Source organism: Terriglobus roseus DSM 18391, from assembly GCF_000265425.1.
Classification (GTDB): Bacteria; Acidobacteriota; Terriglobia; order Terriglobales; family Acidobacteriaceae; genus Terriglobus; species Terriglobus roseus.
On the sequence record NC_018014.1, the window covers coordinates 4032267 to 4089937 of the forward strand.

Below are 57671 nucleotides of genomic sequence, written 5' to 3' on the forward strand. Positions count from 1 at the left end.
CCACACGCGTATCCTGCGTGCCCTGAATGCCGCTCGCGACTTTTGCAATCGCATTCGCCTTCGCCACAAGCACATCCAGATCATCGCCGTATAACATCACGGCGACGTCCGCGCGAACACCAGAGACCATCTCGTCCACACGGTCACTGATCGGTTGCGACATCACCAGGTTGATGCCCGGGATCGAAGCCAGCTTCTCGCGCATCTCGTCCGCAATCTTGTCCTGCGAACGGCCCCGCGGACGCTCATCGTAAGGCGTCAGTGATGCAAGCACGTCCGCTTCGTTCGGACCAGCTGGATCCGCCGGCGATTCGCCGCGGCCCACGCGCGAGACAACATTCTCGACACCCTTCACCGTCATCATGCTCTTCTGCATCGACATCTCCATCTTGAGCGACTCCTCAAGCGAGATATTCGGTACGCGATCGGCATTCGGTGAAAGTGTGCCTTCCTGCATCTCCGGAATAAACGCAGTACCAAGGAACGGAAAGAGTGACACCGCTCCCAGGAAGACAATCACAACAGCAACAACTGCCTTCTTGCGATTCGCAAGCGTCCAGCCAAGCATCGCGTTGTAAGGCCGCCGCAGAATGCGCACCAGCCGCGTGTCGTCTTCCGAACCGCCCTTCAACAGGTACGAAGAAAGCACAGGAGACAAGGTGAGCGAAAGCACAAGCGAGATCGCAAGCGCAATTGCGATCGTGTAGGCAAGCGGTGCGAACATCTTGCCTTCCATGCCTTCCAGCGTCATCAACGGCATGAACACCAGGATGATGATCGTGACGCCGAAGAGCACCGGCGTTGCGACTTCCGTAACCGCTGCAAGAACGATGTTTAGCTTCTGTCGCGATCCGATCGCCTCGGCCGCATGTTGCCTTGCATGGCTCAGCTTCGCGAAGACGTTCTCGACCACCACCACGGAACCATCGACCATCAGGCCGATCGCGATGGCAAGTCCGCCCAGCGACATCAGGTTCGCGGACAGCCCCACCTGGTTCATGATCAGGAACGTGAGCAGAGGCGTGACAACAAGCGTTGCACTCACGATCAAACTCGAACGTATGTCACCGAGAAACAGAACCAGCACGACGATGACAAAGAGGATGCCCTCGCCCAACACTTCCGTCACGGTATGGATCGCAGCATCCACAAGCTGCGAACGGTCATAGTAAGGAACAATCCGCAGTCCACCAGGAATCATGTGACGAGCATTGATCTCGTCGACCCGCTCCTTCACGCGGCTGACGATGTCCTTTGCGTTGCCGCCGATGGTCATCAGCACCACGCCACCAACAGCTTCGGTATAGCCGTTCTTGATCATGGCGCCGTAGCGCACTTCCGTACCAAGGCGAACCTCTGCCACATCACGAATGTAGACAGGTGTTCCGCGGCTCTCCTTCAGGACGATGTTGCGAATATCCTCAAGATCCCGCACCAGGCCGACCGAACGGATCAGGTACTGCTCCGCATGTTGCGGCAGAATACCGCCGCCCGCATTCGCATTGTTATGAGCAAGCGAATTGCGGACATCATTCACCGTCAGGTTGTAATAGTGCAGCTTCTGCGGATCGACAAGAGTCTCATACTGCTTGACGAAGCCGCCCGTCGAATTGATCTCAGCGACGCCGGGGATCGACCGCAGCAAAGGACGCACAACCCAGTCCTGTAACGTGCGGCGCTCCACCAGTTCATCCGTGCTCAGGACGTGCTTCTCGTCCGCCTCACCCGCGCGCTCCAGCGTGTATTGATAGACCTCACCCAGAGCATTCGTGATCGGTCCGAGTACGGGCGCAACACCCTCCGGCATGCGGTCCCGTACCTCGGACAAACGCTCAGAGACCATCTGCCGTTGCAGATGGAGATCACTGCCATCCGCAAAAACAAGGGTAATCAGCGACAGGCCGGGCTTGTTCAGCGACCGCATGTCCGTCATGCCGGGCAATCCCGTCATGGCGATCTCAATCGGAACCGTGACGAAGCGCTCAACCTCTTCCGGCGACTTGCCCGCTGCTTCTGTAGCAATCTGTACTTGAACGTTCGCAACGTCCGGGAAGGCATCTACAGAAAGATGCTTGGCCGCGTTCAGTCCGAAACCAACCAGCACCAGTGACACAACAACCAGGATCAGCCGCTGCCGCAGGGCGCCCGCAATGATGGCTTGCAGCATGCTTAGTGACTCCCCTTGATTGCGTCTTGCTTGCGTTGATTATTCAGGTGAAAGGCGCCATCCAGAACAACGGTCTCACTGGCGTTGACACCGCTCAGCACGACACGCTCGTCTTTGCTCTCATCGCCTAGTTCCACTTCGCGCAGCAGGAAGTTATCTGCCGAGGTCTTCACGAAGATGTAGTCCTTATTCTCTTCACGCACGATGGCCGTCTGCGGAATGGTCAGCTTCCGTTCTGTGTGTCCGTTGAAGGTCACGCTCGCAAGCTCATCCGGCTTGAACAGGCCCTGTGTGTTCGCCAGATCCATCCGAACTTCTACCGTGCGAGTCGCAGGATCGACCGTCGGTGCTACATAGGACAACGCGCCGCGTATCGACTGCTCTGGCCTTGCAGGGATGCGTACGCTTACTTCCAGCCCCTTGTGCAGCATGGCCGCCTCTTCCTCCGGCACATTCGCGACAATCCACACACTCGAGAGGTCGGCGATCGTGTACGCCGGATCGGCAGGCTGAATCACCTGGCCCACCGTCACCTTGCGCTCCAGGACAGTGCCGCCGCGCGGCGTCACAATCGGGTAGTCTGCGCTCAATCGGCGTGTGCTCTGCAGTGTCTTTAACTGCTGGCTGGTCATACCCAGACCACGCAGTTGTGTCTCATACGAAGAGACCTCGGCACTGGCCTGCACCAGTTCGGCACGCCGCCGCTCCAGTTCGGCACGGCCGATCACGTCCGCCTCCACAAGCTGTTCTGCGCGCTTGGTTGCGGCCTGGGCCAGCGTCTCGGTGGAGTACGCCTTGATCAAAGACAACTGCGTATCGGAGAGATTGGTGCTGTGCAGCATCGCAAGCACCGTTCCTGCACGCACGTTCTGACCTTCAAACGCGTTCAGCTTCAGGATGCGTCCCGCAACGGGAGAGCCCACCCGTGCAATGCGGCTCGCATCCGTCTCGACGCGTCCGGAGACCTGCAGCGTGCCACTCACGTCCGTCAGGTGCGGTGCACCTAACTTCAGACTTCCGCGTAGCGCCGGCGGGACCTTCACCGCAAGCGGATCAGTCTGAGCCGCGGCTACCTCGGCTTTGGTCTCTTTCTTGCAACCTTCAAAGGAAAGAACGGATGTCGCTGCTAACACCGTAACCAGCGTGACGCGAAATGGAGGCAGAATGAATCGAAAGGCAGGGAACATCACGGTCTTCCTCCGGGCACGATGGCGCCGAGTTCTTCAAGATCAATCAGTGCAGATTGGCGCGCGAACTGCGCATTAATTAAATCGTCGCGGACACTCTGCAACACGCGTTGTGCGTCCAGCACTTCCACGATGCCGCGCTCGCCAAATCGGTAGGCAGCCTGTGCTGCATCGACCGCGCTCGACGCAGCGCGCAGCTCGCCGGACTCAAGCGATGTCGCCTGCTGGTCTGCAAGCTGGTACTGCTCATAAGCACGCTCGGTCGCGGAGATGAGTTCAAGGCGACGCTGCCCTGCTTCGGCCTGCGCTTGATTAATGGCGGCCTTCGATTCCTCGATAGGCCCGCGCCGCCTGTCCCATAGAGGAATCGGAACCGTAACGCCGGCGCGCCAAAAGCGCAGATCCGGCTGATTCTCAAACTCTGCAAAGGCCGTCGGCTGCGGAATGCGAAGTCTGCGCTCACGATCCAGCCGGGCGCCAGCAGCATCTACCTCAGCCGCAGCCTGAGCGATGGCTGGATGGGTGCGCAGAACCTCTTCGCGCAACGCCGTAAGCTCTGGCAACTTGATGCGCTGCTCCAGCGAGCCACGTGGATCAAGCGCATCGTCAGCCGGAGCCGCAATGGCGATACGCAACAGCGCGATGGCATTCGCCAGCTCGAGCTGGGCTCCGCGAACCGCAAACCCGGCACGCCCCAATTCAGCCTCAGCGCGCGTCAGTTCCAGGCGACCCTTCTCGCCAACGCGATACTCCACCTCGACGCGACGTCGCAGATCTTCCACCAGCTTCAGGTTCTCCTGCTGGTGCGCAAGCTCTTCCCGTCTACGGAGCACGTCGTAAAAAGCATGCTTGACGTCCGCCACAACGGACCGCGTAACGCCCTTCTGACCGAAGTCCGCACTGAGACGACTCAATTCTGCCGCACGGGTACGCGCACGACGCTCCGAAGGGATCTCAATCGCCTGATATGCCGCGTAATGCTGCAACAAACCAGGAACACCCGGAGTAGCGATCGGCCGCGCATATTGCCGCCCCTGAAAGACCTCAAGCGACGGATTGATGTACGCACGACTGGTCCCAACGGCAGCAGCAGCACGCTGCGTAGCCGCTGCAGCGCCACGCAGACGTGGACTGTTCTGCTCCGCCATGGCGATGGCCTGCTCCAACGTCAAAGGCTTGGCGGCTGAAGGCTGCGCCTCCGGCGCAGCGGGAAGAGCCGCGGGGGATTGACTCACTGCACTCGGCGGCAGACTCAGGGCGCCGGCAGCAGGGGACGACACGGTTTGACCCGAGGTCGCCGTAACCCACAGGAGGGCCGCGATGGGAATCACTGCAAATGGCTTCACAACCTTGCTAGTGCAATCGGGTGGCCAACAAAAACTCCCGCAAATCACGGCGCTTTCCCGGTAGATGTCCCTTATGGGACAGCCTTGCCGGGCAAATCGCACGCAAATCGAACACCCCGCGAAGCCGCTTCTCTCAGGAACCGCGACTGTGATGTTTGGCGTGCCGATTGCAACCAAAGTAAGACGATGCAGCATCCCGCCCAGGTCGCGATCTATCCCCCAAACCTGCTTTTGCAGGCCACGTGGGAAAATACACCTATGGAGTCCGTTCAAAGCCGGATCCGTTCCCCCCGTTTCATAACGGCTATGATCGCGTTCCTGATCGTGTCGCTTGCAATCACGACGTGGATCACGCCGCCTCACGCTGTCGTCCTTCACAACATCCTGCACCACCTCAACATCCTGCCGTTCATGCTGGCGGGCATGATCTTCGGTTGGAAGGGCGCGCTGCGAGCCATCGTCTTCGCCGTCATGCTGCAAGCGCCGATCGTGTACGAGCACTGGTACCGTGCGCCATTGGATGCGCAGGACCAGGTAGTGGAGCTGAGCACCTTCGGCATTGCAGGCATGATCGCAGGCTTGGTCGCTGATCGGGAACGCATGCAGCGAGCGCGCGTGGAAGCCACCAAGCATGAGCTTGAGCGCGTCTACTCCGAGCTGCGCGAAAACATCCAGCAGATGAAGAAGACCGAGCGGCTCACTGCTGCCGGGGAACTCGCCGCTAGTCTCGCTCATGAAATCCGCAATCCACTCGCCAGCATCAGCGGAGCCGCAGGCATCGTCGCACGTGGGCAGGCGCCCGCCGCCAGTCAGCACGAGTGTCTCGACATTCTGATGAAAGAATCCCAGCGGCTCAACAAGTTGCTCACAAACTTTCTTGATTTCGCCAGACCCCGTCTACCGCGTTTTCAAGCTACGGATCCCGGTGCCATGCTGCAGTCCGTTACTACGCTAGCGCAGCACAGCGGTGTGGAGCGCGGTGTGGACATCGTGCTGCGCACAAACTCGCTTCGAGGCGAAGTCCAGTGCGATGCCGAACAGGTGAAGCAGGTACTTTTGAACCTCATGCTGAACGCAATACAAGCCACCAGCGGCCACGGAACTATCCTTGTGCGGGCCTTCATGAACGCCCAGAGTCTTTGCGTTGAGGTACAAGACGAAGGCTGCGGCGTTGAACAACAAAACATGGATCGTCTATTCGATCCGTTCTTCACGACGAAGGAAAACGGCACGGGTCTGGGCCTCGCCGTCTCGGCAAACATCGTTGCACAGCACGGGGGTACGCTCTCTTGCGATAGAAACGGAGCGGATCGTCGAGGGATGACCTTCCGTGTGGAACTGCCACTGCAACCACCTTCTGTAGGTGATGCTGCGCGAGCGAAAGACAAGGCGGCCTTCGCTTGAAGAAGGGTACGATCCTCGTCGTCGATGATGACAGCAGCCTTCGGCGCGTCATGAAGATCCAACTGGAAGAGGCTGGCTACAGCGTCGCGCTTGCAGCCGACGGCGACGAAGCCTATGACATCCTCCCAGACCTTCGACCTGCGTTGGTCATCACGGACCTGCGCATGCCAAGCGGCGGCCTGGATCTATTGCGCAAGATTGCAAAGTCCGACATGGACACTACGGTGATTGTTATCACCGCGTTCGGCACAGTCGAAACCGCAGTTGAAGCCATGAAGATTGGCGCGTATGACTACGTGACCAAGCCACTCGACTTTGATGCGCTGGTACTTGTCGTCCATCGCGCCATGGAACGGCAGAGTCTGCGAGAAGAGGTGCGCACCCTGCGCTCCGTTCTGAACGAGCGGTATGGGTTTGAGAACATCATCGGCCGATCGAAGGGCTTTCTCCGCGTGCTCGATCAAGCCTCGCGTGTTGCGCCGCACGACACCACCGTCCTGATCCAGGGCGAGACCGGTACAGGCAAAGAACTTCTCGCACGTGCCATTCATAACAACAGCGGTCGCCGTGCACGTGCCTTTGTCCCCATCAATTGCGGCGCTATACCCGAAGATTTGGTCGAATCGGAGTTATTCGGCTACGTCCGCGGTGCCTTCACGGGCGCCATGACAAACAAGACAGGCCGCATTGAAGCTGCAGATGGCGGAACACTCTTTCTTGATGAAGTCGGAGAACTGCCGCTGGACGCACAGGTGAAACTGTTGCGGGTGTTGCAGGAGGGCGAACTCGCGAAGCTTGGAGCCAGCGCACCGACGCGCGTCGATGTGCGCGTGATCGGTGCCACCCACCGCAATCTTGCGGCAATGGTCGAGGACGGGACATTCCGCGAAGATCTCTACTACCGGCTGACCGTAGTCTCTTTGCGCATCCCGGCACTAAGAGAACGTCGCGAGGATCTTCCCGAACTTATCGATGCACTCTTCAAGCGAGCAAAGGAGCGGCATGGTCTCTCGCATGCGCAACTGTCACGTCCGTTATTGCAGCGACTCATAAGCTACGCGTGGCCAGGAAATGTTCGTCAGTTAGAAAACGTGATCGAACGACTCCTGGTTCTCTCGGCGGATGATGTTCTCACAGAAGAGAACCTGCCGGATGACCTGCAGGCCACGCCATCCGCACAGACGACGCCGCTCCAGTTCCCTCTGCCGGAGGAAGGCATCAGCCTGGAAGCAGTCGAGCGCGAGCTGATTGTGCAGGCGCTCGCGCGCTTCAGCGGCAATCAAACCCATGCAGCACGCTACCTCGACATCAGCCGTCGCACGCTTATCTATCGCATCGAGAAGCACGGCCTCCAGCACGAGGACTGACCTACCTCGTCCTGACAAGGCACGTGCTTATGGTGAGATTCTAGTAAGTGATGGTTGCGGTGATGGTATCCGAGTAAGCTCCGATTGGAGCTATCAGCCCGCTGGAGATTTTTCCATACACTGTGATTGGCTGCAGTAATCCAGTCGCAATTCCCGTGAGTGTGTCGACACCGCTCACCGATCCCCAGTTCTGCGAAAACGCAGCATCACGGAACAGGCTGTACCCGAGAGTGCCGCCATTCGGGCCAGCCATCTTGCGTGCCGATGTGCTTGCGCCTGTCGTTGTGCCGGCGTTAAGCGCGATGTCATAGGCAACATTGGCCGTGCAAGTGAGAGAGATCGTCGAGGTGCTCGTGATTGCCCCGCCGGTATAGCTGCCAAAGCCCATTGCGGTGGAGAGCACGATGCAAACTCCCAATGCATTCGCGATGACCGGAACATTAGCGGAAGATATTCCTCGGTTGGAAGTGACCGTCACAGTGAGCGCATCCGCATACTCACCCTGGGATGCCTGCTGGCTCTGCATCAGAACTGGGTAGATATTGAACCGCTGGACGCCACCAGTTCCAACACCAGATACAGCATCCGTGCCAATTTCGCTTCCCCAGTTCACACTGCGAGCAGCGTCTTGAAATAGTTGGTAGCGCAAGCCCGCGCCGCGGACGCCTTTCATCGTTCGCACTGTGTTCGCAGGACCACCCGCACTGCTCCTTAAACCGATCGTGTACGGAGTGGAAGCTGGGCAGATCACCGAAACGGGTGTCACGCCCGAAGCGACGCGGTTGCCGGCGTAGGTTCCAAGATGTATGGCCGGCACCGACACCGAGCAGGGAAAGCGCTGCGCAAGTGCTACGGGCGACAGCAGAAACGGCGCACACAAGAACGGAAGACATCTCATTGCACCACCTCCTTGCAGCGGAAGGGCCCGAGGACCGGTATATCGCCAGGGATCGGCTTGTAAGTAAAACTCACGGAGCAGCGATGACCATCGGGCCTCACGACATCCAGTTCGTTCTTTGGCTCAAGGTCCGCCACGAAGGCACTGCCGTCGTATCCCACGGTCACAGCAGCCTTTGTCGATCGAAGCGTCGCAATGCTTCCTACGGGCTCGGCAACACCATCAGCATCGGTAATGTGCACAAGAGCGCTGCGGTTGACACGAATATTGAATCGGATGATGACTCCGGATAGATCGCGCGGCCGAAACGTCTGCGCCGCATTCTCGATAGTTGCATCGATCGGTACACCCGTCGCGTCAATGGAGAGGTGATTCAGTTGAAACGATCGCACGTCTGCAATCAATAACTTTCCCGACCTACCGGTATCTCCCACGGGACGGTTCTCCTCAAAGATCTTCACATGACGCGCAGCGCCCGTGTCCACCACTGCAAAACTATCGAAGATTTCGTTGGATGCAAAGAGCCTGCGATCAACTAAAGAAACCGCACCCTGAGTCTCAGCTCGGCCGGTCATGACGCCTGCCGTCTGATCGATACCGCCCGTCACGAATCCCATCTTCGACCTGTGCTGAAACTCAGCGAATTGATGATTGAAGCTGCCGGTCTGGACATACGCATCGTAACCCCACTGGCCAACCGAAGTAGCGGGGCGCCGCACCGCGATCTGCGCAGTACCATCGGATGTCCCGGAGATATCTGCAGAGGACCGGGATCCGAAGGCGAAACTTATTCCCCCCTGAAAACCCTGGCTGTTGCTGCCGTCCCCAATGCTGCGGAACTCATTGGCGTACACGGTCACGTGGTGGATCTGCACTGAATAGTTTGCCGACAGGATGCGTGTGCGCTGCGGTTGTTGCTGGGCGGAAAGCGAAGCGTTGTAGTAAGACGCCTGATTGACGGCTCCATATGCAGCACCAAATGTGCCGAAGTGCCGGGTGGAATAACCCACATTGCCACTGATCTGCGAACGCGTTAAGGGAGCATTGTTAAGCGCCGCGACATCGGTGTAGCTTCGTCGCGTGATCAACGCATACGCACCGATGCTGAATACTCGCCCCAAACGCTCTGCACCAAGGGACAACTGCTGTCCGTTATGACCATTTCCGAAGCTCGCAGAAGCCGATGCTGTCACAGTTCCGAGGGTGCCCACGCGCAGGATGCCGCCGACACCGGGTGTTAACGCACCGGGTGCTGCCTCCACCTTACCCTCGAACGTGAACGAAGAATTGATACCCCGTCGATAGTTTGCAAAGGCTGCTGCACTGCCGTAGTGATTGCTGATGCTGCCCCAGTCGCGTCGCACCGCGCCCGCTTCAAAAGCGAATGTCTGTAACTTAGGCGCCAGCATCGCAGAACTTGCGTAGAAGCGTTGTGTCAACGTCACCTGTTGACCCAGCGCGTTCGTTACCGTAAGCGCGATATTGCCGGCGCCCATCACAACCGGTAGCTGCGGCACCTGAAAGGGACCAGGCTCTATCTGTTGCGAAAGCACCTGTGCACCGTCTGCCAGCACGTTAATCGTGGATGGCACTGCGGCAGATCCTCGCACACTGGGCAGCGGGAACGTTACCAGATCAGGCCGGGTGCTGAAGTCCGACCGAAGTTGGAATCCTGTCAGATGGACGGGACGTGTCCAAGTCAGGCCACTCGTGACAAAATCACCGAGACTGTAGCGCCGCATAGTATCCACGTCGGCGTACTGATAGGTCGTATCCAGACGGACAGCATTGTTTGTCCCGTAGGGTCCCGGCACTCCGCCGGCGTAGCCCAGCCAGCTTGAACTTAGGGTGCCACGCGGGGAGAAGGCTCTTAGATTTGCCTGACCATTCAGGCCGCTCCTTGAACCTGCGATCGTCGTCAATAAATCGTAGTTAAGCGTCATCCCGGTGGAACTCTCAACATTGCGATGCATCTCTGTATCGGTACCCCGATCGATCATCAACCGCGAGGCCCGCGTGATGCGGCCGTCTGTGCTGAGAAAGAGTGTCTGCGTCGGGATATCGATACGCCAGACACCACGTGGAAGCGTGTGCAGATCAGTCCAGTCGTTGCTCAATCCAGGTATCTGCAAGCCAATCTCTCGTAAGTCGTCGGCATGCGCCAGCAGCGTTCCATCTCGCTGGCTGAACTCCAAGATTCGATGGGTTGCTCGCCCATCAACGTATACCTCCAGCAGAAGGTATTCCTCTTCACCGAAGCACAAATCGACAGAGAAAAGACACATCAGCAAGACAAGGCCGCCCAGCAGCCAACGCAGGCTGCGCGTCTGGATCATGGTTCTTCAGTCACACTTACCTGCCGCACCAGGGCACCGGAATCCGTTTGAGCAGTGAGCGAGAACTCATGGGGCATCGCATGCGCCGTGCCTTCGGGAACGATCGGCCAACGGCGTTCCGCACCTGCGAGCACATAAGGAAGACCTGGCACCACGGCCTTCCACACCGATCCATCTGAAGTCTTCAGATGGATGTCCCGGACCGAATCGTGGATTTGACCGTTGTTCGCAACAATGAGAATCGACTTCCCATCACGGTGATGCTCCACGCGAAACTCAAACTTAGCAGTTGCGTGCACGTCGGCCTCGACGAAGACAGGAATCGACAGCCGCAGCAGGATCGAAACCTCTTTTGGGCGCGCCGCCGACGGCAGTTGATCGATCAGCAATCGGTATGTCGATTCACGTTCGGAAGCAGGCTGACGCATTGCAACACGCACAACCTGGCTCTCTCCCGGTCGGATGGTGGCCATGGGCGGGCTGATCAGGATGGCGTCTGTAGCATTCAGCGGGTCGGCGTTCCCTTCTTGTGCCCACGTGAAGGCACGCCCCTGCACCGTGATCGGTTCCGATGCTGGATTTTTCAAGGTCAGGGTTACTATCTTCTGCCCGGGCAGGAAGAAAAGATTCACGGGTTCCACGGCCAAGGTTTGAGCGTGCAACCCGCAAAACGTAATCAGTGGCGTTAGTCCAAGCAGGAGCGATAGGCGGAAACGTTTGCCTCGCATCAGGGGCCGATCAACTCGTAAATGTTGTGACGCCATTACCTGCATGCTGACATTCCGTCATAAGTACTTCAGAAAAACAGTAGTTAGCCGGCTCGCGTGAGCGAGAGAAGCAGCCCCTTCAACTCGCTATCTTTACGAGTTTCAGAGGGGGCCGCCCGAACTAGGTTTAGTAAGTAACAGTGACAGTCACGGTGTCGGTGTACACATCGATTGCACCGGAGGTTCCAGGTGCAATCTGGCCGTACACGGTTGCCAACTGGGGAAGACCAGTACCTGTGACCGAAGCAGGGGTGTCCGTACCAGGCGTGTTACCCCAGTTCTGCGCGTGAGCTGCATCTTGATACAGGCCATAGGGCAGCAGATTGGTGTTTACAACACCCGTCATCTTTCGCGACGTAACGCTCGCGCCAGTGGCTACGCCAGCACTCAGTCCGGTCTGATAAGGAGTCGTGGCAGTGCATGTCACCGTCAGGGTTCCGGTAGCATTGAGAGCGCTGGCGCTGACAGGGTTGTAAACTCCGAATGCGATAGGAGTTGCCGCAACGATACACGCCTTTACGACAGTCGCAGTCACGGCAAAGCTGGTGGTGGCAGTGGATGCCTCGGCGGTGCGGGAGGTAGCCGGAATCAAGACTCCAAGGGCAAGAATTGCTAGATAAGAGGAACGCAGACGAAACATGGACACCTTTTGGATCGGGGGAATTATGGCTCCAGTCCGACCTAAAACCTCTGCAATACTTACCAGCAGTTGGCCCTTGTCTGAGGGAGTGTCCAGAGACTAGCACCCGGCTTCGGCATTGCAGAAGGGGGTCAGAGCTGGAGTGATATCAAATCAAGACAAAAACCTTGTGAGCAAGCATCCCCTCGAGAAAACGTACGAGAGAGCGACCCTATAACGCCAGGCAAGCTGCGATCGCTAAGACCAGATGCACCTCTACAGCGATTGTTTTTGGCGAGTGCCAACCAGAGCAGCGAATCGCTGCGGTCGCGTGTTCGCTGCAAATGTTTGAATTGTCCAAGTTCAATCAACCTAGAAGCGAAAGTTCATAAAGACGCTGATCTGGCGATTGGCGGCAGTGCTATTTCCCTGCTCGGTATTCAGGGTTAGACTGCGCCCGAAGTATGGCGAAGTGAGCTGGCCAATCGGCGTCCCGGGATTGACGTGGTTCAGAACGTTTTGAGCCTCCACCGAAAGGAACAGCTGATAGGGCCGTTCGGGTTTCTCCTCTTTGGTGTTTGCCTTGGGGACAGCTGCGGCGGGCGGCGGCGGCGTAACGGGACGCTTGCCAAAGCCAAAGCCCTTGCCAAACTGGGTCTGAAGGCTGAAGAAGTTATAGCCATGGCCGTAATTGATTGGGATGATCTGCTGCCCGGCTATGGGCGCGGTGTCGAAGTTTCCATATGCGGTGCGGACGACCGACGCGCGGGTAAGGTCTGTAGCGAAGCTCGGGCGGTCGTTGTAGATGCTGTCGCCATTGTTGTCGGCTCCGGTGGTGATGTTGAAGCGTGTCGAGGAATGGGCAGATAGGAACATGCTGCCGGATATACCGAACGGGATATTAAACCAGCCACCAATGTAGCCACGGTTGCGTGCGAGCTGCGCGGGGCGGCCGTAGTCAGCGCGAATGTTGTAGGAGTTAGAAGGAAAGCTGCTCGCACCGCTGCCCGCATTGGATTGCTGGAAGCGTAAGGAATAGCTTCCGAAGAGGCCAGCGCGGTTGCCGAATTGGACGTAATAGTTCGTCCAAAGCGAGTTGATCGTCGAATTGCCTTCAGACGAAAATTGGTAGATGTTTTGGGTTCCACCGAGTGGGCGCACGCCGTTAAGCGGTGCATTCACGTTGCGCGACAGCAGCAGATGAACGCCCTGGATGTGGTTGTAAGTCAGGCTAAGGTTGCCATGCCCAAAGAGAGGACGGCTGGCCGTGATGCCCTCAGAGACATAGTATTCATTCCGCAGGGTAGGTGAAATGCGGTAAACGGTAGGCTGGGTCGCGGCAAGTGCGGATGGCGAAAGAATATTTGGGTATGAGTCAGGGTTTGCGAAATAGTAGGATCGCTGTGTCACGCCGTTTTGCCGTGCGGCAGTAAGAATGTTCCCAGCGGCGAATCGATCGTAGAAGATGCCCACACCGCCGCGCAGCGAAACATAAGGCGACTTACGCTTTGCGCTGGTCACAGCCCACGAGAAGCCGAGGCGAGGTGCCGGATCGATGTGGTCGGGAATGCCTGACTGCGTCTCAAATCGAAGACCCGGGATGAGGGAGAAGTTACGCGTTACCTTCCACTCATCCTCCACGTAGAGCCCCAGATCTCCAGTAAGAATGGCTGCGGAGGCCGTGCCTGCAGTGATGTTGAACTGCGATGCACCGCCACCAGCGGCTCGGATCTGCGCCGGTGTCTGGCCAGTGGCTTGTCCCCTTACGGTGGTCTGGTAGGCAGCAAGAGACGAGAAAATGTATGCGCCGTTGTAACCGGCGGTCGACGAGTTCCTGTCGCGGATCAGGCGATAACGTGCGCCCGCTCGCAGGAAGTGCTTTCCTCGGTCGACGGAGAGATATTCCTGCAACTCATAGTTGTCTTGCTTGTCTTCCGATACCTGGGAAGGACTGCCGCCACCGTTGAATGCACCCTGGACGATGAGCGTGGGCGCGGAACTGATTGCGTTTTGCCGCAGTCGGGTACGCAGGTATTGGAAGCGTGATTCGAAGACAACATGCGAACCGACAATAGTGGTATTGCCAACCTGAAGAGTGTTCGTTTTTGTGTTGGCGTCAACGCCTTGAGAGGCCAAAACGAGTTGGCCGACGCCGCTGTTGGTCTGGCTAGTGTCGGCGAACTCGTAGCGGACGGTGAAAGTATTGTTTGTTGAAAGATTGCGATCGATACGAACGTTCAGCGAATTAGTGATCTGTGGATTGGGTATCGCCTGCGATAAGGGTGCGCTGTTGAATGACGAGTCGAGGACAACCGCATTCACCGCTGCGTTATTTTCCATGTCCACTCGATTGCCGCCCACGAAGAAGCTGGTCTTCTTGCCCAGGGGCCCATTGAGGTTTCCATCAATGTAGGTGGAATGATAAGGCGGCTGTGCAGTGATGTAAGGATTGCGGGCATTGAAGACGTCAGCATTGCCGGTGACTAACAAAAAGCCATGAAGCTTGTCAGTGCCAGGCTTCGTGAATATATCGATGATGCTGTTGCCGCGCTGATCGAATTGAGCAGAGTATCCGTTCTGATTGATGCGTACTTCGCGGATACTCGCCTTCGGTGGGAATCGCCCGCCGGAGAAACCGTCGATACGGAACTGCGGCTGCTGGCCATCTTCGCCACTGCCCACCATCGCCTGCAACTGCTGCTGAAAGGTCGATGGGTTGTCAGAGAGTGTGTCGAGGGTCTTGCCTTTCAGGACCACGGCTAAACCACCGTCGCTGTCCAACTGTGCATCATCCGATTGGACTGCGACTTGTTCAGCATTGACGGCTACGCTGAGCTTGAGAGTAAGTGTGATCGGTAGTGCGGTGTCGTCAACAACAAGCGACTTCTGAATGGTGTTGAAGCCCGGAGCATCGGCCAGCAGGACGTAGCTTCCTGCAGGCAGCGCGAGACGGACGCGGCCGGTGCTGTCCGTCTTCACATCCTGTAGAGGAACACCATTGGCGTCGCTCCCGGCAAAGATCCGAACAGGTGCACCTGCGATGGCAGCGCCGGAGGGATCGGTGATGAGCATCGCGATTCCTGGACGAATCGCAGGCTGTTGTGCGGTAAGGGCAAGACAGAACGCGAGGTTTGCTGTTACATAAACTCGCTGAATGCTGCAGACACACCGAGACCTCAAATCATTTCCCTCAGAAAGATTGTGCAGGACTGCAGCTTCGACGGATTCGGAAAAGGATTGGGAGCAACCCAAATTTCTTTCTACGATATTGCCGTTGGTCCATTACTCGCTCCGACGCTCTTTGAGACACCGGACAACGAGGCTCACGCCCCGCATTCGCAGTTCCTGCCCTCACACGGAAGGTGCCTTAGCCAACTCTCGATGAACGCGCAGTTCAGCGGAGCGGCGCTCCTGATCCTCGCGAAGCAGCCCAAGAGCATTTGCGTCGTATAGAAGATCACCGCTGTGAGCGGCCCCGGGAGGCTCAGCTGGAAAGCTGATTGCTCACCTTCGGGCGGCCTGCGGGTCGCAAATTGTGGAGCTTGTGTTGGTGCCGGGAGGGGGGGTCGAACCCCCACGAGGTTGCCCTCGGCGGATTTTGAGTCCGCTGCGTCTGCCGATTCCGCCATCCCGGCCCTGTGCGCCGCTGGGTCTGCGGCTGGATGGTCAGCACTCTCAGTTTCGCATATTGCGACCCGTTTCGGCTGCTCTTCTCTTCAACTTGGGGCGCTTGTCTTTTCGCAGTAAGGCCCCTTCGTCAAAGCCACCGCTTGAGACGAAAGAAGATCAGCGGCCCACAGGCCGACATCGCCATCAACCCGAGCGCCCAAATGTACCCGTAGTGCCAATGGAGCTCCGGTATGCGGTCGAAGTTCATGCCGTAGATCGATCCAATCAACGTCGGCGGCAGAAAGATCACAGCAGCCACGCTCAGCGTCTTCATGATCGCGTTCTGCTGGATCGAAATCAGGCCGATGCTGGAGTCCAGCAGGAATTGAATTTGTGTCTGTAGAAAGTTGTCATGCTCCGCCAGCGACTGCACATCCCGTGCCAGCGTCTTTAGACGCGTATCCAAGCCGTTGTCGTCCACGATCTGCATCTGCAAAAACGGGATCGACCGACCGATGCTGTGAAGGCTCTCCCGTACGCGCGAAGCTAGCTCGCCGGCATTGCCGATGCGTTTCAGCACTCCCCCCAGGTCCGCCGCCGCAATCTTGTCCATCGAAGTAGCGTTCTGACTGAAGATTTCCGTAGAGATCGGCTCCAGCGCATCACCGATCTCTTCCAGCAGATCGGCGTCCCGATCAACGACCGTCTCCAGCAGACACAACATCGCAGAAATAGCGGAATGGAACACGCTATCTGGCTTCTGCGTCTTCGCGGTGAACAGTTGAAACGCCTTAGGATTCGCGTAACGGATCGTGACAAGTTGGTTATCAGCCAGCACAAGCGTGACACTCGTCAGGCGCGGCTGCATGGATTCCCTTCGCTCCACAAGCCGGATCGTCACAAAGGTGGCGCCATGCTCGCGATACAGAGCGCTGCTGCTCTCCACCTCGCGCATCTCGTCGCGCGTCGGAATCTCCAACTGCAGCTCTGCCTCCACGCGAATCTCTTCCTCGCGTGACGGCTCGTACAGGTCAATCCACAGTGCCTTGCGTAGATCACCTTCTGCGATGGGCAAGAGGTGGCCGTTCTGGTCAGAATAAGTAGTCAGCATGGGGCTCAACCCCGAGGTTAGCATCGCGACCACTCCTGCACGCGTGCTGAAATCACGCGCAAAGAGCGGCCCTTTGACATAGCAGCCCAAGACATCTAATCTTAGTTCTGGCCTATCCGTTGATCCCAACGTGAACAGCGCCCGCGTCCCCGTCGTCCAGTGGCCCAGGACACCGCCCTTTCACGGCGGTAACACGGGTTCGAATCCCGTCGGGGACGCCAACTCTCTTTCCAATCACATACAAAATTAAGCCCGAGCCAACATGGGCTTGAAAAGGTCGATCAGGGATCCTGATTACGGATATCTCTCTTTCGCGACTCTTCAGCCCACGCTCGCGCCGGGCCAGCACACGGTTATTTTCCCGCGTAGGTTATCCGCCAGATACGGCCCTTGTTGGAATCCGCAACATACAGAGTGCCATCCGGTGCGACCGCTATGCCCACGGGACGGTAGATAGCTCTCTTTGCATTCTTGTCATCCATGGTTGGACCCGCGAAGCCGTCCGCGAAGACCATCGGCGCGCCGGCTTTGTTCCCCTTGAATGGGATGAAGACGACGTTATACCCAGCCTGTCCATTTTCTCCACCTTCGTCGGCGGCGCCGTGCAAAGCGACAAACGCGCCGTCGCGATACATCTTCGGGAAACGCTTGCCTCCATAGAACGCAATGTCCAGCAGGCCGGCGCGACGCGGCTGAAAGAACGCCGCCACAGGCGCGGCGTAACTTGCCGCCGCGGGAGTCTTACCGTCGCCGCCATACTCCGGCGCAGTCAAGCGCAACTTACGTGCACCGTCCCAGTACGTGTACGGCCAGCCCATATCCGTGGACTTCGCGATCCGGAAGATCTCGTCCGGAATGGCGTCATCGTCAGCCTGGCTCACCAGCTCCGGAAACGCGGAATGCGTTCCGTCACGACCGTGCATGCCACCGTACAGCGCGTCACCCTTGTGCCAATCAAGCGCAGTCATATCGCGAATACCCGTGGCATAGTGCTCGCCTTCAACGAACTTCTGTCCTGGCTTTGCATCATCAAAGCTCCACACACCCGCGCGGGTGTCGAGCAGTGGGCACGGCTTCAACCCGACAGGCTTCGTCCCCTTGGGAACCTTTGGATCTGCGCAGAGGTTGGCATTAGCACCCAGCGACACATACATCCTCCCTGCCCCATCGAAGGCCAAACCGTGACCTCCTGGAGGGATGCCTTCAACGATCACCTGCGGCTCCGCCTTGGGCACAAGCGCGTTACCGTCAAACGTGAAGCGATACACCGCAGTCAACGTCGCCGCATACAGCGCTCCCTTGTACATGCGGATGCCGGTGCCGCCGTCGACAGCACCGAAGTGCTCTGTCTGCACGGCTTTGCCATCAGATCCCAGCCGCAGGCCGACGATGCCTGCTTGCACGCCCTTCACACGTCGCATGGAGACATACAGATCGCCGTTGTCGCGTACCGTGATGTGGCGGGCCGCCCCCAGCCCCTCCGCGACGACGGTCGCATGAAAGCCCTTGGGAAGCGTAAGGCTATCCGGCTCCTGCGCCAATAAGGTTCCAGTAAGCAGGCCCAAAGCTAATGCGATCGCAAAATTCTTCATCGTCGAGTCAAGTCCCCTCTCCAGACCCCTGACAGATACAGGCGACGGAGCAAATGATGTAGGTGTGATGAGGAGAAGTGTACCCGCTTTCGCGATGACTACGTTCCGGGTTTCGCCGACTCCGGTGTGCAGGAGTTGGCGTCGCCAGCCTTCGAGATGGATGTCTGGCAGGGTTAGGCTAAGTTCACGAGTTCCTTGCCCCCACTCGCCTCACTTCTGCTGGGGATTCGAAGTTGCTTCCAGCTCGAACCGGAGCTCTCCACCCGCCACCAGTTCGTCGTGCAGCAGGTAGGTGCGGCCCAGCACGCGGCCGTTCAGCGTGACCTTGCGCACCTTGAACATCCCCTTCGAGGCGCCGGTCGCAACGATGTGCAGACGGTGGCCATTCGGCAGCCGCACCGTCGCGTCATCGAACAGCGGCACGCCAAGCTCATACCGAGGCGTTCCGGGCGTCACCGGATAGAAGCCCAGCGCAGAGAAGACATACCACGCCGACATCTGCCCTGCATCGTCATTGCCCTGCAGACCGCCGGGGCTGTCCTGGTACAGCGTCCGCAGAATCTGCCGCACCTGGAACTGCGTCTTCGCCGGCTGATCGGCAAAGTTATACAGGTAGGCCAGGTGATGGCTCGGTTCGTTGCCATGGTTGTAGGCACCAGCCTTGAACAGATCGTCCAGCCGCGCCGTGAACTTCGGCTTGCCGCCCAGCAGGTCCACCAGCGCCGGCATATCCTGCAGGACAAAGAACGTGTACTGGCTGGGCAATCCCTCGGTGATCCATGTCGCTGCCTTGTTCGGATCGAACGGCGTCGCCCAGGTCCCGTCGGCATGACGCCCACGCGCATATCCGACCGACGGATCAATCACCTTCCGGAAGTTCTGACCGCGATCGAAAAACTGCTTCGCCTCGGCGCCATGTCCCGTCCACTGCGCCATACGACCCACCAGAAAGTCGTCATACGCATACTCCAGGGTGCGCGAAACCTGCTCGTCCGGATGGAATGCATCGCTGATGTGGTCTTCCAACGGGATGTAGCCATACTTCAGATACGAATCCAGCCCGCGGCGTCCCCGGCCATCCAGGTAAAGCTCCTTCGTCTCAGGCCCCTGCGTCGCATTCTTCTTCATCAGCCGGTAGGCCTGCTGCACATCAAAATTCCGAATTCCCTTCACATACGCGTCTGCGATCACAGCGTCCGCGTGATCGCCGACCATCTCGGTCGTGTAGCTGCTCCACGCCGGATAGATCGGGAGGAAGCCGCCCTGCTCCCCCTTCACCAGCAGCGACTGCACCATGTCGCGCTCCCGCTTCGGCTGCAGCACCGTCAGCAACGGATGAACGGCGCGGAAGGTGTCCCACAGGGAAAAGTCGTCGTAATACGTGAAGCCCTTGGCGACCTCAATCTTGCCGTTCCCGGCAAACCGCGGGTAGCTGCCATCCCGATCACTCAGGATTCGTGGCAGCAGCATCGAGTGAAAAAGAGCCGTGTAGAAGATCGTCCGATCGCTAGCCGATGCAGTCGGTCCCACCTGGATCTGGCCCAGCGCAGACTCCCAGGCAGCCTTCGCATTCGCTACCACCGCGTCGAAACCACCCGCGGGCACCTCATCCAGGTTCCGCCGTGCCGCCTCAAGACTGGTGAAGGATGTGCCGACCTGGGCGACGACGTCCCTGCTGCCCGCCAGGTCGAATGACACGTAAGCACCCGCGGCTGACTTGGTTCCGCTCTGCTCCTGCGCGCCCTCCTTCCGGCTGTCGCCACTCCAAACCCCACCCACAGTAAAGGGCCGGCTGAACCGCACGACGAAGTAGCCCCGATTCCCCGTCGGCTTACCGGATCCCGCATAGATTCGGAAGATCGGGTTCTCACCCGTAATCTCCTGCTTCGCCGCATTAATCCGAACCGTCCCAACGCCCAGGCGATGGTTCTCCTGCACGGCGACGAAGCCACCCTTCGCCCCGTCCGGAAAACGGAACCGCATCACGCCACTGCGTTCCGTCCCTGTCACATCCGCGTGGATTCCCGTATCCAGATCCACGGAGTACTCGTAGGCGCGGCTCTTCTCACGCGCATGATCCAACCGCGAAGATCGTCCCTGCGGATCCAGAACCTTCGAAGACAGCAGCGGCATCAGCGTCACGCTGCCGTAATCCTGCGTGCACGAACCACTCAGAAAGTGGCTTCCCCGAAACCCCTGCAGCCGCGTATCCGCAACATAGTAGGGCGCGATGCACTTGGTCTCGCCGTCGCGGGTCTGCGGCGTCCACTGCGTCATGGCAAACGGAACGCCCGCCGCCGGAAAGGTCTGCCCCTCTGCAGCGGTCCCGATCAAAGGATTCACAGCATCGGCAGGAGAGACTTGCGCGCCGGCAGAAAGAGCCACCAGCAAACCGGAAGAGAGAAGAAGGGGAAGACGAGCGGGCTTCATAAGCAAGACGTATTGTTCGCACACAACGCTAGAAAAGCAAGTAGACAGTGAATCTCTGGCGGTCAAGACTTAGCTTCGCTGGTGTGAAATGCGTAACCCTCTGCCTCAGCGCCAGCTACATCTCCCACTCCGCTGGAAGGCCTGTACACAACCGCCACTCCCCCGCACCACCACATCAAAGCTGAACGCCAATCGCGGGCGACGACCAGCGTGAGCTTGCATCCCATCCTCCATGGCACCCAGGAAAGGCCCCTCCAAAGCGGCCCACTCGAAGACAAAAACCGCGGCCGCTCCACCGAACGAGAAGGCGCAAGACGCAGCCGCCCCCGGCATGAGCGAGCCGGATGCCAAACGCATCCCACACCCGGCGCGAGAGAAGGCGATCCACGCCGCTACGTCGATCCGAGAGACCGCGAAACGCGCTGGGAAGACCTCTACGTCCAAACGCAGCAAAAAGGCAATTGGCAGCGAGCGGGAGCACCGCGAAGCCGCCGCCTATGAAGCACTCTCACCCGACCTGCCAGAGGCCCTCCGTCGCATCGCCAGCAACGACCGCGTCACCGTCCGCCGTGACGGCGCACCCAAGCCAGACGGCAAGGTCGTCGTCTACTGGATGCAGCGTGCGGAACGCGGCGTCGACAATCCCGCGCTCGACGTCGCCGTCGAAGTCGCCAACGAACTCGGCCTGCCGGTCGTCGCCTTCTTCAGTGGCGTCTCAAACTTCCCGCACGGTGTCCTTCGCGGTTACATCTTCCTCAACGAAGGTCTGCGGGATGTAGAGACCGATCTGCGCGAACGCAACGTCCCCTTCATCCTCCGCAACGCTCCGCACGAGGATCGGCTCCAGTTCTTCCAGGACGTAGACGCAGCCATCGTCATCGGCGATGAGAACCCAATGCGCGTGCCCGAGGGCTGGCGCAAACAGGTGCAGTCCAAGCTCAAGATGCCCTTCTGGACGGTCGATGCCGACGTCATCGTGCCCACCAAACGCTACGAAAAGGCGCCCTATGCGGCCTACACCATCCGCGGCCGGCTCTGGAAGATGCTGCCCGAATACCTTGAGGAATCCACTAACCCGCGTGCCAAACACACATGGCACAAGCCGCATGGCTTCCGCAGCGACGATCCGCAAGAAGACATGACCAAAGGCTGGAAGGATCTCGACCGCACCGTAGGCAAGGCAGAAGACCTCGACGGTGGCTCCCACGCCGCACTGCGGCGGCTAAAGCACTTCGTCACGCATCTGTTGCCCTCCTACGCACAGCAGCGCAATCACCCCGAAGTCGACGGCACCTCCCTGCTCTCGCCCTACCTGCACTTCGGCCACATCAGTCCGCTCCGCATCTACCTCGAGATCGAGAAGGCGGCCGCAGCCAATCCAAAGCTGCGCGAAAGCGCCGACAGCTTCCTCGACGAAATGGTCACCTGGCGCGAACTCTGCATCGCCTGGGTCAAGTGGGATCCCAACTACGACAACCCCGAGACCGCCGAAGCATGGGCGCGCAAGACCGTCGAAGCCCACGCCCACGACAAGCGCGAACACCTCTACACGCTCAAACAGCTTGAGCCCGCAGAAACCTACGATGAGCTATGGAACGCCGCCCAGCGCCAGATGGTACGCCGCGGCTGGATGCACAACATGATGCGCATGTACTGGGCGAAGAAGGTCCTCGAGTGGTCCCACTCAAACGCCGACGCCATGAAGGCGCTCATCCACCTGAACGACAAGTACTTCCTCGATGGTCGAGACCCCGGCGGCTACGCCGGCATCGCATGGGCCGTCTACGGCAAGTTCGACCGCCCCTGGGGAGAGCGACCCATCTTCGGCAAAATCCGCTATATGAGCGGCGCCAGCACCGGTCGCAAGTTCAACTCGCGAGCCTACATCGAGCAGAATCCGCCACTCGATAAGCCATAGAAGCACAGCATCGATATGGCTCGAGGTGACTGCCTTCCTATCGAAGGTGCAGGTAAGCTTCTACCTGCAAAGCCACCTACGACGACCGACAGTCATTTCGTCGGTCGTCTAACGTGAGGAACTTTCACCCACGAACCGCAGTTTCGAGACCCCGGGGCTAACTACGATAAGTCACCCCCCGTTCGATACCACCGCCTCTAAATTAGCCATAAGTGACCACAGATCCTGCGTCTTTGTCAGTTTCTTAAAATGAATCGACACAAGCGATTGGGACATACCCATTCAATCCCAATCGCTCATAGCAATAACTTGCCCTCACCATCTTGCTCTGCGAAATCTCGATTTATCGGCAAAATTAACTATGTCCGGTAGCGAACGGTAGATGGGTCCGTCAGGGTTTACCTTCAGCAACATAAGGGAATGCATAATTGCGATCACACGATGCAACATGCGCTCGAGGCTGAATATCGTGACCAGTGATTCCGAGCAACTCTCCTCCATTCCAGATAAGGTAGACAGCTTCGCTGCCCGCGTGTCTCACCCCGCGGACTGGGTCTTCCTGCAGCCCGCGATCCTCGACCAGATGCACGATTCCATCATCGTTACCGACCTGGACGGCATCGTCACGGGATGTAACCGCGCTTCGTGCCAGATCTACGGCTATGCAAAGGATGAACTGATCGGGAAGAGCGTAACCATCCTCTATCCCAAAGAGGATCGACACCTCCTGCAAGAGCAGGTAATACCGACCGTCATCTCCACAGGTTTTTTCCGCGGAGAACAGCGTAACCGGACCAGATCCGGCGATTCCATCTACGTCCACCTTTCGATCTCGCTGCTTCGAGATGGCGAAGACAAACCGGCAGGCATGGTCGGCTTCTCCGTCAACGTAACCCACCAGAAGCTGGGTGACCTTGCGATCCTGCGCCATGATGATGTGCAGCGACAGTTAAGTGCAGAACGTACCGAAAACGATCTGATGCGGCTACTCTTCGCTGCAGTCGAGAAGGCTGAAGATGTCTTCCTCATCACGGAGGCGGAACCCATCGATCAGCCCGGTCCTCGCATCGTCTATGTCAACCAGGCTTTTGAAAAGATGACAGGATATACAGCGGACGAGGTCGTCGGAAAGACGCCGCGCATCCTCCAGGGCCCTCGCACAGACAGAGCAGCGCTCGATCGCATCCGCACGGCACTCAGCTCCTGGAAGCCGGTTCGGGAGGAGATGACGAACTACCGCAAAGACGGATCGGAGTTCACCGTCGATCTCTCCATCGTTCCGATCGCGGATGAGAAGGGCTGGTACACCCACTGGATGGCAATCCAGCGAGATACCACCGAGAAGAGCAAGATTCTCAAGGCAATTGAACAGAACGAAACCCGGCTGCATTTCCTCACCGAGTCCATTCCACAACTCCTCTGGACTGCGAAGAAGGATGGATCGTGCGAGTTCGTCAGCGAGTCTTACGCGAGGTTCCTCGGCGTGGAACCAAGCGCCTGTCTCGGACAAGGGTGGTACCAGTTCACCCATCCGGATGACATCAGCCGTGCCGTAGAGGTATGGAAAGAATCGATCGAACAGAAACACACCTTCGTCGTGGAGTACCGCCTTCGCCGGTACGACGGCGAGTACATCTGGTTTCTCCACCGCGCCGTGCCGCGTATCTCCGACACAGGCGAAACCCTTGAATGGATCGGCAGTTCTACCGACATCGAGCAGCAGAAGCGCAGCGAAGCGGCAATCCGGCAAACGGAAAAACTGGCCGCTGTAGGACGCCTGGCGTCGAGTATCTCCCACGAGATCAACAATCCTCTCGCCTCGGTGACCAACCTCCTCTACCTGCTGGGTTCGCAGGCCTCACTCACCAAGACCGCGCAGGAATATGTACGCACAGCCCAGGAAGAACTGGCCCGCGTTAGTGAGATCACGACGCAGACGCTGCGCTTCCATAACCAGTCGACATTACCGGCACCAACGCGGATCTCAGAAGTTCTCGACTCGCTCTTATCCTTTTACCGACCCAAACTCGCGTCAGCCGGCGTCACGGTGCGCCGGGAGTACGAAAGAACCGAGCAACTGAACTGCCTGGCCGGTGATATCCGGCAAGCGCTCTCAAATCTGATTGGAAACGCTATCGACGCGTCCTCAAAAGGCGGACGCCTCAGAATCCGTCTGCGTCCCTCGGTCACCTGGAAGTACCGCAAACATCGCGGCGTGCGCATCACCATCGCGGACACCGGGCATGGCATTCCAAAAGAAACCCTGCACCGCATCTTTGAGCCCTTCTACACCACCAAAGGCATCTCCGGCACGGGACTTGGCCTATGGATCACAAAGGACCTCATCGCCAAGCATGAAGGCAGAATCTCAATGCGCAGTTCAACGGGAGCCGATTCGCACGGAACCGTCATCTCGATCCTTCTGCCCTTCGAGCTGAAACGACCGCTCTAAGTTGCGCTTATTTCCCGAAGGCAACCACGGTAATCAGGTTCCGCAACTCCTGCGCGGCTAGGATTTCATTTTTTCGCCATGGCAGCGACTGACCACTTACCTCTTCCTTCCACGCCTCGAAAGACTTCCGCGGACTCAGGCGGAACCCGTCCTCAGAAGCCTCAACCGGCTTTTCAGGGTTTCCACCCCAAAAAACCGTCTGTGTCACCTCTGGGCGGAAGAACAGAGCATACGTCGCTGGATCGCGTTCAACCTGAAGCGCGATAAGTCCTGACGCCGTGTCTCGCATCCGATCCGTAAGGGGAAAGTGGTTCTTCAACGACTTCGTGACGAAGGTCGTCGGCACATCGTTCTGCTTCAACAGGCTGACAAGGTCCATGACGTCGTCGTATCCCGGCGTATCCCCCAGCAAATGTGCCTTGTCGCCCTGGACCACGGCAGCGCCCTCAGCAGGTATCAGATCCAGTAACGTCGGAGAGGAATTCACCAGGCCAAGAAGCGGATTGGAAGATCCTGCCATCAACTGCATCAGCTTCGCTTGCGTGGCAGTGGTGTGCGATTGATACGACGCCTCATCCATTTGCTGCCGACGTGCGATCTCACCCGAAAGCACCTGCCCGATGAAGGTGCATGCCTTACGTGTCTCGTAGGGCACATAGTGCGCCGAGCGATGATGACAGGCGATCAGTCCCCAAAGCTTTCCGTCCAACAGAATCGAGACCGACATGGACGCCGCAACGCCCATGTTACGAAGGTATTCGCAGTGAATCGGCGAAACACTCCGAAGCCCGCTGTAAGTCATATCAACAGGACGGTTGCTCTCAGGATTGATAACAGGGACCACGGGCACCGGTGTGAAATCGACATCGACAACATTCCGAATCGGGTTGAGAACGTAAAGCCGGCGCGCCTGTTCAGGAATATCGCTCGCCGGATACCAGAGGCCCAGGTACGGGTCCATACTGCCGACCGCGGTCTCCGCGATCACTTCGCCCTCACCACTCTCAGCGAAACGATAGATCATCACGCGGTCAAAGCCCGTCATGGCACTGATGCCGCCCGTAGCCTCGCTCAACAGGCTAGGCAGGGAAGAAGCCGCATGCAATGCCGTGGTTAGATGAGTGATCTTCCGGTAGAAATCCAGAAAGCGCGCCCCCTCGGCCAGGCTCGCAGGCTCAAACTCCAGGTACGAGAAGCCATCATGACGGTGGACGAAACCATCAAGTTGCGCATCCCCCTTGGCAGTAGACAGCCCCAGCTCGACAGGGTTGTTGTCACGCGGATCGACCGAATCCAACGCAAATTGCACCTTCGCGATCTGAGCCGCATTCAAGAACTTTGACAGCGGTTGGTCGAGTAGGTTCTCCGCTGGAATTCCGAGCATAACTTCGACATTCTCACTCACCTGCAGAATGTGAAGATCCGGTTCGCGCAGCACAAACAGTAATCCATGCGGCTGGATCGTCCCTGGAATATGGATCGGCTCACGAGCGCAGTTATCGAGATTGATTACGACTTCGTTCATAGTCAGGCCAAACTTCCCGCGGGAGTCACTCACTTACTCAAAAAGTAAAACAACACGCCACACATCTGCTTCTTATGGACACCATACACTGCGGTTCCTCCCCCGTTAGACCGTACGAGAACGTCTGCCCACGCGCCTGAGTAAGACATCTGACATACGTAAGTCATCTCTGAGGCGTGCCTCTTAGTTGGGAACCTGTAAGGCTAGCCCAGAGACGGACAAGGCAATCCGTGGGGCCTATCCTGTCGCATCGTCTTGTGCCATAGAACGAAAGCCGCGCAGCAGCATCCAAACATCATGAGTTTCACTGGTGCCTCCATCGCCCCCGCCTCACCGGATCAGTCCGCCGCACGCGCGCCATCGTTCCCATTCCAGAACACCTACGCCCGCCTGCCGGACCATTTCTTCGCACGGCTGCACCCGACGCCAGTGGCCGCCCCAAAACTGATCCAGGTGAACACCGCACTGGCCGCACACCTCCGCCTCGACGCAGAAGCTCTCGCCGGCCCGCAAGGCGTCGCCGTGCTCTCCGGCAACCAGATCGCAGAAGGTTCAGAGCCGCTGGCCCAGGCGTACGCCGGCAGCCAGTTCGGCTACTTCGTGCCGCTCCTCGGCGACGGCCGCACCAACCTGCTCGGCGAGGTCGTCGCACGCGACGGCAAGCTCTATGACATTCAATTGAAGGGCTCCGGCCCAACACCCTTCTCACGCCGTGGCGACGGCCGTGCTGCTCTCGGCCCGGTCCTGCGCGAGTACATCGTCAGCGAAGCGATGGCCGCCCTGGGCGTCCCCACAACTCGCGCCCTCGCCGCGGTCACAACGGGAGAACACGTCGTCCGCGAAGGCATGTTGCCCGGCGCCATCCTCACGCGCGTCGCGTGGAGCCACCTGCGCGTTGGAACGTTTCAATACTTCGCAAAACGCGGCGACATCGACGACATACGCACCCTCGCAGACTTCGCCATCGCCCGGCATTATCCAGAAGCAGCGCACGCCGCCAAGCCCTACCGAGCCTTCCTCGACGGCGTTATCGAACGGCAAGCAAAGCTTGTAGCCCAGTGGATGGGCCTCGGCTTCATCCATGGCGTCATGAACACGGACAACACTTCCATCTCAGGCGAGACCATCGACTACGGCCCATGCGCCTTTCTCGAGGCATATCAGCCCAACAAGGTCTTCAGTTCTATCGACCAACAGGGCCGCTACGCCTACAGCAACCAGCCCGACGCAATGCACTGGAACCTGACACGACTGGCCGAGTCCATTCTTCCGTTACTCATCGTGGAAGAAGGCAGTGATGAGGCGGGTCTCGCAACCGCCTACGCAGCGCTCGCGACCTTCGCCACGCACTTTGAAGCGGCGCGCGAACAGAACCTGCGCCAAAAGCTCGGACTAACGACACAGCAGGAAGGCGACAACACACTCGCAGAAGACCTGCTGCAGCGAATGGCCGCCAATCGTGCAGACTTTACGCTCACCTTCCGCAGACTGGCAGAGGCTGCCGCAGACGCATCCCGCGACGCGGACGTCCGCGCCCTCTTTGCCGACCCATCCAGCTTCGACACATGGGCAATCCAGTGGCGTCAGCGACTCGCTCAGGAAGCATCAATCCTCGGCGAGCGCACCGCACAAATGCTCCGCACAAACCCCGCGATTATCCCGCGCAACCACCAGGTGCAGGCCGTCATTGACGCTGCCGTGCAGCGTCAGGACTTCCAGCCCTTCCGTGACCTGCTGCACGCAACAGCCGATCCGTATCAGGACTCGCCGGAGACCAGTCGCTTCACCACTCCCGCGCTGCCGAACGAGTGCGTATTCCAAACCTTCTGCGGGACTTAAGAGTTCTCTTCATGGAAGCGGCGGCGGCGCTTACTTAGCAGTGCCGTCGCTTACGACCACTGCGCCTTCGCCGCGCATACGATCGAGAAACTCCACCACATCGTGCGCCACGACGTCAGGCTCTGCCTGGTACTCGTTCGCTAACGCCTGGCACAGGTCGGCCAGGGAACGCGGCTGTTCCATCAGCTCCCAGATCCTGCCGCCCGTCTCGGACAAGCTGATGCAGGTGCCCGTCTCCGCGCTCATCATCACGTATTCCTGGCCGACCCATGCGGTCAACCATCCCTCACCGCGTCCGACGACCGTGCGGTCCTGGATCTCCAAAGTCATAGGAAAAGGATAGTCCATAACCGGTCGGTGAAAGCGCTTTACCGGATACCTGCCCAGTGGGCTTCCAGCACATCCAGTGACTCCGCAGCCCTGCTGAAATCCATGGGCCGTGACAGCCGAAAAACACCCGCGTGGCGTTGCAGGGCAGCCGATGCAGCAAAGTAGGTTGGCACCATCTGCATGGCCTTCACCAGAGCCGGACGGTAGGCATTCACAGTCAGCAGCGACATCGACTCCGCAGCGTTCAGCGGCTCCACGGTAGCCGTCGCCCCCGCCTCGGCGGCATGCAACATGTAAACGCCGCCCACGATACGGGGCTTCAAATCCACGCTGGCCGGCGCCATGTAGAACTTCTCTGCGTCATGGCGAATCCGCGCGTCTTCCGTCGCAGTCCACCGCAAATGATCGACGGACCCGGACCAAAGCTTCAACATGCGGCCATCGGGATAGACGGAATACCGGTCGTCCGCGTCCGGACTCAGGTTGCAAACGTCATCGTTCAGCAGCGGATATCCGCGCTCACTCAACATCGCCGCCATCGTCGACTTTCCCATGCCGGACGCGCCGCAGAACAGCATGGCACGATCGCCAACCGCAACCGCGCTGGCATGCAGCACCACCCGGCCACGCTGCTGCAGCAGGATCGCGAAACACGTGCCAAGCAGGTACAGCGTCAGGTCTCCGGGATCGCACGTCGCTGCAGGCTCCAGCAGAATGCTGCTGCCGCCCGTCACATACACCTTCATCAGGTCACGCAGCCGCAGCAGGAACTCGCCTGGTGCAAATTCCCAGTCCCCGCCGACTCTCGTAGCCGCTGCAAGATGCGCAGGCACCTCACCGATCGTGATGGTGACGTCCGGCTCACCACCGCCGCTCGCTTCCGCCAGAATCGCAGAGGGCATCTCGACGTCGGAGCGAACGCTTAATCCCGACATCACGTAGTTGTAGGTCGTGACAGGCGTCGCGCGAACGGTTCTGGCAGGGTTTTCAGGCACTCGCAACGGTATCCTTCAGAAATTATTACGCGCCACGGGCTGCGGTACCTCTGGCACGCCCGTCGCTGCGGATTTCGCTTCCGTGCGAGCAAAATAACCCAGCTCCACGCACCCGTAAGCCACGGGATAACCCGTAACCTCAACACCCGGCACGCTCAGCCACGCGTGCGTCTCCAGCTCTGTTGATCCTGCCGCCCGTTCACGCAGTGCCCCAAAATGCAACCGCGATGTGACACCCCGCCGGTGCAGCATCTGCCATCCAGCGAGAGCGCGTGGCAGGCAGACCAGTTCCACCGGCAGATGATCTGCCACGGTGTTCACCGCCCATCCAACATGCTTCGCGACAATCAATTCGCTCTTTGACGGAAGTTCGCCCTGCGGTGCGGGTGGCAGCAACCGGCCCAGGTAACGGCCAATCCGCGGGAACGGGACCATCCACAACGCTACCCGCGCCACAACCAGCCAGAAGATTGCCTCGAGTAACAATGCAATCTTGCGCGGCGGGATCTGCAACAGTTGGCGAAGATAGTGGATCATCCGCATCGTCACCTTTCATCATCCCAGCCACGCCGATTCCCGGCAAATGCGCCCCTATTTCGCGAAGGGAGAGCTGTCGAAGTTCCGCACGATGTCCGCCACGTCCACATAGACGGCAAGCGCGCCCGCCTCTTGCAACTCTTCTCTGCGCCAGCCCCCGGTCTGCACCGCGACCGTTCGAACGCCAGCCTTTGCGGCTGCCTCGACATCCCACGGGGTATCGCCAAGCGCCAACGCCTCGTCAGGCGAGACCTTTAATAGCTGCATAGCCGCCTGAAAGATATCGGGCTCCGGTTTGGGCTTCTCGGCGTCATCTGCCGTAGCGTCTTCTTCGATCAGGTCATGGATCTTCAGCAGCGTCTTGAACGCTTCCAGATCTTCCTTCTCGCTCGACGTTGCAACCGCAATGCGCAGGCCCTGCTGCCGCATACGTTCCAACAGGCGGCGCGCGTCTGCAAAAGGCACAATGCGGTCAATGTACTCGCGATGAAACAGCCGCTTGCGAAAGGCGTTGATCTCTTTTTTGAGTGCGGGAAGCTTGTTCTCAGGGACAAAGTTCGGCAGCAGATACTCGCCGCCCTTGCCGATCTGCTTCACGATCGCTTCAAAATCCGCGGGAAATCCAAAATGCTCAAACGTCCGCTGCCATGACTCCGCATGGAAAGCATTACTGTCCAGCAACGTCCCGTCCAGATCGCACAGTACTGCCTTGATCGCCATCAATCATCACCTCAACCGAGGCATTGGATGCAGCCACCGCAGATGGATGTGCTTCGATCAGGCAGGCTACCGTGCCAGCCACCGCCATAAAGCAGAGAGATTCCTTAGAACTCCTGATCGGCCGGAATGTGCACGGTGAACTGCGTGTGGCCCGGGTGCGATTCCAGTGTCAGGCGACCGTGATAGTTCTCAAGGATCTGCCGCACGATTCCCAGTCCCATACCGCTTCCTACGCCAGCCGCCTTGGTCGTGAAGAACGGATCGAAAATGTGTTCTTGGTCTTCCGCCGAGATACCCGCACCGTTGTCCGTGATGGAGACTTGTAACTCATCACCTACGCGTGCCGTATGAACAGCAATCATGCCGCCCTGCTCCGGCACCGCATCAATCGCGTTGTCCAGCAGGTTCGTCCAGACCTGGTTCAGGCCGCTGCAGGTGCAGTGCAGCTTCGGCATGTTCGGGCCAAAGTCCTTCTGCATGCGAATGTTCTTCTCGCGCAGCTTGTGCTTCATCATCACAACGGTCGTGTGGATGCTCTCGTTCACGTCCACGTCCTGAATGCCCGCCTGGCCCTCGTGCGCGTAGGTCTTAACCGCCTGCGCCAGCTCCGTTACACGGGCCACGCTGTCTTCCACCAGGCTTACCATCTGCATCGAAGAGGCCGTCGCCTCAAGCCACTCAATCGGCTCGCTTAACTCGCCTGCGGCAAAGACGCCCGCCAGGCATTCCAGGTCGCCGGGCTCAATGCCGCTGGAAACCAGCACCGGCGCAAACTCCCACGCCTTACCGATACCCCGCTCATCCATCCAGCTTCCCATCTCTTCTTCAGCGTCCGACTGCTGCAGCGAACTCAGGCAGGACTCACTGCGCACGGAAAGAGCACGCTCCTGTAGCGCGGTAAGGCAGGCGCGCTGCTCAGGGTTGTGACCACGCTCGCTGAAGCTGCGTGCCAGCGAATGCATGCGCTGCAGGTTTGACCTCAGCTGCGATGCCGCCCGCCGCGCCGCCGCGCCGGGATTGTTCAGCTCATGCATGAGGCCGGCCGTCATCGTGCCCAGCATGGCCAGCTTCTCCTGCTGCGTCTGCTGTTGCTGCAGACCGCGCATTCGTAGACGCATCTCTGCCAAAACCACAGAACGCAGGTGCGGACACTCCGCCATGCCGTGCCAGAAGGCCTCAGCGTCCAGGCGCAGACCGCGAATCTCAGTCACCGTAACCAGAGTGATCTGTGTTGGCAAACCGCTCAGCAAAGGCACCTCGCCCATGAACTCAGGCGCCGACACGATCTTGTTGAAGTAGTAATTGCCCTTGCCGTCTTGACGCGAGACCCGCACCTTGCCTTCGAGCAGGATCATGAACGAGTTGAACTCTTGCGTCTCGTCTGCGATCAGCACGCCGGGAGGTGTGCGTTCTTCCACTGCCACCGCCACCAGGCAGGCAAGCTCATTCTCCGGTGCATCCGGCCCAAAGACCTCAAGCCGCTGCAGCTCCGCAATCGCGGCGCGCTGCCACTCCACACTGTTCACTAGGCAATCTGAAAAGGTAGCCATCTCGTTAGAACCCCGCCAGATATTGGTGCACGAACTGAATTGCAATGGAACCTTCGCCAACGGCCGAGGCCGCACGCTTCACTGAACCATGCCGCACATCGCCGGCCACAAAGATCCCGGGAACACTCGTCTCCAACAGATAAGGATCGCGGTCCGCTGCTCCACCATTACCGGCCATCCGCTCAATCCCCACACGCTTCAAATCCGGCCCCGCGAGCACAAAACCCCGCTCATCGCGGCAAACCTGCTCCGGCAACCAATGTGTCTTCGGCGCAGCGCCAATAAAGATGAACACCGAAGTCGCAGATCGATACTCCGTCCCACGCGGCGTCTTCAACTCAATGCCTTCCAGGTGCTCCATCCCGCAGAAGCGCGTGATCTCCGTACCCGTCTCCACCACAATGTTTGGCATCGCAGCAATCTGGTCGATCAGGTACTTCGACATGCTCGACTCGAGCCCCTTGCCGCGCACCAGCATCGTCACCTTGCGCGCATACTTCGCAAAGTTCATCGCGGCCTGCCCGGCAGAGTTCGCTCCGCCCACCACAAAGACTTCTTCGTCCTTGCAGGCTGCAGCTTCACTCTGCGCCGCGCCGTAGTAAACACCGGCGCCCACCAAAGCATCGCTGCCCGGCACATCCAACTTGCACCAGCTGACCCCCGTAGCCACCAGCACCACGGAGCAGCTCACCTCGCGCCCGTCTTCTAGCTTCACGATCCGATATTGCTTATCCAACTCGATCGACATCACGCGCTGCGTCACAAATTCCGCGCCCAGGCGCTGTGCCTGGATAAATCCACGCTTCGCAAGTTCATCGCCGCTGATGCCCTGCGGGAAGCCAAGATAGTTCTCGATCCGCGAACTCGAACCCGCCTGCCCACCAACCGCATCGGGCTCAACTACCAGCGTCCGCAGTCCCTCAGAAGCGCCATAGACGCCTGCGGCAAGTCCCGCAGGACCGGCACCCACGACGACCACGTCGTAGAACTCGTTATCCGCCTGCGTCTTCAGGCCAACCTTCTCAGCCAGCTCCATCTGTGTCGGCTGCACCGCAGCCGTACCGTCGCTGAAAATGACCACCGGCAGCTTCGAATCGTCCAGACCGCGCGCCTTCAACGCATCCGCAGCTTCGTTCCCCGCCTCCGGGTTCAGCCAGCGGTACGAGACATGATTCCGTGAGAGGAAATCACGCACCGCATGGTCCTGCGAGCCCCATCGGGTCCCCACCACCTGCAACCCCTCATACGGAGGCTTGTACCCCTGGTGCCAGCTCACCAACAGGTCATCCAGCACCGGGTAAAGCTTCTCCTCAGGCGGATCCCAGGGCTTGTTCAGGTAGTAATGAATTTTCGCAGTGTTGATGGCGCGAATTGCCGCCTCAGTGTCCGCATAGGCCGTCAGCAGCACGCGCTTCGCATCCGGATACAGCGTGATCGCACGACTCAGGAAGTCCACACCGGTCATGCCGGGCATGCGCTGATCGCTTAAGAACAGCGCGACCGCGTCTCCACGATCCTTGAGCTGCGTACACGTGTCCAGCGCGGCCTGACCGCTCGCAGCGCGGACAATGCGATACTCCTGCGCATACTTGCGACGCAGATCGCCCACAACGGCCTCAAGCACGCTGGTGTCATCGTCCACTGCCAAAAGAATCGGTCGTGCCATGCGGCCACTACTCCCATGTCGTCATCGCCGGGGTTGCCCGGCGGGCGCAACTTACCCGTGCTTTAGATTGGACGATGGATGCCCCCGATGCAAATATTCTCTGCATCCGTGTCCTTCTGTTGCATACTCAGGGCATCGCGCGTGAGCCCCAGGTGGGCCGCATGACCGTCGCATCCCGCAAAGAAATGTGTCCCAACCCATGATCCGAATCCTTCTTGCAGACGACCAGGCAATCTTTCGCGCTGGTACCGCTCGCGTCCTGGACGCTGATGTCAACGTGTCCGTGATGGGTCAGTGCGACGCCCCAGCCGCCCTGCTGGACCAGGTCGCCGGCTCCCGCGACTGCGTCGTCATCGTCGCCCAATCCCTCGGCGTGGACACAGACAAGCTGCTCGCCGCAGCCGCCGCAGTCAACACACGCGTCGTCCTCCTCACCGAGACAGGTGCAGAACCCCACGCAGCGCTCGTGCGCCGTCTCGACGGCCTGCTGAACCGCCAGGCATCCGCCGCCGACCTGCTCGCCTGCGTTCGCCGTGTCGGCAACGGAGAACGCGCCGTCGCCGCAACCGTGACCACCGCCGTCGACACCGTCGCCCAGCGCATGCTCACCGTCCTCACGCCGCGCGAACTCCAGATCGTCGGCTTCGTCGTCCAGGGATGGAAGAACCGCCAGATCGCCGAGGAACTCGGCACCAAGGAGCAGGTCGTCAAGAACTACCTGCGTTCCATCTACGACAAAACCGGCTCCAGCGACCGCCTGGAACTCGCACTTTTCACCCTGCATCACCGGCCACTCGCTGAGGCCGCAGCACGAGCCTGCGAAACCCTGCAGGCTTCCACCGCCTAGCAGGGTTCCTGCTGGACTAGATGCCCATCGGCTTCGGCATCTGGTCGTTCTCGTCGATCACGCCGACCTTCTCCGCAATGCTCTTCCCCTGCGTAAACAACAGCAGATAATCGCCGCCGCCCGCCTTGGAATCTGTGCCGCTCATATTGAATCCGCCAAACGGATGCGCTCCCACCATCGCTCCCGTGCACTTGCGATTCAGATACAGGTTGCCAACATGGAACTCCGCAGCAGCGCGATTCAACCGCTCACGCGACCCCGAGTAGATCGCACCGGTCAGTCCGTACTCCGTGCCGTTCGCAATCTCCAGCGCTTCGTCGAAGCTGTTCGACTTGATCACAGCCAGCACCGGCCCGAAGATCTCTTCCTGCGCGATACGCGCATCCGGCGCAACATCCGCAAAGATCGTCGGCTGAATGTAATACCCGCCCGTTTCGTTCTCAATGGCGCCGCCGCCCGTCAGCAGGCGACCTTCCGTGCGACCAATGGCAATGTAGTCCAGCACGCGCTTGTAAGCGACCGTGTTGATCACCGGACCCGCCGCAGAATTCTCCGCAGGCTCACCCGACTTGATCTTCTCGACACGCTCCACCAGCCGGTCGCAGAAGACGTCATAGATCCGCGCATCCACAATCGCCCGCGAACACGCCGAACACTTCTGCCCGTTGAATCCAAACGCACTCGCCGCAACACCCTCAACCGCTGCATCAATGTCCGCATCCGCATCGACCAGGATGGCGTCCTTGCCGCCCATCTCCAGCACCGTGCGCTTGATGAAGTGCTGGCCCGGCTGCGTCTTCGCCGCCGTCTCATGCACGATCAAACCGACGCGCTTCGAACCCGTAAACGCAATAAACCGCACCTTCGGATGCGACACCAGCGCAGCGCCCGCAAGTTCACCCGAGCCTTGGCACAGGTTCACCACGCCCTCCGGCATGCCGCACTCTTCCAGCAGCAGGAAGAAGCGAGCGGCAATCGTCGGCGCATCCACCGACGGCTTCAACACAACCGTATTGCCCGTAACCACCGCGGCCATCGTCATGCCGGCCATAATCGCCAGTGGAAAGTTCCACGGCGGAATCACAGCACCCACACCCAGCGGAATGTAGCGCAGCGTGTTGCGCTCACCCGGGAACTGGATCGGCGTCTTCGCGCCGTCCAGCCGCAGCGCCTCGCGCGCATAGAACTCCAGGAAGTCGATCGTCTCGGCAACGTCCGCATCGGCCTCAGCCCAGTTCTTGCCAACCTCAAACGTCAGCCACGCGCAGAACTCGTTCTTGCGCTGCTGGATCTTCTTCGACACATCCAGCAGCAACTGCACACGCGTCGCAACCGGTACCCGGCTCCACGTCTGGAAGGCCTTGTCCGCCGCAGCCACCGCCTGCTCGACATGCGAAAGCTCCGCCTCCTGGTGCACACCGATCTTCTCCGCCGGCCGCGCAGGATTCGTCGACACAATCTTCGCTGCAGCCGTCACACGTGCGCCGCCAATGATCAACGGATACTCATGCCCAAGCTCACTCTCCACCAGCCGTAGAGCCGCATGCATGTCCGCCTTCACATCGGCATGCGTGAAGTCCTGGAAGTCCTCATTGCGAAAAGTCGTCAGTGCGTGCGCAGCGTCTTTGATCGTCGGAATTGCGTTCGTAGCCATGGTTAAAGTCTACCGTCCGCCGCTCCTGCCGGGGCAACGGGTGCCCCATTCTTTGCGAAGCAAAGGGTGGGTTATCGCGCCATGCGCGACCTTACTGCTCGACCGCTTCGTTCGCACAAACGTGACGCCCTACCCTTTCGCCCTAAAGCCACGAAAGGACAGGGACTCGTTATGACGAAACGCTACTTCGGCGATGGCTCCCCGTTGATCATCTGATCGGTAGCTTTGCTCATCTGCGCGGTCCGCTCCAGCTTGTCCCAGCTAAACGGCCGGCCATCGATCACACGCTTCACCGTCTTGAACAGCACCACGCTGAACACCTGCCGATACGTAAACCGCTGGATCCAGATATGCATCAGCAGCCACGCATCACCCTTGCTCGCCGGGTGCTTCCGCTCCAGCATGAACGCCAGTGCCGACGCAGAGAAATCGATCAGCATGAACGCCAGGAAGAAGTACAGCAGCTTGACGAAGTCCGCACCACTCGCCGACTCCGGATGGAAGTGGCGGTCGTACAGGAACTTGAAGAAGCTGAAGACGAACATCAGGTCGATCAGCGGCGAAACCAGCGGCAGCATGATCTGGAAGACGATGATATTCGGCAGTGCAAACAGCCCCATCGCGCGACGCTTCGTGATAGCGCCCAGGTGCTTGAACACGGCCTGCATAATGCCGAACGACCAGCGGAAGCGCTGCCGCATCAGGCCATCCATGTTGATCGGAGCCTCGGTAAACGCCAGGGCCTGGTCCTCATAGATCACCGACAAACCCTGCTCTAGCAGGATCATCGTCAGATCCGCATCTTCCGCCACCGTATTCGAGTGATACCCACCGCCTTTGTGTACCGCCTCGGTCCGCCATGCACCGATCGCACCTGGCACAACGACAACAACGTCGAACAAATCCATCGCGCGGCGCTCGAAGTTCTGGCTGGTGATGTACTCCAGCGCCTGCCAGCGAGTCCACAGGTTCACGCGATTGCCCACCTTCGCGTTACCCGCCACAGCGCCAATCTGCGGGTTCGCGAAGTGCGGCACCAGGCGCGCAATCGCATCATGCGCAATCACCGTATCGGCGTCGATGCCGACATAGATCTCTTCATGCACGTAGCCCTGCAGCGCATAGTTCAGCGCCTCGGCCTTGCCGCCGTTCTCCTTCTTCAGCACCGTCAACCGGCCGCTTGCAATGTCTTCGGGATAAGCCTCGCGCGCGATCTCCGCCGTGCGATCCTTCGATCCGTCGTCGATGACAATGATGTGGAGGTTCTTGTACGTCGACATCATCACGCTGCGAATCGTACGAACGATCACCTTCTCTTCGTTGTAAGCAGGGATCAGCACCGCAACACGAGGCGCATAGTCAGGCCCCGCAAAGTTCTTCCGGCGACGGAAGCGATCGATGATCGCGAACAGACCGATGATGATCAACCGTCCGCTCATCAGGATGTCGCCGATAAAGAAGACCGCCACCACAAAGTGGTTGAATGCCGACATGCCGAAGAACGCAGCGGAATCCACCCACGCCAGGCGACGTTGCCGCGGCGTAAGCGGCGGCATCACCTGCGCGCGCGTCTTCCCCACCAGTTCGCTTACCGGTACAAACTCATAGCCCTTGGCGCGCAGCGTATCAATCAGCAGAGGCAGCGTTGCCACAGTGACGGCGCGGTCGCCGCCGCCATCATGCAGCAGGACGACGGAACCAGCTTTGTCCGGCCGATCCTTCATGTCTTCGATCTGCTGCAGCACACTCGCCACAATCTCCTGCGGCGTCTTCTTGGGGTGCTCATCCCAGTCGTTCGTATCGATCTTGTTGCCCACAACGATGTAGCCGCGCTGCTGCACCCGCTCTGCGGGCGCTGCCTGGTCGCTCGTGTCAGGCTCCTGATCAATCGAGTAAGGCGGTCGGAAGAACAACGGTTGCACACCCAGCTTCGCGGCGAACAGCCGCTCCGTCAGGTTCATCTGCAGATCGACTTCACGGTTGCTGATCGCGCTGATGTCGGGGTGCGTGAAGGTGTGGTTCCCCACCTCGTGACCTTCGTTGTAGACCCGCTGCATTACGCCAACATTGTTCTCGGCCTCTTCGCCGATCATGAAGAACGCGCCCTTGACGTTGCGCTTCTTCAGCACATCCAGGATCTTCGGCGTCCACTCCGGATCGGGACCGTCATCGAACGACAGCGCCAGCTTCTTCGGGTGATAACCGAAGTAGTCCACCGTGTACGACAGCGGATAGTGCGTCATCTGCTCGCTATCCACCAGCTTCGAATCTTCGTCGATCGTCAGCGTGCGATGCCCGTTCTTCGGCGAACCGGAGACATGCATGATGTCGCCCGTGCCCTCAATGTCGATGTCCCAGCCCGGCGGCACATCCGCCAGATCGGTCAGCGGATTTGCCTTGATCGGCTGATCCCAGATCCGCCACATCGACTGGTCTTCCGAACCCAGCCGCCACAATGCGAACGTCTGCAGGCCAAGCTGCCGCGCCGCACGCATCTCGTTCAGCGTCGTCACAGCATCCAGGAACCACACCTCATGCTTCTGGTGGTTGTCCTCATCCACATAGCTGTAGTGCGGATTCATCGTGGCATCGTCCAGATCCACTTCCGATCCGGAGTCGGACGCGGTCTGCCACACCTCCTGCGTCGAGCGATTCTCCACGCGCACCACGGACGACTTGAACGGCGGCGTCTTCGGTGCGCGCTTGCCTTTCTTCACCGCTGCGGGCTCCGGCGGCATCGTCATCGTCCACTCGTAGCCGTAGCTGCCGATGGCGCAGATCATCTTGTCCTTCGGCACCTGCTTCATCACGTTCTGCAGGTTCTTCAGGAACCAGTCCTGCGATGCAATCGCGCCCGGCTGGCTCTCCGTCTGGTGCTGGTCGTAGTTCATCAGCAACAGACCGTCGGAGTTGTCCGCCATGAATTTCAGATCCCAGTCGTCGTCCTGCACGGGTGTATTCACGTACAGCTTCAAACCCTTCGCATGCAGCGCCGCATACAGCGAAGCAATCAACTGCCGGTAAGCCGGCTGCGCCGAGGTCGGGATCTCTTCAAAATCAAGCGAGATGCCGTGATAACGCGAGTTCGACGACAGGAAGCGCATCACCTGCGCCTGGAATCGCGCGCGCGCTGCAGCATCCTGCAGGAACGCGCCAACCTCCGGCATGAAAGCGTTCTTCAGAATGTCGTTGTTATTGACCAGCGGAAAGATTTCCGTGTTCGAACCAGACTCCACGATGGTGCGCTGCACCTTCGTCTCGATGTCCACGCCATGCACACCGGTGCCATCCACCACATCAAACGGCTTGTTGTCCGTGTTGTACGCGGTCAGCTTGCCGTCCGGAGTAATGACATGCAGCCACTCCGGAAACAGAAGGTCGATCTGCTTCACATGCTGCTTTAGCGAACTGTAGCTCGCCGCGTCCCAATCCACGTAGTACGCCGCACGCAGACCTTCATCTGCATTCAACGTCACATCCGACGGCTTGCGATCCGTCTTGCGGTGCGCCGAGCGCGACTTCTTCGCCTTGTCTTCCGGCACCGGAGGATTATTCAGCGCACGATAGTTGTGCTTCGGCGTGTCCAGCAACAGCGACGGCAACGGCCGCATGCGCAGCACGCCCAGCACGAACATAATGAACGTCAACAGGCCAACGGCCGCTGAAATATCGAGAATGCGACGCAGCCGCTTCCAGCGGCGCTTCTTCTCGTCGTAAAAAATTGGCTTCGTTCCCTGTTCGGCCATGTCCAACACGTATCCTAACGCCCACCGCACCTTTCGCGGCATCGCTCGGCTTCCCGGCGCGTCTTTCCGCCACCCGATGCACCATGACGTTTTGGAACGATATGATGCAAATCAATGCAGGAGGCCCACTTACCAGGCGAAGAAGATGAACACGCACGGCGCCCATTCCGCCTTGTTGCGGCGCTCCTGCTGCTCTGCGGCTTCGCCCTGCGCTTCTACTTCCTGCAGGCGCACGGCTTCCTCGCCGGCGACTCCATCCTCTATCAGGACATCGCGCAGAACTGGCTCCACGCGCACATCTACGGCCTCTCCACCGACTTCGCGCCGCGCCCCACACTCATCCGCCTGCCCGGCTACCCGGTCATCCTCGCCGCATGCGCCTGGGTATTCGACCGCTACCTCCAGGCCGATCTCGCAACGCTGCGCAGCTTCCTGCCCGTGCTCTGGCTCCAGATCCTCGCAGACCTGGCCACATGCTGCCTCGTCGCCGCCATCGCCCGCCGCACCCTCGGTCGCAGGGCAGCCCTCGCTGCCCTCGCCATGGCCTGCCTCTGCCCCTTCACGGCCAACTACACCGCCGTACCGCTGACCGAGACCTTCACCCTCTTCTTCCTTTCACTGAGCTTCTGGTCGCTGCAGCGCTGGCTCCATCAACGTGCCACAAAGTTCATAGCGCTGCTCGCACTCTCACTCGCCTGCAGCATCCTCCTCCGACCCGATCAGGGCCTCCTCGCAGCAGCGATCCTACCCGTGATCTTCTTCGCACACGCAAGCAGGCACACGCTTCAGTCCCGCCTGAAGCCACTACTGCTCTGCATACTTCTAGCCGCGCTGCCCTTCGTGCCGTGGACCATCCGCAACTACCGCACCTTCCACGTCATCCAGCCGCTTTCACCCAAGCTGGCCATCGACCCCGGCGAGACCGCACCCGTCGGCTTCCAGCACTGGTTCCGCACCTGGGCCATCGACTTCAGCGCCACGCAAGACGCCTACTGGAAGTACCCCGAAGAGACCGTGCTGATCGACGACCTGCCGACCCGCGCCTTCGATTCCGCCGCGCAGCGCGCACAGACGGCAGCTCTCCTGAACGAAACCGCCACCACGCACAAGCTCAACCCAAAGGTCGAAGCCGCCTTCGCAGCCCTCGCAAGCCAGCGCTGCGCAGCACACCCAATAGCCTGTTACCTCATCCTGCCCGCGGCACGCCTCACCAACATGCTGCTGCATCCGCGCACCGAGATGCTCCCCATCGCCGAGCGCTGGTGGCAGTACCGCCTCCACCCAAAGCAGACGATCTTCGCCTGGCTCTACGCTGCACTCAACCTCGCCTACTTCGCCGCGGCCATCGCAGGCTGGCGCAAAACAAGCAGCGCCAGCAATCTGCTGGCGCTGTCCATGCTTGCCTACATCCTGCTACGCTGCGCGCTTCTGTTAACGCTCGACAATGCCGAGCAGCGCTACACGCTGGAGTTCTTCCCGCTGCTGATCTTCTTCGCCAGCAGCCTCTACACACGCGCTGTGCGAACGAGCTAGCTGCCAAACGGCTCGTCGGCCGAAGGCCCGAAGATTCCCGGCACCTTCACATCCAGCAGCCGCAGATACACCGTCAACTGGCCGCGATGATGCACCAGGTGATTCAAGAACATCGTGCGGTACAGAACGTACTTCGGACCGGTCGTAACGACATGCTCACCAAAGCGAAGCGTCCACTCCGCCTGCAGCTCTTCATCGCTCATCGAAGCCAGCTTGGTACGTAGCTCAGCACCCGCACCCGCCGCCACTTCAATCAGCTTCTCCGCGGTATGAAACTCATACTTCGGGAACTTGTGCGTAGCCATGTCCAAAACATCGGTACTCAAAATCGCCATTCCAAACATCGGCAGCGAAGCCACATGAACCGCCAGATGATTCAGCGCGAACGACTTCTCATGCGGCTTCCAGGTAGCCTTGTCGTCCGGCACACGCTCCAGCACCCGGCGGGTGCTGATGGCCTCACTGTCGAAATCGCACAGCAGTACTTCTGCAATCGTCATCGTGATCTCCCGGACGTTCGGACTACATGCCCGTTACGTTGTAACCACAATCCACATACGTAATCTCACCGGTAATGCCACTGGCAAGAGGCGACAGCAGGAACGCCGCCGTGTTACCAACCTCGGCCGTCTCCACATTGCGATGCAACGGCGCACGCTCTGTCACCGTGTCCAGAATCTTGTTAAAGTCGCCGATGCCACGCGCCGCCAGCGTCTTGATCGGCCCCGCCGAAATCGCATTCACACGAATCCCCTTCGGCCCCAACGAAGCCGCCAGGTAACGCACCGTGGCCTCCAGCGCAGCCTTCGCCACACCCATCACGTTGTAGTTCGGGAAGACCTTCTCCGCACCGTAGTACGTCAGCGTCAGGATGCTGCCACCCGCACTCATCAGCGGCTCCAGCGCACGCGCCACAGCCACCAGCGAATACGCACTCACATCCAGCGCAACGCGGAAATCATCGCGCTTCGTCAGCAGAAAATCATTCTTGATCGCATCCGACGGTGCAAACGCAACCGAGTGCACCACGATGTCGACCGTCCCGTAGGCAGCCTTCAACTCTTCCGTAACGCGCTCAATCTCTTCATCGACCGACACATCGCACTGAAAGCTCTTCGCGTCATTCAGCTCCGGCAGCAGGGCATCCGCTTCCTTCTTCAGGCGCTCGCTCTGGTAGCAGATCGCAACCTTCGCACCAGCCTCATTCAGCTTCTGCGCAATTGCCCACGCAATCGAGCGCTTGTTCGCCAGCCCAAACACAACAGCGGTCTTACCCTTCAGATCGATCATGATTCGCTTCCCTCTCGCACTCGTTCCTTCACAGTCGTCATCCCGAGTGCAGCGAGGATCCCGACGACTTCAAAAATCGAACAATCCTTACGCAATCAGCCAGTCATACTGCTCATCACTCAACGGCACCACCGACAAACGAAACTGCCGGAACATGATCGATCCCTGAAACACCCCTGCCTCACGAATCGCAGCCAGTGGCTTCGGCGTCTTCAGCCGCTTGCCCACCTTCAAACGCACCGCAGGATTCTTCGGATCGGTCGCATCCACGCTCAACACCGTGGCCGTACCAACCGCTTCCTTACCCACATTCGAGTGGTAAATGATGCACTTCTCGCCCTTCTTCATGTTGCGAAGGGTCATGAGCGCCTGCGGGTTCTTAATACCATCCCAGATGGTCTCGCCATCACGCTGCAGGTCGTCGTAGGAGTACTTGTCGGGTTCAGATTTCAACAGATAAGGCATCGAGTTCTCGTCGATGAGAATACCAGCCCGCAGACGCAGCGCGGCAATTTAGCCGTCCAGATCGACCGTCTCGACATGCTCAATCGCCCGTCCCAGAAACGACGGTCCTAACCGCGCAAACTTCGCCGCAGAGTCCGTCGCGAAGAACCGTATCGCCGGCTCAACACCCGTATCCGCAACCGCATCCGGCAACACCAACGCCGTCCGCCGCGCAGTCGCCTCGGCAGAATCCACAATCGGCACATTCCCCGCGATCCGTTCCACCACGCGCCCCAGCAACGGCCGCAGCAGCGGGTAGTGCGTGCACCCAAGCACAATCGCCGCCGGCATCTCCTCCGTCAATGACAGCGCCTCCCGCAGATACACCTCGGCAATCTGCTCCGTAATACTGCCGTCGATCCAGCCCTCTTCCACCAGAGGCACAAATAACGGGCAGGCCTTCTCCACCGCGCTCAACCCGGCAGCCGCACAAGCCTGCGCATAGGCGTGAGACGCAACGGTCGCCTCCGTAGCCAGCACCACCGCCGTGCCACCCGCCGGCGCAATCGCCGCAGCAGCCTCGGCCCCCGGGCCGATCACACCCACCAGCGGCACCGGCGCACTCGCCTGCAGCGACGGCAGCGCCAGCGCGGACGCCGTATTGCAGGCAATCACCACCAACTGCGCGCCGTGGCTCACCAGCTCAAAGATCGCTGCGTGCGTGTACCGCGTAATCATCGCCTGCGACTTCGACCCGTACGGCAGATGCGCCGTGTCGCCCAGGTAGACAAAGTCTGCGCCAGGCAGATGCTTCAACAACTCCCGCAACACCGTCAGGCCGCCAAACCCTGAATCGAACACCCCAATAACCGGCCGCTCACTCACTCGGTTTACCCGCCGGCGCCGTCACCGTACTGTCCACGTCGTAGGTCCGGTCCAGCTCCACATTTCCCGCCAGCGTCGCACGCGGACGCCCCTCAACCAGAAAGCGCACCTTCGTAATCTCCGGCAGATTCGTATGCAGCGTCCCCACGATCGACTGGATCGTCAGCGTCTCCGACGTGATCCCCGGCGGATGCGCCTCGACCCACGCTCCCCGCAGGTTCACCACCGCCAGCTCGCCGCTCGCGTGCGTCAGCGGATCGGCATTCTCTTCCTTGCTTGGCAAGGTCCCCGAATTCAACACAGACGCTCCCAGCGGCAGGTTCACCAGGAACACGTCGTCCACGGCAATCCCGCCACCCACCACATGCTTCGCACGCGGCAGCGTGTACTCCGCCAGCAGATGCTCCAGCAGCGCACGTGCACGCACCGCAGACTGCTGCGGCAGCGCGATCGACCGCGTCGTCGGCGTAATCGTCCCATCCGCATCGTTCGCCAGGTCCAGCGTCACGTCCTCTGACGCGGAGTACACCGGCGCCTCAATCGGTGTGTTGTCGGCATTCTTCACCTCCGCAAAGTTGCGGCGATGCATGTACACAAGAAACACCGCCATCAGGACGGAGCTGCCCAGCAAAACGGCAAACAGGATGCGCTGATACTTCGAGATCACTGGTTCGTCCCCGCGGGTGCCACAGGAACAGGCCTGGGCACAACTGGCTTCGGCGCCACCGGTTTCGGTGCCACTGACTTCGGCGTCGTTGACGGAGTTCCAATGGCGGCAGGAGCAGCCGCTGGCTTAGGCACTGTCACCGGCTTCGGTGCGCTCGGTGTCGTCGAAGGACTCGTAGCCGTGGCAGGCTTCGCCACGCCGTCCGTCACAGGCTTCGGCGGTGGAGGAGGAGGCGGTGGCGGCATCATCGAAGCCACCTTGTTTCGCCAGGAAAGCATCGATCCCGCTATCACCTCGGCCACCTTGTTCTGGTAACTGGGATCCTCCGGGCCGGTTCCATCCTTCTGCGGCGAAACCTCCACGGCCACGGCCGGGCACTGCATATTGTCCAGCGGCCGCATCCACGTGGTGCCGGAGGATATGGGCAGCCTCGATCGCCCAAACGCAGTCGACAACTCACCAGCCATGGCCCGCGAACGATCCGCGTAAGCAGCCTGCGCCTGGTCCCAAAGCGCAGGCACAGACGGATCAGGATTCACCTGGGGCATCGACGTCGTATAGAGATGCACCCCGGTACCAGCCGTCGAAGCATGCAGCAAAACACAAGCGATGGGATGGGTCGTATTTGCCAGCGCCGCGCGTGCGTCATTGCTGGTATCCGCATCGGTCTCACGCGTCAGCTCCACAGCGAACCCGCGCGCACGCAGCAGCGACGCCAGCCGCGAGGCCATCTGCAGCGTCACCTGCTTCTCATCGGTGCGGTCCGCAATCCGGCCGCCAGTCTCAGCACCGCCCCGCGCAGGGTCCAAAAGGACCAGCGGCTGCTGCGCAAATGCAAGGGCGCTGGAAAACAAAACAACGGTGGAGAAAAGGCGGGTCACGGCTAAGTGATTGTAGCGGGTGGCTTCCGGTTGCCTCGCAACGCCGATGCCGCAGCAAAAGCCGGGGGCCCCGTTCTTTTGCGAAGCAATAGGGTGAGTTATCGCGCGAAGGCGCGACCGCAACGCCTGGCGCAGCAGATTCTTATCCCTGCAGAACGCAGGATGCGCTTACTTCAACCCAGGAGCAGGAGCAGCACCAACCGGCGCGGATCCCTTCGGAAAGTACCCGCTACGAGTCCGAACCGTCAGCTTTCCAAATCCCTTAGCCTGCACAGCCACGTGAACGGCACGATAGCCGCCCAACCGGGCTGGCTTCGTCGACGAATAAGAGATCGTGTACTGCTGCCGGATATCCGCGGCCACCTGCGCGGCAATGGCATCCACCTCTTCCAGCTTCCGCGGAAAGTAAGCCACGCCGCCCGTCTGCTCCGCCAGCGTCTCCAGAACACGCTTGGCATGACGGCTCTCGCGCTTGTCCTCATCCGGCCCAAACAGTAGACCAACGCAGTAGATCGTCGGTCCGTCCAATTCCTGCACGCGGCGGATCGTCTCTTCTAGCGTCGAGCTGGAAGCGTTGTCATCGCCATCCGTAATCAGCAGCAGTACTTGCTTCGGCTGCTTCGCATTGCGCGACAGATAGTCGGCTGAAGCCACCACCGCGTCGTACATCGCGGTCCCGCCGCTGGCCTTCACGTACGCCAGGCCCTCTTCCAGCTTCTTGATGTCATGCGTAAAGTCCGCATCGATAAACGGGTCAAAGGCAAAGTCCACCAGGAAGGCCTCATCCTGAGGATTCGACAGACGCACAAGGTCCAGCGACGCCTTACCAACGGCGGCGCGCTTGTCATACATGGAACCCGAAGCATCGATCAGGATGCCCAGCGATACCGGCAGATCCTCATGCCGGAAGCTGGCTACCGTCTGCGGCACGCCGTCCTCGAACACCTGGAAGGCATCGCGCGGCAGCGTCTGCACGGCGCGTCCATTTCCATCCAGGACACTGGCGTTCAGCCGGACCTCGCCGACCTCGGTACGCAGCGTATACGTACTGCCGGACCGCTCCACATTTGCCCCACTCGGGGCCTGCGGCGCAGTCGCACCCGCCGCTGCAGCAGCAGCAGGCGCAGCACCATCGGCATCCGGCGAAGGCACAGGATCGCGATCGACCGTGAGAGACGGCACGACAGGCGTCGCCTGTTGTGCGTGTCCTGCGGCGAAGGGACTAGCCAGAATTGTGAACAGCATGGGTACGGCGAAGCGGCTAATCCGAAGGTGCATAGTAACCCTGACGATTGTGAACCGAAAGCTGCGGCAGGCCGGGAGGCGGGTTCAGTTTCACCTTCAATTTACGCCAGTTGCCGTCGTGGCGCAGGTCCGTCGGCTTGTAGCCCACCACATACTCGTTCCGAAGCTCCGCAGAAATGCGCGCGGCAATGTCACCCAGCTCCGCAATATCGACCACGTGGAACAACCGTCCACCCGTCTCCTCGCAGATATCGGTCAACAGTGCCGGGCCATTCTTCTCTTCCTCGGTCGCCGCACTCTGGTCGAAGATGCCGATCGAATAGATCTGTACATCGTTCTCACGCACCGCCTTGCGCAGCTCACCCTCGGTATAACGTGACCGATTATCGCCACCGTCCGAGATGATCAGCAGCGCCTTGCGCTGGTGCTTCGCATCCTTCAGCTTGTTCAGCCCCAGGTACACCGCATCGATCAAAGCCGTGCGATTCGCCGGCTTCAGCATCACCATGCGCGCATCCACGTCGTCCACATTGCTGGTGTAGTCCACAACAATGTTCGGCCGGTCGTTGAACGCAACCACAAAGAACTCGTCCAGCGGATTGCTCGTACGCATGAACTCGCTCAACGCCCTCCGAGCACGCGCAAACTTATTGTTCATACTGCCGCTCAGGTCAAAGATGATCCCGATCGTAATCGGCGCATCGTCCGTCGAAAACGTCCGGATCGTCTGCGGCAGATTGTTCTCGTAGACGTAAAAATTCTCGCGCTCCAGCCCAGTGACCAGGCGGTTCTGGCTGTCTGTGACAGTCATCGGCACCAGCACCAGGTTTGCGTCCACACGAATCGTCGCGCCCGACCGCAGTGGCCCCTTGCCGTCGACGGTCTTTTCCTTCGCCGCATTTGCAGGCACCGTCGGCGTCACCGGTTTGCCCGGGGTATGAGCATTATCGAGAGGGTTTTCCTGTGCGACCGCCGCACCCACGCCCAACAACATCAGTACCAGCGCAAGCAGACACACGGTCCGGCTGGCGGACCACCTGTCCTCGAGGTTTGGTGAAGCGGTAGGCATACTATCCCTTGTCGCCAGCGTCCCGGCAGAGCCCTCGCTCTTCTATTGGACGAACCGGCCGCCGGTCTGTCTCGCCAGCGGAAGACGATTGTACGGTATGGGATGCAGTCACAGCCTGAAGCGCTTACAGCAGGATGGAAGTGTCGCCAATGCGACAACCCTACGACTAGTGAGCAGCACCCTCCGGTGCCTTCTCGCCGCCCTTCGGCTTGCTCAACAGGAACGCCAGGAAGAACATGCCGGCCGTCAGCCACGCCAGCATCCGGTACACATCCGCGTACCCCATCACAGCCGCCTGCTGGTTCATCTGGTTATAGATCGTCGCCTGAGCCGCATAGTGCCCCTGCGCGGCGCCGGCCGTGTTTCCCAGGTAGCTCCCCAGCGTCTCCACCTGCTGCTGGTACTGCTGATTCGCATAGCTCATGAAGTTCTGAAGCCGGGCCTCGTGGAAGAGCGTCCGGTTCGTCACCTGCGCGCCGCTCACCGCAATCAGAATTGACCCGCCGATGTTGCGAGCAAAGTTGATCAAACCGCTCACCTGGTTTGAAGCCTCACGCGGCAGCCCCACATAGGCCGCGTTCGTGATCGCAATGAAGCAGAACGGAATCGGCAGCACCTGGATCACGCGCAACAGCGAGTTGTGCCCAAAACTCATGTCCAGCGAAATATGCGTCGATACGTACCAGTACGCAAACGTGAAGAACACAAACGCCGTAGCCACAATGTTCCGAGCCGGCAGCTTGTCCGACAGGATGCCCGCAATCGGAGCCGCCACCAGCAGCGCCAGGCCGCCACCCGTCAGCGCCATACCAGCATTCGTGGCCGTATACCCCAGCAACTGCTGCAACAACTGCGGCTGCAGAACCGTTCCCGCATTCAGAATCCCGCCCACCAGCAGCATCAAAAAGCAGCAGATCGCAAAATTCTTGAACCGGAACAGACGCAGATTCATGATGGGATTCTCCGCCTTCCGAAGCTCCCAATAGATCAGCGCCACCATGCTGATTACGAACATCGCCGCAAAGAAGCAGATGAAGTTCGACGAAAACCAGTCGTTCTCCTCGCCCTTATCCAGCGCAATCTGCAGACCAGCCATCGCCAGCGTCAGGAAACCAACACCGACATAATCCACGCGGAAGAAGTTCTTGCGATCATGCTTGATCCAGGGCGGATCATCCACCAGCCGTGTCACCAGCAAAAACGCCAGCAAACCCACCGGAATATTGATGTAAAAGATCCAGCGCCACGAATAATTATCAGTAATCCACCCGCCCAGCGTAGGCCCGATCGACGGCGCCAGCACCGTCACCAGCGCATAAACACTAAACGCAACACCACGCTTCTTCGGCTCGAACGAGTCCGCCATGATCGCCTGAGCCATCGGCTGCAACCCGCCACCACCAAAGCCCTGCAGCACCCGGAAGACCAGCAACAGCGGCAAAGTCGGTGCAATCGCGCACAGAAAACTCGAAACCGTGAACAACGTAATGCAAAGCAGGAAAAAGTTCTTACGCCCAAAGACGCTCGAAGCCCATCCACCCAGCGGCAGCACAATCGCATTCGCCACCAGGTAGCTCGTCAGCACCCACGTTCCCTGGTCAGAACTCGCAGCCAGCGACCCCGAAATATGCGGCAACGCAACGTTGGCGATGGACGTATCCAGCACCTCCATAAACGCGGCAAGCGCCACCGTTCCCGCAATAAGCCACGGGTTTACCCTCGGTTTCCACTGTGCCTCTGCCATCTGTCCCCTGGTGTTATCTATTTCGTTCGATCACGAACCGTTCTCTTCAGATGCCTCAGGCCTCCAGAGTATTCACGCCGCATTGCGGCAGTCCCAACCCGCCCGACCGATAGAATGGTTCCGTAACCCATCGAAGGAGCTGTTCCGCACGCATGCGTATCTATCCGTTCCGCGCTCTCCGTTACAACACGGCCAAGGTCAAGCTCAGCGATGTCGTCACCCAGCCGTACGACAAGATCTCGCCGGCAATGCAGGACGCGTACTACGCGCAGAGCCCCTACAACCTCATCCGCGTCATCCTCGGCAAGCGCAACCCCGCCGACACCGACGCGGACAACGTCTACACCCGAGCCGCAAAGTCCCTCCAGGACTGGCGCCGCGAAGCCGTCCTCGTCGAAGAGCGCGAACCCGCCCTCTACGGCTACGCCCAGAAATATACCGTCCCCGGCACCTCGGAAGTACGCGAACGTCGCGGACTCATCTGCCTCGGCCACCTGTATGACTACGCGGAACAGGTCGTCTACCGCCACGAGCAGACGCTCGCCAAGCCCAAGTCCGACCGCCTCTCCCTCTTCAAGACCACCCGCACCTACTGCGAACAGATCTACATGCTCTACAGCGACCCCTCCTTCACGGTCGAGAAGCTCGTCTTCGGCAACACCACCGGCGAAGCCGCAACACCCGCCGACGAGACCGTAACCGACGAGTACGGCGTCGTCCACTCCGTCTGGCGTGTCACCGATCCGCACATCCTCAACCTCATCGTCGGTGCCCTCAGCGACAAGAAACTCATCATCGCCGACGGCCACCACCGCTACGAGACCTCCACCGCCTACGCCCGTGAACGCGCCGCCGAACTCGGCCTGCCCGACACCACGCGCCAGAGCGGCAAGTCCGAAAAGCAGGTCGGCGACTCCGACGAATCGCCCTCCAACGACGCCGACATGACCGTCGGCCCGCCGCTCCCCGTCCCCGCATTCCCTGAGGCCGCCATGATGATGACGCTCGTCAATACCGACGCGCCCGGCATCACCATCCTCCCCACCCACCGCATCGTCTACGGCCTCAAAGACTTCTCCTCCGCAGCCTTCCTCGACAAGGCCGCCGAGTTCTTCGAAGTCTCCAAGGTCGAAGCCAAGTCCGCAGCAGCAGGCTCCGACGCCGAAGGCGTAGAAGCCGCCTCCGAACGCGTGGCGCCCCTCGCCGCAACCAAGGGCGTAGCCTTCCTCGCCGTCATGAAGGACGGCACCTTCCTCCTACAGGGCAAGCCAGCAGCCATCGAAGCCGCACTCCAGCACGTCGCACCCCGCCAGCGCCCCATGGACGTCGTGCAGCTCCACGCACTCGTCCTCGAACAGCTCCTCGAACTAACCCCCGAGAGCATCCGCCAGCAGGAAAACCTCCGCTACCTCCGCTCCGCAGAAGACGCAGCAGCCCAGGTAGCAAGAGGAGAAGCCGACATCGCCTTCCTCATCAAACCCGTAACACTCGACCAGATGAAGGAAGTCTCCCTCGGCGGAGAAGTCATGCCCCAAAAATCCACCGACTTCTACCCAAAACTCCTAAGCGGCCTCGCCTTCTACGCCCTCGACTAACAACAAGCAAACCATCACAAAGCACTCGCAAGATCAACACAAAAGGGCATGGCGCAAGCCATGCCCTTCGCTCTTCCACGTAACGATCAAACGAATCAACGCAGCAATCGCGCCAAGCGCCAAAGGCGCGACCACATCTCAGACAAGTTCGAAAGCCTGGGTATGGTTTTCATCGGGGCCAAGGTGAGCGAGCGCGCAGCGCTAAGCTCCCACGGAGAAGGCAGCGCGCTTTAGCGCGCTGATTTCCATTTCAAATTATTGAGTGGCTTTAGCCGCGGCCCCGCTTATGCTGCCAGCATGAGATTCGCGCCGCAGGAAGTCCGGACCTATTTCGTCACAGCAGTCTGCGCCGAACGAAGACGAATCTTCCAAACCACTGCGAACGCCTCTCTGATGGTCGAGGTCCTACAAACGAACCGAGCCAAAAACCGCATGCAGATCCACGCCTTCGTCCTCATGCCCGACCACATGCATCTGCTCCTAACACCAGCCCCGGATGTATCGCTGGAGAAGTCCATGCAATTTCTGAAGGGCGGCTACTCCTTCCTCCTCAAGAGCAAGCTGGCCGTGTGGGAGAGAAGCTATCGCGAGCGCAGGATCATCGATGCGGCTGACTACATCGCTGCAAAACAATACATCGAGAAGAACCCTGTCGAAGCGCGAATAGTAGAGACAGCGGAAGAGTTCGAATACTCCTCTTCCGCAAGAGATCACCTCATCGACCCAACACCGCCATGGTTCCTCACCTAGACCCTACTCATACCCGCCTCGATCCAGCGGCCCAAAGGCCCTGCCCTCTCCAATTACAAGTGTCTTAAAAGCATCAGCGCGAAGCGCGAGTGCACACGGAGAAAGCAGCGCGCTTTAGCGCGCTGAAATAACCTGCTTCATACCGGTGGCTTTAGCCACGGCTCCGCTTATGCTGACCACAGAATTCGCGCCGCAACAGCGACAAAGGCGCGCCTCATAGTCTCGCGCCCCCAATGAAGTGGCCCCATCGATGCTGACACCACGACATCCGCTCATCGGCGCAATCCATAAAGAGAAAGCGCAAAGCGCGAGCTCCACGGAGAAGGCAGCGCGCTGAACAACCGCTGTTATCTCGAGCGGCTTTAGCCGCGGACGCAGCTCGACCCACTGCATCCATCACAGATTTGTCGTTTGATGGAGGAGGTAGAGCGGATAGACCCGCTTCACCTCCTCTAAATGCACAGGTCGTTGCCGATAAGCCGACTTCCCGTTACCAACTCGGGGATTTTCGAAAAGTAAACAGACTTGCCCAAGGCTAGTTTTCACTCGGCATTTCTACAGAATCGACGACGATGATATCGATGGGCTGCTTCTCTGGCGTGAGCTTTAGGCCTAGTTGCTCGTTGATGGCCGTGAACAGTGAGGGCCACTGCGCATTCGGGTCGGGGGGAGCGGGACCGTCGGGGGTCCAACGCAGTGTGAAGTCGTATCCACTGGTAAGTCCGGTCTTGTCGACTACCGGGCGGCCGGCGATTTCGGGTTCGGAAGCGAGAGACCTGACGAGGGTACTCATCAGTGCAGAGTGCCCTTCCCAATGGCCATGACCGAAGAAATTGATTCGACTTAGAGGCGTGCCTGCCTGCAGATCGTGCTCAGGCTGTGGAGATTGCAGTTTCGAGCCGCTCTTCGCTACGCGCAGTACCAGCGCCAGCATCTCGCGCGTCTCATGATGGAGCGTCAAGTGGAATCGATCGGCAAGCAGCGACCGCATCATGCTGCGGCGCTCTTCGTCGACTGCGGCCTGCGTCATCTTGCTCCAACGCGCGGCGGTCTCGGCGTCGACTTTGGCGTTGATATCGAATGCCCGCGAACCCCTCCAGGCGGGGCCACCCTCGATCTGCCCCTTGACGATGGGGCTCACGCCGTAGGCGTTTGCGACCATACCACTCAGGGTTACGCCGTCCCACTTTAGGCCGTTGGGCTGCCGCCAATACAGCGCCAGGTGTTCTTTCGCAGGGTCGCTTGGCTTCACGCTGACAACGTCGAAGCTGAGCACGCCCTGCTTAGTCTGCGCATGCACCGGAGCGGTAAGGGCGAGGATGATAGCAGTTACCAGGACGCTGCGGAGAACTCGAGGCTTACGGAGATAGCTGCGGAGCGTGAGGTAAAGGCAGAGCAACACTACGTACGCCACCGCAGGAGACAGATCCACTCGGTAGGCTATCGCTGGGCCTCCTTCGGCCCCCTGTGACTTGTCCGGTGGTCCGAATGTGGCGATGGTAGCGCGCGAGGCAACGGCATAGTGGAATTTATGGGCCGAGGACTGAACGGAACGACGAGCGCTCGAGGCGGACGTGGCGTGGCTGCCGGCATTGGCGATTTGTCCGACGCTTGGACGTGTCGCGGCTGAGAAACCTATTGAAAAGAAGAGGAGCATCGCAATGCAGGATGCCCGGATAAGTTCGAAGGCGCTTGGATTGGGTTGCGAAAGTGAAACGTACTGTCCGGATAACAGCGAGGCCTGCGCAGGTCGAGGCCCAATTGCCGAGGCAAAGAGCTGCGACGCCCATTGAAGCACAATGGATTGCAACGCATCGAGATAGAGACCCGCTGGACGATGCGTGGCGCAGGCATCGTCGAAATCAAGGATCATCTCCCGACCAAAGCGGTTGCGAAACTCTGCGGGATGCAGACCGATGATGGCTTCGTAGATACGGCGTTGCATAGTATTCATGATTGCCTTTCCTCGCGAAGGCGCAGAGCGCGGCGTGCTTCCCTCAATACGGATGACAGTCGTTCGGTTTCGGCGGATAGAACAGAGTTACCGAGATCGGTGAGATGGTACTGGCGCCGTTCGTCGGCGACTGCAGGGCGCTCGTCGACGAGACGTAGCTTCAACAGCTTCTTTAAATTGTCGTAGAGGGTACCGGGGCCAATCTTGTAAGCTCCTCCAGATTGGCGTGCGACCTCGAGCATGATGCCGTAGCCGTGTAGGTCTTCTCTGGTAAGCGCGAGCAGGACGTGCAGGGTCGCTGGCGAGAGAGGCAGAAGATCTTCGGGAGTCGGTTGCATACTTGGAAAACGATATATCGCTTTCCGAATAGATGCAATGATGAGTTATGAAACCTGTGGGGCTTGAATCCTGATATACGCTGTCGTCGAAAACCTACATAACAAAGACGGCCCGCGCAAAGCGCGGGCCGTCTCTCGGAACCACTACTTACTTACAACCCAAAGCAATAAACATTCCCGTCATAACTACTCATATAAACCTTGCCATTCGCAACGGTAATCCCGGTGAAGTGGTTAAAGCTGGTAATGATCTCCTTCGAAGACCAAAGCTCCTTGCCCGTCTCCGCATCCAGCGCGAACACTGTCACATGGTTTGAAAGAGCAGCACGGTTCGATGAGTCAAAGTTCAGACCGATGTCCGGCCAGACCTGCTGCGTGTCATCGCCGCTGCCCCAGGTATAAACCACACCATTGGCAACGATCGGCGGCTCACCGCGGAACATATCCCGCGACACCCACACCGGCTCATAAGCAGGCTTGCCGTCCTTCTCGATCAGCTTGAATGCCGCCACGCCACCTTCCTTGGTTGCAGGCGCGTTCTCAATCGGGAACTTGATCCCCGAATGCTTCGGTCCCCAGAACGGCACCAGCACCCAGCGAGTTCCCTTTGCATCCAGGTAAGACGACACAGCGCCCCAGCTACCCGCACTGGCAAAGTCGACTGCCTCGTTACAGATCAGCGGGGTCTTCAGCAGCGGCTCATGGTGATCCGGTCCGCCCATGTTCGCAGGGTCCAGCAGGTACAGGCGGCACTCCTTGCCGGAAGCAGCCATGTACTCCTTGCCCTTGAACATAAAGCTCGTCGGCGTGTTGTTCGGATCCAGATCGCGGCGACGCAGCCAGTCCCAGTTCGGCGGCGTGAACCAGTCCTTCACCTGCCACGCGCCGTCCTTCAACTCAAAACCAACAACCGAATTGCCAAGCACCAGATTGTTCGGCTTGCTCGGGTCATAGATGCCGTCGCCCGTCGTCGTCCACACCACACCGTCCGACGTAATCACCGGTCCACGGCGACCCCACAGACCACCACCACCGCCAAAGCCCTTCGACGGAATGACCTTGCCCGTCGCCAGCTCAACCGAGTAGATACCACCACGTCCCGCGTAGACGATGCTGTTGTTCCAAAGCTGCAGCGCAAACTTCGAGGTCGCGCCGGTCTTGATCTCCGGCTTCAGATCCTCGCCCGTCACGTCGCTCAGAACATGCAGGTTCCCACCGCCGTCCAGCACATAGATCGGCCGCACACCCTTGGCATCCGGCTCACCGATCACAGGCACGTCCGTGCTGCCACCCGGATTCAGGAAGTTGTAGTGACGCGTGTCCGTCGGCAGCACCTGCGCGGGACGAGCCGGTGCACCGTCCGGCGGACGTGCGGGCGGAGGCACTTCGTACTTGAACTGCTTCTGCCACGCGATCGTGCCGCTCTTTGCGTCGAACGCATACAGCGTGTCGCCTACGCCAAGGATGTACACCATCTCCTTGGGGCCGCTGGGCGTCGGCACATTCTGCACCACCAACGGATCCATCAGCGTATGCAGGCCATGTGGATAGACGTCCGTCTTCGTCTTCCACAGCAGCTTCATATTGCCGACGTTGCTCTTGTTCAGGGTCTTCTCGTCCTTGTTCCAGCCGCTCCGCTGCACGTCTCCACCGGAGGTGAGCCAGTTGCCGTTCTGCGCGACGGCCGCGCTGGAAAACAGTGCCAGGCCGCTGCAGAACAGGGCTGCGCTGGCCAGGGCAGACAACGTCTTCTGTGTCGAAAGCTTCCGCATGAATTACTTCTCCTCGGGGATGCCGTACTGGTACAGCGTGTTGTCGTGCGTAACGAAGTAGGCGTGGCCGTTCGCAAAGGCAAGCGGCTGCGAGGAGTAGGTGGCCGCAGGCGCGCTGCTATACAGCGCCTTGCCCGTAGCAGCATCCAGCAGGTGCAGAACAGCAGGCTTCGTGCCCTTGGCAGACCAGCCCGAGGCCAGTCCGTAGACCACGCCCGCTGCAACGATCGGTCCGGAAGCGCCGACCATATCCGGCGAGCTCCATGCCGGAACCAGCTTAGGACGTCCGCCCGTAAAGTCGATCTTGAAAGCCACAATCCCGCCGTTCGCAGTCGCACCATTCGCGCCCGCAAACTTCGCTGCGACCGGTCCGCGAACCGCCGCAAACAGCCAGCGCGTGTTGCCATGCTCGGAATCGGCAAACGTAGCAAACGTGCCGAAGATCCCACTGCTACCCGAAGCATCCGGAGCAACGATCACATCCGTGGAAGCCAGCGGCGTGTGATGATCGCTACCGCCCAGTGCCGTCGAATCCAGCAGGTAGATCTTGCCGTTGCGATCGCCCGCAACCACATAGTCCTTGCCACCCTCGGCAAACACAGCAGGCGTCACGCCCGCCGCGCCAGCCTTGTAAGCAGGCTCCTTGTCGCTCGGCGTGAAGTAGTCCTTCACTGTCAGCGTCTTCGCATCCAGCTTCAGCACAGTGTCGTTGTAAGCACCGGCAACATCGCCCTTACCTTCGGGCACCATACCCACGACAAAATCATTCTTCGTCCCGATCGCCGTGCTGCCCGCGCCCGCAAAACCCGCACCATTCGTCATGAAGCTGACAACGCTGCCCCACACCGCCGGTGACTTGAACGGCTTGTTCGGCTCGTTCTCCGTCTCGGGC

42 protein-coding genes and 2 tRNA genes (2 of these 44 cut by a window edge) are annotated in these 57671 nt (G+C 59.6%); 10 read left to right on the plus strand and 34 right to left on the minus strand.

Annotated features, from left to right (window positions below; genetic code table 11):
- The 3 genes in view from TERRO_RS16530 to TERRO_RS16540 are tightly spaced (at most 2 nt apart) and all read right to left on the minus strand, a layout consistent with a single transcriptional unit that may run on beyond the window.
- Positions 1–2167: the 5' portion of an efflux RND transporter permease subunit gene (locus tag TERRO_RS16530; protein ID WP_014786840.1), read on the minus strand. It extends 983 nt beyond the left edge of the window; the window shows 2167 of its 3150 coding nt (coding positions 1–2167); it begins with the start codon at positions 2165–2167; the stop codon falls past the left edge of the window.
- Between the two features lie 2 nt (positions 2168–2169).
- The gene (locus TERRO_RS16535) at positions 2170–3354 is read right to left on the minus strand and encodes an efflux RND transporter periplasmic adaptor subunit (RefSeq protein ID WP_014786841.1); all 1185 of its coding nucleotides are present in this window, start codon (positions 3352–3354) and stop codon (positions 2170–2172) included.
- Positions 3354–4700, minus strand: a complete 1347-nt coding sequence (locus TERRO_RS16540; protein ID WP_014786842.1) for a TolC family protein — start codon at positions 4698–4700, stop codon at positions 3354–3356. The genes TERRO_RS16535 and TERRO_RS16540 overlap by 1 nt, the downstream gene beginning before the upstream one ends.
- A 306-nt stretch (positions 4701–5006) precedes the next feature.
- Between TERRO_RS16540 and TERRO_RS16545 the strand changes: the two genes are divergently transcribed.
- Positions 5007–6104: a two-component system sensor histidine kinase NtrB gene (locus tag TERRO_RS16545; protein WP_245536131.1), complete on the plus strand. Its 1098-nt coding sequence runs from the start codon at positions 5007–5009 to the stop codon at positions 6102–6104.
- Positions 6101–7471, plus strand: coding sequence for a sigma-54-dependent transcriptional regulator (locus tag TERRO_RS16550; RefSeq protein ID WP_014786844.1), 1371 nt, complete (start codon positions 6101–6103; stop codon positions 7469–7471). The genes TERRO_RS16545 and TERRO_RS16550 overlap by 4 nt, the downstream gene beginning before the upstream one ends.
- Positions 7472–7511: 40 nt before the next feature.
- Here TERRO_RS16550 and TERRO_RS22290 read toward each other — a convergent pair whose 3' ends face one another.
- The 7 genes from TERRO_RS22290 to TERRO_RS16590 all read right to left on the minus strand — a co-directional run bounded on the left by TERRO_RS22290 (position 7512) and on the right by TERRO_RS16590 (position 16811).
- Positions 7512–8369 (minus strand): Csu type fimbrial protein, encoded by an 858-nt coding sequence (locus tag TERRO_RS22290; RefSeq protein ID WP_014786845.1) that lies wholly within the window; start codon positions 8367–8369, stop codon positions 7512–7514.
- A complete protein-coding gene (locus TERRO_RS16560) occupies positions 8366–10705 on the minus strand; it encodes a fimbria/pilus outer membrane usher protein (RefSeq protein WP_014786846.1) in 2340 nt (779 codons plus the stop codon). The genes TERRO_RS22290 and TERRO_RS16560 overlap by 4 nt, the downstream gene beginning before the upstream one ends.
- Positions 10702–11337 carry a fimbrial biogenesis chaperone gene (locus TERRO_RS16565; RefSeq protein ID WP_157178419.1) on the minus strand — a complete coding sequence of 212 codons (636 nt, stop codon included), beginning with the start codon at positions 11335–11337 and terminating at the stop codon, positions 10702–10704. The genes TERRO_RS16560 and TERRO_RS16565 overlap by 4 nt, the downstream gene beginning before the upstream one ends.
- Positions 11338–11599: 262 nt before the next feature.
- A complete protein-coding gene (locus TERRO_RS16570; RefSeq protein WP_217164385.1) occupies positions 11600–12064 on the minus strand; it encodes a Csu type fimbrial protein in 465 nt (154 codons plus the stop codon).
- A 399-nt stretch (positions 12065–12463) separates the two neighbouring features.
- Positions 12464–15163, minus strand: a complete 2700-nt coding sequence (locus tag TERRO_RS16575) for a TonB-dependent receptor (RefSeq protein ID WP_014786849.1) — start codon at positions 15161–15163, stop codon at positions 12464–12466.
- Between the two features lie 476 nt (positions 15164–15639).
- Positions 15640–15726 (minus strand) — tRNA-Leu (locus TERRO_RS16585).
- 122 nt (positions 15727–15848) lie between these two features.
- Positions 15849–16811, minus strand: coding sequence for a magnesium transporter CorA family protein (locus TERRO_RS16590; protein ID WP_041592679.1), 963 nt, complete (start codon positions 16809–16811; stop codon positions 15849–15851).
- A gap of 145 nt (positions 16812–16956) precedes the next feature.
- On the opposite strand from TERRO_RS16590, the gene TERRO_RS16595 reads away from it, so the two are divergent.
- Positions 16957–17032: transfer RNA gene (locus tag TERRO_RS16595), tRNA-Glu, on the plus strand.
- Between the two features lie 132 nt (positions 17033–17164).
- Here the strand turns inward: TERRO_RS16595 and TERRO_RS16600 are convergent.
- Together TERRO_RS16600 and TERRO_RS16605 are read right to left on the minus strand one after the other, a co-directional pair.
- Complete coding sequence (locus tag TERRO_RS16600) at positions 17165–18403, minus strand: PQQ-dependent sugar dehydrogenase (RefSeq protein WP_014786852.1); 1239 nt, start codon at positions 18401–18403, stop codon at positions 17165–17167.
- A gap of 210 nt (positions 18404–18613) precedes the next feature.
- Positions 18614–20833 carry a GH92 family glycosyl hydrolase gene (locus TERRO_RS16605; RefSeq protein WP_014786853.1) on the minus strand — a complete coding sequence of 740 codons (2220 nt, stop codon included), beginning with the start codon at positions 20831–20833 and terminating at the stop codon, positions 18614–18616.
- A 232-nt stretch (positions 20834–21065) separates the two neighbouring features.
- Between TERRO_RS16605 and TERRO_RS16610 the strand changes: the two genes are divergently transcribed.
- Both TERRO_RS16610 and TERRO_RS22295 read left to right on the plus strand, forming a co-directional pair.
- Positions 21066–22751, plus strand: coding sequence for a deoxyribodipyrimidine photo-lyase (locus tag TERRO_RS16610; RefSeq protein ID WP_014786854.1), 1686 nt, complete (start codon positions 21066–21068; stop codon positions 22749–22751).
- Positions 22752–23220: 469 nt separating this feature from the next.
- Entirely contained in the window at positions 23221–25203 is a 1983-nt protein-coding gene (locus tag TERRO_RS22295) for a PAS domain S-box protein (RefSeq protein WP_169315314.1), read from the plus strand.
- A gap of 7 nt (positions 25204–25210) precedes the next feature.
- On the opposite strand, the gene TERRO_RS16620 is transcribed toward TERRO_RS22295, so the two are convergent.
- Positions 25211–26728 carry a GAF domain-containing protein gene (locus TERRO_RS16620; protein ID WP_052313377.1) on the minus strand — a complete coding sequence of 506 codons (1518 nt, stop codon included), beginning with the start codon at positions 26726–26728 and terminating at the stop codon, positions 25211–25213.
- 297 nt (positions 26729–27025) lie between these two features.
- Here TERRO_RS16620 and TERRO_RS16625 point away from each other — a divergent pair, with 297 nt between their 5' ends.
- Complete coding sequence (locus TERRO_RS16625; protein WP_014786858.1) at positions 27026–28567, plus strand: protein adenylyltransferase SelO; 1542 nt, start codon at positions 27026–27028, stop codon at positions 28565–28567.
- A gap of 30 nt (positions 28568–28597) precedes the next feature.
- Here the strand turns inward: TERRO_RS16625 and TERRO_RS16630 are convergent, their stop codons facing one another.
- From TERRO_RS16630 to TERRO_RS16655, 6 genes are all read right to left on the minus strand, one after another.
- Positions 28598–28897: a PqqD family protein gene (locus TERRO_RS16630; RefSeq protein WP_052313378.1), complete on the minus strand. Its 300-nt coding sequence runs from the start codon at positions 28895–28897 to the stop codon at positions 28598–28600.
- A gap of 38 nt (positions 28898–28935) precedes the next feature.
- Entirely contained in the window at positions 28936–29892 is a 957-nt protein-coding gene (locus TERRO_RS22300; RefSeq protein ID WP_052313379.1) for a hypothetical protein, read from the minus strand.
- A 15-nt stretch (positions 29893–29907) separates the two neighbouring features.
- A complete protein-coding gene (locus TERRO_RS16640) occupies positions 29908–30429 on the minus strand; it encodes a lasso peptide biosynthesis B2 protein (RefSeq protein WP_157178420.1) in 522 nt (173 codons plus the stop codon).
- A 54-nt stretch (positions 30430–30483) separates the two neighbouring features.
- A complete protein-coding gene (locus TERRO_RS16645; RefSeq protein ID WP_014786862.1) occupies positions 30484–31149 on the minus strand; it encodes an HAD family hydrolase in 666 nt (221 codons plus the stop codon).
- Positions 31150–31253: 104 nt separating this feature from the next.
- Complete coding sequence (locus TERRO_RS16650) at positions 31254–32699, minus strand: ATP-binding protein (RefSeq protein ID WP_014786863.1); 1446 nt, start codon at positions 32697–32699, stop codon at positions 31254–31256.
- A gap of 4 nt (positions 32700–32703) precedes the next feature.
- Positions 32704–34365, minus strand: a complete 1662-nt coding sequence (locus tag TERRO_RS16655) for an NAD(P)/FAD-dependent oxidoreductase (RefSeq protein WP_014786864.1) — start codon at positions 34363–34365, stop codon at positions 32704–32706.
- A 199-nt stretch (positions 34366–34564) separates the two neighbouring features.
- On the opposite strand from TERRO_RS16655, the gene TERRO_RS16660 reads away from it, so the two are divergent.
- Complete coding sequence (locus tag TERRO_RS16660; RefSeq protein WP_014786865.1) at positions 34565–35212, plus strand: response regulator transcription factor; 648 nt, start codon at positions 34565–34567, stop codon at positions 35210–35212.
- Between the two features lie 16 nt (positions 35213–35228).
- On the opposite strand, the gene pruA is transcribed toward TERRO_RS16660, so the two are convergent.
- Both pruA and TERRO_RS16670 read right to left on the minus strand, forming a co-directional pair.
- A complete protein-coding gene (pruA, locus tag TERRO_RS16665; protein ID WP_014786866.1) occupies positions 35229–36866 on the minus strand; it encodes an L-glutamate gamma-semialdehyde dehydrogenase in 1638 nt (545 codons plus the stop codon).
- 182 nt (positions 36867–37048) lie between these two features.
- A complete protein-coding gene (locus tag TERRO_RS16670) occupies positions 37049–40612 on the minus strand; it encodes a trifunctional glycoside hydrolase family 18/polysaccharide deacetylase/glycosyltransferase family 2 protein (RefSeq protein ID WP_041592680.1) in 3564 nt (1187 codons plus the stop codon).
- A gap of 114 nt (positions 40613–40726) precedes the next feature.
- Here TERRO_RS16670 and TERRO_RS16675 point away from each other — a divergent pair, with 114 nt between their 5' ends.
- Entirely contained in the window at positions 40727–42145 is a 1419-nt protein-coding gene (locus tag TERRO_RS16675; RefSeq protein WP_014786868.1) for an ArnT family glycosyltransferase, read from the plus strand.
- Here TERRO_RS16675 and TERRO_RS16680 read toward each other — a convergent pair.
- The 9 genes from TERRO_RS16680 to TERRO_RS16720 all read right to left on the minus strand — a co-directional run bounded on the left by TERRO_RS16680 (position 42142) and on the right by TERRO_RS16720 (position 50370).
- Positions 42142–42645 (minus strand): DinB family protein, encoded by a 504-nt coding sequence (locus TERRO_RS16680; RefSeq protein WP_014786869.1) that lies wholly within the window; start codon positions 42643–42645, stop codon positions 42142–42144. The genes TERRO_RS16675 and TERRO_RS16680 overlap by 4 nt on opposite strands.
- Before the next feature lie 22 nt (positions 42646–42667).
- On the minus strand, positions 42668–43435 hold the full coding sequence (locus TERRO_RS16685) for an enoyl-ACP reductase FabI (protein ID WP_014786870.1): 768 nt from the start codon (positions 43433–43435) through the stop codon (positions 42668–42670).
- Positions 43436–43522: 87 nt separating this feature from the next.
- Positions 43523–43900, minus strand: coding sequence for an EVE domain-containing protein (locus tag TERRO_RS16690; RefSeq protein ID WP_014786871.1), 378 nt, complete (start codon positions 43898–43900; stop codon positions 43523–43525).
- Positions 43901–43948: 48 nt separating this feature from the next.
- Positions 43949–44740, minus strand: a complete 792-nt coding sequence (gene murI / locus TERRO_RS16695) for a glutamate racemase (protein WP_245536132.1) — start codon at positions 44738–44740, stop codon at positions 43949–43951.
- Between the two features lie 16 nt (positions 44741–44756).
- Positions 44757–45431: a GerMN domain-containing protein gene (locus TERRO_RS16700; RefSeq protein ID WP_014786873.1), complete on the minus strand. Its 675-nt coding sequence runs from the start codon at positions 45429–45431 to the stop codon at positions 44757–44759.
- The gene (locus TERRO_RS16705) at positions 45428–46312 is read right to left on the minus strand and encodes an N-acetylmuramoyl-L-alanine amidase family protein (protein WP_041592681.1); all 885 of its coding nucleotides are present in this window, start codon (positions 46310–46312) and stop codon (positions 45428–45430) included. The genes TERRO_RS16700 and TERRO_RS16705 overlap by 4 nt, the downstream gene beginning before the upstream one ends.
- Before the next feature lie 168 nt (positions 46313–46480).
- Complete coding sequence (locus tag TERRO_RS16710; RefSeq protein ID WP_014786875.1) at positions 46481–47590, minus strand: VWA domain-containing protein; 1110 nt, start codon at positions 47588–47590, stop codon at positions 46481–46483.
- Positions 47574–48626 (minus strand): VWA domain-containing protein, encoded by a 1053-nt coding sequence (locus TERRO_RS16715; RefSeq protein ID WP_014786876.1) that lies wholly within the window; start codon positions 48624–48626, stop codon positions 47574–47576. The genes TERRO_RS16710 and TERRO_RS16715 overlap by 17 nt, the downstream gene beginning before the upstream one ends.
- Before the next feature lie 166 nt (positions 48627–48792).
- A complete protein-coding gene (locus TERRO_RS16720; protein WP_014786877.1) occupies positions 48793–50370 on the minus strand; it encodes a DHA2 family efflux MFS transporter permease subunit in 1578 nt (525 codons plus the stop codon).
- Between the two features lie 152 nt (positions 50371–50522).
- Here TERRO_RS16720 and TERRO_RS16725 point away from each other — a divergent pair, with 152 nt between their 5' ends.
- Both TERRO_RS16725 and TERRO_RS16735 read left to right on the plus strand, forming a co-directional pair.
- Positions 50523–51965, plus strand: a complete 1443-nt coding sequence (locus TERRO_RS16725) for a DUF1015 domain-containing protein (RefSeq protein WP_014786878.1) — start codon at positions 50523–50525, stop codon at positions 51963–51965.
- A gap of 297 nt (positions 51966–52262) precedes the next feature.
- Positions 52263–52715, plus strand: coding sequence for an REP-associated tyrosine transposase (locus TERRO_RS16735; RefSeq protein WP_014786880.1), 453 nt, complete (start codon positions 52263–52265; stop codon positions 52713–52715).
- Positions 52716–53250: 535 nt separating this feature from the next.
- On the opposite strand, the gene TERRO_RS22305 is transcribed toward TERRO_RS16735, so the two are convergent.
- The 4 genes from TERRO_RS22305 to TERRO_RS16755 form a co-directional block, all read right to left on the minus strand.
- The gene (locus tag TERRO_RS22305) at positions 53251–54669 is read right to left on the minus strand and encodes a TIGR03435 family protein (protein WP_014786881.1); all 1419 of its coding nucleotides are present in this window, start codon (positions 54667–54669) and stop codon (positions 53251–53253) included.
- A complete protein-coding gene (locus tag TERRO_RS16745) occupies positions 54666–55007 on the minus strand; it encodes a PadR family transcriptional regulator (RefSeq protein WP_014786882.1) in 342 nt (113 codons plus the stop codon). The genes TERRO_RS22305 and TERRO_RS16745 overlap by 4 nt, the downstream gene beginning before the upstream one ends.
- A 152-nt stretch (positions 55008–55159) precedes the next feature.
- Entirely contained in the window at positions 55160–56779 is a 1620-nt protein-coding gene (locus tag TERRO_RS16750; RefSeq protein ID WP_014786883.1) for a PQQ-binding-like beta-propeller repeat protein, read from the minus strand.
- Between the two features lie 3 nt (positions 56780–56782).
- Positions 56783–57671, minus strand: the 3' portion of a protein-coding gene (locus tag TERRO_RS16755; protein WP_014786884.1) for a PQQ-binding-like beta-propeller repeat protein. It continues 659 nt past the right edge of the window; the window shows 889 of its 1548 coding nt (coding positions 660–1548); its start codon lies off the right edge, out of view; its stop codon occupies positions 56783–56785.

Bases quoted from the DNA above. Each gene is read 5' to 3' on its own strand.
- TERRO_RS16710 (WP_014786875.1), bottom strand. From the start codon at position 47,590: ATGCACCTTCGGATTAGCCGCTTCGCCGTACCCATGCTGTTCACAATT.
- TERRO_RS16720 (WP_014786877.1), bottom strand. From the start codon at position 50,370: ATGGCAGAGGCACAGTGGAAACCGAGGGTAAACCCGTGGCTTATTGCG.
- TERRO_RS16655 (WP_014786864.1), bottom strand. From the start codon at position 34,365: ATGGCACGACCGATTCTTTTGGCAGTGGACGATGACACCAGCGTGCTT.
- TERRO_RS16645 (WP_014786862.1), bottom strand. From the start codon at position 31,149: ATGGCGATCAAGGCAGTACTGTGCGATCTGGACGGGACGTTGCTGGAC.
- TERRO_RS16600 (WP_014786852.1), bottom strand. From the start codon at position 18,403: ATGAAGAATTTTGCGATCGCATTAGCTTTGGGCCTGCTTACTGGAACC.
- TERRO_RS22305 (WP_014786881.1), bottom strand. From the start codon at position 54,669: ATGAATACTATGCAACGCCGTATCTACGAAGCCATCATCGGTCTGCAT.
- TERRO_RS22290 (WP_014786845.1), bottom strand. From the start codon at position 8,369: ATGAGATGTCTTCCGTTCTTGTGTGCGCCGTTTCTGCTGTCGCCCGTA.
- TERRO_RS16690 (WP_014786871.1), bottom strand. From the start codon at position 43,900: ATGCCTTATCTGTTGAAATCTGAACCCGACAAGTACTCCTACGACGAC.
- TERRO_RS16575 (WP_014786849.1), bottom strand. From the start codon at position 15,163: ATGCTCATCACCGATCCCTCCGGCGCTGCCATCGCAGGTGCACCTGTT.
- TERRO_RS16735 (WP_014786880.1), top strand. From the start codon at position 52,263: ATGAGATTCGCGCCGCAGGAAGTCCGGACCTATTTCGTCACAGCAGTC.
- TERRO_RS16620 (WP_052313377.1), bottom strand. From the start codon at position 26,728: ATGAACGAAGTCGTAATCAATCTCGATAACTGCGCTCGTGAGCCGATC.
- TERRO_RS16680 (WP_014786869.1), bottom strand. From the start codon at position 42,645: ATGACGATTGCAGAAGTACTGCTGTGCGATTTCGACAGTGAGGCCATC.
- TERRO_RS16630 (WP_052313378.1), bottom strand. From the start codon at position 28,897: ATGACTTTGGAGATCCAGGACCGCACGGTCGTCGGACGCGGTGAGGGA.
- TERRO_RS16590 (WP_041592679.1), bottom strand. From the start codon at position 16,811: ATGCTGACTACTTATTCTGACCAGAACGGCCACCTCTTGCCCATCGCA.
- TERRO_RS16745 (WP_014786882.1), bottom strand. From the start codon at position 55,007: ATGCAACCGACTCCCGAAGATCTTCTGCCTCTCTCGCCAGCGACCCTG.
- TERRO_RS16535 (WP_014786841.1), bottom strand. From the start codon at position 3,354: ATGTTCCCTGCCTTTCGATTCATTCTGCCTCCATTTCGCGTCACGCTG.
- TERRO_RS16545 (WP_245536131.1), top strand. From the start codon at position 5,007: ATGATCGCGTTCCTGATCGTGTCGCTTGCAATCACGACGTGGATCACG.
- TERRO_RS16640 (WP_157178420.1), bottom strand. From the start codon at position 30,429: ATGATCCACTATCTTCGCCAACTGTTGCAGATCCCGCCGCGCAAGATT.
- TERRO_RS16675 (WP_014786868.1), top strand. From the start codon at position 40,727: ATGCAGGAGGCCCACTTACCAGGCGAAGAAGATGAACACGCACGGCGC.
- TERRO_RS16725 (WP_014786878.1), top strand. From the start codon at position 50,523: ATGCGTATCTATCCGTTCCGCGCTCTCCGTTACAACACGGCCAAGGTC.
- TERRO_RS16625 (WP_014786858.1), top strand. From the start codon at position 27,026: ATGAGTTTCACTGGTGCCTCCATCGCCCCCGCCTCACCGGATCAGTCC.
- TERRO_RS16610 (WP_014786854.1), top strand. From the start codon at position 21,066: ATGGCACCCAGGAAAGGCCCCTCCAAAGCGGCCCACTCGAAGACAAAA.
- TERRO_RS16685 (WP_014786870.1), bottom strand. From the start codon at position 43,435: ATGATCGATCTGAAGGGTAAGACCGCTGTTGTGTTTGGGCTGGCGAAC.
- TERRO_RS16560 (WP_014786846.1), bottom strand. From the start codon at position 10,705: ATGATCCAGACGCGCAGCCTGCGTTGGCTGCTGGGCGGCCTTGTCTTG.
- TERRO_RS16660 (WP_014786865.1), top strand. From the start codon at position 34,565: ATGATCCGAATCCTTCTTGCAGACGACCAGGCAATCTTTCGCGCTGGT.
- TERRO_RS16670 (WP_041592680.1), bottom strand. From the start codon at position 40,612: ATGGCCGAACAGGGAACGAAGCCAATTTTTTACGACGAGAAGAAGCGC.
- pruA (WP_014786866.1), bottom strand. From the start codon at position 36,866: ATGGCTACGAACGCAATTCCGACGATCAAAGACGCTGCGCACGCACTG.
- TERRO_RS16750 (WP_014786883.1), bottom strand. From the start codon at position 56,779: ATGCGGAAGCTTTCGACACAGAAGACGTTGTCTGCCCTGGCCAGCGCA.
- TERRO_RS16605 (WP_014786853.1), bottom strand. From the start codon at position 20,833: ATGAAGCCCGCTCGTCTTCCCCTTCTTCTCTCTTCCGGTTTGCTGGTG.
- TERRO_RS16650 (WP_014786863.1), bottom strand. From the start codon at position 32,699: ATGGCTACCTTTTCAGATTGCCTAGTGAACAGTGTGGAGTGGCAGCGC.
- TERRO_RS16715 (WP_014786876.1), bottom strand. From the start codon at position 48,626: ATGCCTACCGCTTCACCAAACCTCGAGGACAGGTGGTCCGCCAGCCGG.